Source organism: Streptococcus suis, from assembly GCF_016743335.1.
Lineage (GTDB): Bacteria > Bacillota > Bacilli > Lactobacillales > Streptococcaceae > Streptococcus > Streptococcus suis_Y.
Genome location: NZ_WCJE01000019.1, coordinates 1 through 40,574 on the forward strand (window position 1 = coordinate 1; position 40,574 = coordinate 40,574).

At 43.3% G+C, this 40,574-nt stretch carries 31 protein-coding genes and 3 pseudogenes; 24 read left to right on the plus strand and 10 right to left on the minus strand.

All coding sequences use genetic code 11. The features are described from left to right. The first annotated feature begins 293 nt into the window (after positions 1 to 293). The 6 genes from tsaB to F9856_RS06725 all read left to right on the plus strand — a co-directional run bounded on the left by tsaB (position 294) and on the right by F9856_RS06725 (position 4,574). Entirely contained in the window at positions 294 to 977 is a 684-nt protein-coding gene (tsaB, locus tag F9856_RS06700; RefSeq protein ID WP_202106133.1) for a tRNA (adenosine(37)-N6)-threonylcarbamoyltransferase complex dimerization subunit type 1 TsaB, read from the plus strand. Beyond that, positions 974 to 1,414, plus strand: a complete 441-nt coding sequence (gene rimI, locus F9856_RS06705) for a ribosomal protein S18-alanine N-acetyltransferase (protein WP_202106134.1) — start codon at positions 974 to 976, stop codon at positions 1,412 to 1,414. Before tsaB ends, rimI begins: the two co-directional genes overlap by 4 nt. Beyond that, positions 1,404 to 2,411, plus strand: coding sequence for a tRNA (adenosine(37)-N6)-threonylcarbamoyltransferase complex transferase subunit TsaD (tsaD, locus tag F9856_RS06710; RefSeq protein ID WP_024418191.1), 1,008 nt, complete (start codon positions 1,404 to 1,406; stop codon positions 2,409 to 2,411). Before rimI ends, tsaD begins: the two co-directional genes overlap by 11 nt. A gap of 119 nt (positions 2,412 to 2,530) precedes the next feature. Continuing rightward, positions 2,531 to 3,232 (plus strand): AzlC family ABC transporter permease, encoded by a 702-nt coding sequence (locus tag F9856_RS06715; RefSeq protein WP_202106135.1) that lies wholly within the window; start codon positions 2,531 to 2,533, stop codon positions 3,230 to 3,232. Beyond that, entirely contained in the window at positions 3,219 to 3,542 is a 324-nt protein-coding gene (locus tag F9856_RS06720) for an AzlD domain-containing protein (RefSeq protein WP_202106136.1), read from the plus strand. The genes F9856_RS06715 and F9856_RS06720 overlap by 14 nt, the downstream gene beginning before the upstream one ends. Before the next feature lie 9 nt (positions 3,543 to 3,551). Next, positions 3,552 to 4,574 carry a YeiH family protein gene (locus tag F9856_RS06725; protein WP_202106137.1) on the plus strand — a complete coding sequence of 341 codons (1,023 nt, stop codon included), beginning with the start codon at positions 3,552 to 3,554 and terminating at the stop codon, positions 4,572 to 4,574. Between the two features lie 300 nt (positions 4,575 to 4,874). Here the strand turns inward: F9856_RS06725 and F9856_RS06730 are convergent, their stop codons facing one another. Beyond that, positions 4,875 to 6,500 carry a hypothetical protein gene (locus tag F9856_RS06730; protein WP_202106138.1) on the minus strand — a complete coding sequence of 542 codons (1,626 nt, stop codon included), beginning with the start codon at positions 6,498 to 6,500 and terminating at the stop codon, positions 4,875 to 4,877. A 9-nt stretch (positions 6,501 to 6,509) separates the two neighbouring features. Next, positions 6,510 to 7,208: an ATP-binding cassette domain-containing protein gene (locus tag F9856_RS06735; RefSeq protein WP_024399498.1), complete on the minus strand. Its 699-nt coding sequence runs from the start codon at positions 7,206 to 7,208 to the stop codon at positions 6,510 to 6,512. A gap of 406 nt (positions 7,209 to 7,614) precedes the next feature. Between F9856_RS06735 and F9856_RS06740 the strand changes: the two genes are divergently transcribed. From F9856_RS06740 to F9856_RS06750, 3 genes are read left to right on the plus strand one after another with little or no spacing between them, the layout of a single operon-like run. Further along, on the plus strand, positions 7,615 to 9,453 hold the full coding sequence (locus tag F9856_RS06740) for a beta-glucoside-specific PTS transporter subunit IIABC (RefSeq protein ID WP_202106139.1): 1,839 nt from the start codon (positions 7,615 to 7,617) through the stop codon (positions 9,451 to 9,453). Then, entirely contained in the window at positions 9,454 to 10,914 is a 1,461-nt protein-coding gene (locus tag F9856_RS06745; protein ID WP_202106140.1) for a glycoside hydrolase family 1 protein, read from the plus strand. It begins immediately after the preceding gene. A 47-nt stretch (positions 10,915 to 10,961) separates the two neighbouring features. Continuing rightward, entirely contained in the window at positions 10,962 to 11,792 is an 831-nt protein-coding gene (locus F9856_RS06750; protein ID WP_105128355.1) for a PRD domain-containing protein, read from the plus strand. Between the two features lie 167 nt (positions 11,793 to 11,959). Here F9856_RS06750 and F9856_RS06755 read toward each other — a convergent pair. Further along, positions 11,960 to 12,652 (minus strand): annotated as a pseudogene (locus F9856_RS06755) (GNAT family N-acetyltransferase). A gap of 82 nt (positions 12,653 to 12,734) precedes the next feature. Continuing rightward, on the minus strand, positions 12,735 to 13,325 hold the full coding sequence (locus F9856_RS06760) for a TetR/AcrR family transcriptional regulator (RefSeq protein WP_202106141.1): 591 nt from the start codon (positions 13,323 to 13,325) through the stop codon (positions 12,735 to 12,737). Between the two features lie 173 nt (positions 13,326 to 13,498). On the opposite strand from F9856_RS06760, the gene F9856_RS06765 reads away from it, so the two are divergent. Further along, on the plus strand, positions 13,499 to 13,957 hold the full coding sequence (locus F9856_RS06765; RefSeq protein ID WP_105120246.1) for a nuclear transport factor 2 family protein: 459 nt from the start codon (positions 13,499 to 13,501) through the stop codon (positions 13,955 to 13,957). Between the two features lie 43 nt (positions 13,958 to 14,000). Here F9856_RS06765 and F9856_RS06770 read toward each other — a convergent pair whose 3' ends face one another. Next, positions 14,001 to 15,173, minus strand: coding sequence for an NAD(P)/FAD-dependent oxidoreductase (locus F9856_RS06770; protein WP_202106142.1), 1,173 nt, complete (start codon positions 15,171 to 15,173; stop codon positions 14,001 to 14,003). Between the two features lie 177 nt (positions 15,174 to 15,350). Between F9856_RS06770 and F9856_RS06775 the strand changes: the two genes are divergently transcribed. After that, positions 15,351 to 16,751 (plus strand): glycoside hydrolase family 1 protein, encoded by a 1,401-nt coding sequence (locus tag F9856_RS06775; RefSeq protein ID WP_202106143.1) that lies wholly within the window; start codon positions 15,351 to 15,353, stop codon positions 16,749 to 16,751. Between the two features lie 110 nt (positions 16,752 to 16,861). Further along, entirely contained in the window at positions 16,862 to 17,356 is a 495-nt protein-coding gene (locus tag F9856_RS06780) for a DUF536 domain-containing protein (protein WP_015646325.1), read from the plus strand. A 20-nt stretch (positions 17,357 to 17,376) separates the two neighbouring features. Here the strand turns inward: F9856_RS06780 and F9856_RS06785 are convergent. Next, positions 17,377 to 17,924: pseudogene (locus F9856_RS06785) on the minus strand (GNAT family N-acetyltransferase). Between the two features lie 79 nt (positions 17,925 to 18,003). Between F9856_RS06785 and F9856_RS06790 the strand changes: the two are divergent. Continuing rightward, the gene (locus tag F9856_RS06790; RefSeq protein WP_202106144.1) at positions 18,004 to 19,770 is read left to right on the plus strand and encodes a glycerophosphodiester phosphodiesterase; all 1,767 of its coding nucleotides are present in this window, start codon (positions 18,004 to 18,006) and stop codon (positions 19,768 to 19,770) included. A gap of 37 nt (positions 19,771 to 19,807) precedes the next feature. On the opposite strand, the gene F9856_RS06795 is transcribed toward F9856_RS06790, so the two are convergent. After that, the gene (locus tag F9856_RS06795) at positions 19,808 to 20,107 is read right to left on the minus strand and encodes a YbaB/EbfC family nucleoid-associated protein (RefSeq protein WP_002941492.1); all 300 of its coding nucleotides are present in this window, start codon (positions 20,105 to 20,107) and stop codon (positions 19,808 to 19,810) included. A gap of 275 nt (positions 20,108 to 20,382) precedes the next feature. On the opposite strand from F9856_RS06795, the gene F9856_RS06800 reads away from it, so the two are divergent. Then, positions 20,383 to 21,549 carry an SIS domain-containing protein gene (locus F9856_RS06800; RefSeq protein ID WP_202106145.1) on the plus strand — a complete coding sequence of 389 codons (1,167 nt, stop codon included), beginning with the start codon at positions 20,383 to 20,385 and terminating at the stop codon, positions 21,547 to 21,549. Positions 21,550 to 21,588: 39 nt separating this feature from the next. Here the strand turns inward: F9856_RS06800 and F9856_RS06805 are convergent, their stop codons facing one another. Beyond that, positions 21,589 to 23,856, minus strand: coding sequence for a Xaa-Pro dipeptidyl-peptidase (locus F9856_RS06805; protein ID WP_202106146.1), 2,268 nt, complete (start codon positions 23,854 to 23,856; stop codon positions 21,589 to 21,591). 181 nt (positions 23,857 to 24,037) lie between these two features. Here F9856_RS06805 and F9856_RS06810 point away from each other — a divergent pair, with 181 nt between their 5' ends. Genes F9856_RS06810 through F9856_RS06820 form a run of 3 tightly spaced genes read left to right on the plus strand, consistent with a single transcriptional unit; the run spans position 24,038 to position 26,246 of the window. After that, the gene (locus F9856_RS06810) at positions 24,038 to 24,772 is read left to right on the plus strand and encodes a CppA N-terminal domain-containing protein (protein WP_202106147.1); all 735 of its coding nucleotides are present in this window, start codon (positions 24,038 to 24,040) and stop codon (positions 24,770 to 24,772) included. Next, a complete protein-coding gene (locus F9856_RS06815; protein WP_202106155.1) occupies positions 24,769 to 25,710 on the plus strand; it encodes a serine hydrolase domain-containing protein in 942 nt (313 codons plus the stop codon). Before F9856_RS06810 ends, F9856_RS06815 begins: the two co-directional genes overlap by 4 nt. Next, the gene (locus F9856_RS06820) at positions 25,707 to 26,246 is read left to right on the plus strand and encodes a DUF1697 domain-containing protein (RefSeq protein ID WP_202106148.1); all 540 of its coding nucleotides are present in this window, start codon (positions 25,707 to 25,709) and stop codon (positions 26,244 to 26,246) included. Before F9856_RS06815 ends, F9856_RS06820 begins: the two co-directional genes overlap by 4 nt. Positions 26,247 to 26,417: 171 nt before the next feature. On the opposite strand, the gene pflB is transcribed toward F9856_RS06820, so the two are convergent. Continuing rightward, the gene (pflB, locus tag F9856_RS06825; RefSeq protein ID WP_044754903.1) at positions 26,418 to 28,763 is read right to left on the minus strand and encodes a formate C-acetyltransferase; all 2,346 of its coding nucleotides are present in this window, start codon (positions 28,761 to 28,763) and stop codon (positions 26,418 to 26,420) included. Positions 28,764 to 29,042: 279 nt separating this feature from the next. Here pflB and F9856_RS06830 point away from each other — a divergent pair, with 279 nt between their 5' ends. The 5 genes from F9856_RS06830 to F9856_RS06850 all read left to right on the plus strand — a co-directional run bounded on the left by F9856_RS06830 (position 29,043) and on the right by F9856_RS06850 (position 38,714). Further along, entirely contained in the window at positions 29,043 to 35,105 is a 6,063-nt protein-coding gene (locus F9856_RS06830; RefSeq protein WP_202106149.1) for an endo-alpha-N-acetylgalactosaminidase family protein, read from the plus strand. A 320-nt stretch (positions 35,106 to 35,425) separates the two neighbouring features. Next, entirely contained in the window at positions 35,426 to 36,520 is a 1,095-nt protein-coding gene (gene dinB, locus F9856_RS06835; protein ID WP_202106150.1) for a DNA polymerase IV, read from the plus strand. Next, on the plus strand, positions 36,504 to 36,923 hold the full coding sequence (locus F9856_RS06840) for an Rrf2 family transcriptional regulator (RefSeq protein WP_202106151.1): 420 nt from the start codon (positions 36,504 to 36,506) through the stop codon (positions 36,921 to 36,923). The genes dinB and F9856_RS06840 overlap by 17 nt, the downstream gene beginning before the upstream one ends. A gap of 125 nt (positions 36,924 to 37,048) precedes the next feature. Next, on the plus strand, positions 37,049 to 37,678 hold the full coding sequence (locus F9856_RS06845; protein ID WP_099809882.1) for an NAD(P)-dependent oxidoreductase: 630 nt from the start codon (positions 37,049 to 37,051) through the stop codon (positions 37,676 to 37,678). A gap of 115 nt (positions 37,679 to 37,793) precedes the next feature. After that, positions 37,794 to 38,714, plus strand: a complete 921-nt coding sequence (locus F9856_RS06850) for a 1-phosphofructokinase family hexose kinase (RefSeq protein WP_202106152.1) — start codon at positions 37,794 to 37,796, stop codon at positions 38,712 to 38,714. Between the two features lie 6 nt (positions 38,715 to 38,720). On the opposite strand, the pseudogene F9856_RS06855 reads toward F9856_RS06850, so the two are convergent. After that, positions 38,721 to 38,942 (minus strand): annotated as a pseudogene (locus F9856_RS06855) (transposase); the annotation flags it as partial. On the opposite strand from F9856_RS06855, the gene F9856_RS12365 reads away from it, so the two are divergent. Both F9856_RS12365 and F9856_RS06865 read left to right on the plus strand, forming a co-directional pair. Beyond that, a complete protein-coding gene (locus tag F9856_RS12365; protein ID WP_328708147.1) occupies positions 38,935 to 39,228 on the plus strand; it encodes an LPXTG cell wall anchor domain-containing protein in 294 nt (97 codons plus the stop codon). The pseudogene F9856_RS06855 and the gene F9856_RS12365 sit on opposite strands and share 8 nt — an antisense overlap. A 272-nt stretch (positions 39,229 to 39,500) precedes the next feature. Next, a complete protein-coding gene (locus tag F9856_RS06865; RefSeq protein WP_202106154.1) occupies positions 39,501 to 40,529 on the plus strand; it encodes an LPXTG cell wall anchor domain-containing protein in 1,029 nt (342 codons plus the stop codon). Positions 40,530 to 40,574 lie beyond the last annotated feature (45 nt).

Consider the following 40,574-nt stretch of genomic DNA (forward strand, 5'->3'; position numbering starts at 1 on the left):
AATCACAACCCAGTCTTTTCATTATTTGAAAAAAAGGCCAAGATGGCTTACAATAGAGAGTAGCATTGAAATACTCTTCGAAAATCAAAATAAGACGTTGTTGACTTGATTTGATGAGTGAAAGGCTCCAGTGGAGCCTTTCAGCCTGTTACCTTGAAACAAAATAGTAACAGGGTTCTATCTGCTAAGTAGAAACGAACTACGTTCGCTCTATCTCCAACCTCCAAAGGTTCCCCAAACCTTTGGAGCTAGTCTGATTTTGATTTTCATTGAGTATAAGGAAAGAGGAGAAGATGAAAATGCTAGCTTTAGACAGCTCCAACCAGGCCCTATCGGTTGCCTTGGTGGAGGACGGTCGTTTGCAGGCGGAAACCCTGCTGGCCGTCAAGAAAAATCATAGTATCAGCCTCATGCCTGTGGTCGATTTTTTGGTGGCACAGGTGGGCTGGACGCCCAAAGACTTGAATAGGGTTGTGGTCGCTCAGGGACCTGGCTCCTACACGGGTCTGCGGGTGGCGGTGGCGACTGCCAAGACCCTGGCCTACACCCTCAAGATTGACTTGGTGGGGCTATCCAGTCTTCAGTCCCTGGTTCCGCCTAGCCTGACGGGTTTGGTGGTCCCCCTCATCGATGCCCGCCGGAACTGCGTCTATGCAGGTGTTTATGAAAATGGCGGAGCAGTCGAGGCAGACCGCTACTGGTCTTTCGAAGACTTGCTTTCTAGCCTGTCTGGCAAGGAAAACATCACCTTTGTCGGCGAGGTAGAAAACTTTATGGAGCAAATCGAGCAAGCTCTACCGACTGCTCAGTATCAAGCCAGTCTGCCGTCTGCCTATCAATTGGCAGTAATCGGTCAAGACTTGCCGGCAGTAGATGTGACTAGCTTTGAGCCCAACTATCTCAAGCGGGTAGAGGCAGAAGAAAACTGGCTCAAGGACAACCAAGCTGGCTCAGAGAGTTATATCAAGCGTGTATGATAGAGATTAAACACTACGACGGCCAGGAAAATCTGGCGGAGGCTGTTTTGTCAGTTATGGAGTCGGTCTATGAGCAATCTCCATGGACTCTGGAGCAGATTGCCTCCAGTATGGCCAGTCAGGATGAGGACTACTATCTGGCTTATGAGGGTCAGGAATTAGTCGGATTTTTGGCTGTGCAGACGGTGCTGGATGAGATGGAAATCTTGCAGATTGCTGTCAAGGCTGATTTTCAGAGGTTGGGAATCGCCAGTCAACTGATGGCTGCTGTGATGGACTGGGAGGGGGACATCTTCCTCGAAGTGAGGGAGTCTAACAGTGCAGCTCAGGCCCTCTATACACGCCAGCATTTTACCAAAATAGGAAAACGAAAAGACTACTACCGCCATCCTGTCGAGGACGCGGTGATAATGAAGAGAGAACGTGATGAAAGATAGATTGATTTTGGCGATTGAGACCTCCTGTGACGAGACCTCGGTGGCTGTTTTGCGCAATGAGGCGGAGCTTTTATCCAATGTCATTGCCAGTCAGATTGCCAGCCACCAGCGGTTTGGCGGGGTGGTACCTGAAGTGGCCAGCCGTCACCATGTGGAAGTGATTACGGCCTGTATCGAGGAGGCCTTGTTGGAGGCGGAAGTGACGGCAGAGGACCTGACGGCTGTGGCTGTGACCTATGGGCCTGGCTTAGTTGGTGCCTTGCTAGTCGGAATTTCGGCTGCCAAGGCCTTTGCCTGGGCTAACGGTCTGCCGCTCATTCCTGTCAACCATATGGCAGGGCATTTGATGGCGGCGCGTGCGGTCAAGGAGTTGGAGTTTCCGCTTTTGGCTCTTTTGGTCAGCGGTGGGCACACGGAGTTGGTCTATGTGTCAGAAGCAGGCGACTACAAGATTGTCGGTGAAACGCGAGATGATGCGGTCGGCGAGGCCTACGATAAGGTAGGACGGGTCATGGGGCTGCCCTATCCAGCTGGTCGTGTCATCGATGAGTTGGCACATGAGGGGCAGGACATTTATGACTTCCCTCGTGCTATGATAAAAGAAGACAATCTGGAATTTTCTTTTTCTGGACTCAAATCTGCCTTTATCAACCTCTACCACAATGCCCAGCAGAAAGGGGAAACCTTGTCCAATGCGGACCTGTCAGCCTCTTTCCAAGCCTGTGTCATGGACATACTCATGGCTAAGACCAAGAAGGCTTTGGAGCAATACCCAGTCAAGACCTTGGTCGTAGCGGGCGGTGTGGCAGCCAATCAGGGCTTGCGGGAGCGGTTGGCGGCTGAAATCACCGATGTGGAGGTGATTATTCCCCCGCTTCGCCTCTGCGGTGACAATGCAGGCATGATTGCCTTGGCAGCGGTCAGTGAGTACAATAAGGAAAACCTTGCTGGCTGGGACCTCAATGCCAAGCCTAGTCTGGCTTTTGAGAATTTATAAGAAGGAAACAGCTGGATTTTGATGCCCAGCTTTTTCTAATGATGTACCAATTTGTTATTGACAAGGGAGAGATTGTCTCCTATACTAGAATGATATAACTTGATTTCAAAGGAGAGAAGATGAAAGTACAGGATTTTCGTGAGGGCTTGCGGGATGCTATTCCCACAGCTCTGGGCTATGCCAGTATTGGCCTAGCCTGCGGTGTCGTATCGGTTAATTCCGGCATTTCTGCGGTGGAAATGGGGCTGATGAGCCTTTTGGTCTATGCAGGAAGTGCCCAGTTTGTCATGTGTGCTATGATTTTGGCAGGGGCTCCTCTGGTGTCCATTGCAGTGACAGTTTTCTTTGTCAATCTGCGGAATTTCCTCATGTGCCTGCATACGACGACCATTTTTCAGGGCAACAGTCTGGGGTCTAATATCCTGATTGGCTCTTTTGTGACGGATGAGTCCTATGCGGTGCTACTCCGTAAGCACATTGAAGACAAGCAGATTGCACCAAGCTGGATGTACGGCAACAACTTTGCGAGCTACGCTTCTTGGGTGATTTTTACCACCTTGGGCAATCTTATCGGTGGTTTGATTCCAAATCCAGAGCAGTTTGGCTTGGATTTTGCCTTGGTGGCTATGTTTGTCGGCATTTTCTCAGGTCAGTTGGAGGCCATGGCTCGGACCATTCCTTTGAAAAAAATCGGCTTGATTTTGCTGACGGTTGGTCTAGCCTATGTCGGTCTGTCTGTACTAGTGTCGTCCTATGTTGCGGTGCTTCTGGCGACGCTTTTGGGCTGTTTTGTGGGGGTGATGATTGATGATAAAAACTAGTATTTTACTGATTATTCTGGCGTCAGCCCTAGTGACCTGGCTGCCACGCGTCCTGCCTTTTGTCCTGACGCAGAACAAATCCCTGCCTCCAAAGTTGGTGAAATTTCTCAGCTTTCTACCCATCACCATTATCTTTGCCCTGACCCTCTCCAGCATCATGGACGAAAAGGTGGGATCCCTTCCCAGCCTTCTCCCTGTCGAAAGTCTGGCCCTCATTCCGACCTTTTTGGTGGTCCTGAGGACCAAAAATATCCTCCTCGCAGTAGTGGTTGGTGTCTTGACGACAGCTGCTCTCCGCTTGCTTTTCTAGGAGGGACTTATGGTTAAGGAAAATGCCAGAGGTATGGTACTTTGTCTAGTCTTGGCTGGAATAAGCTGGTGCTTAGGGAGTTGGTTTTCAGTAGTGGGTGGGCCCGTTTTTGCCCTTCTAATCGGGATGAGCCTGCATTCTTACATTTCAAGGAAAAATACATTTCAATCAGGCTTGACCTTTACTTCTAAGAAGGTCTTACAGTATGCGGTGATTTGTTTGGGATTTGGTCTGAATCTGTCTGCGGTTCTTGCAGTTGGGCGTCAATCTCTTCCAATTATTCTTTCGACCATCAGTTGTGCCTTGATTTTGGCAGTTCTGATGTGGAAAATCTTGCCCATTTCATCTCATCTGGCGACCTTGATTGGCGTAGGGACCTCTATCTGTGGTGGCTCTGCCATTGCGGCGACAGCTCCCGTTATCCAGGCAGATGATGAGGATGTGGCTCAGGCTATCTCGGTCATCTTTCTCTTTAATGTCTTGGCGGCCTTGATTTTTCCGACTTTGGCAACTTGGCTTGGGTTTTCGACCGATTCGGGTCAGGCCTTTGGGATCTTCGCCGGAACGGCGGTCAATGACACCTCGTCGGTAACCGCGACAGCAGCTACTTGGGACAGCCTTTACGGCCTGGGCAGTCAGACCTTGGACACAGCTGTGACCGTCAAGCTGACGCGAACTCTGGCTATTATCCCGATTACAACGGTCTTGGCGATTTGGCAAGCTCGAGGAAAGGGAGTTCAGGCAGACAAGAAGTCCCTCTTGGCGGGTTTTCCGACCTTCATTCTGTACTTTATCCTAGCCAGTCTGGTGACAACAATCGCAGGTCACTTTGGATTTGGAGCAGATTTGTTTACCCCACTCAAAACCCTATCTAAGTTCTTCATTTGCATGGCCATGGCTGCTATTGGTTTGCGAACAGATGTCTTTTCTTTAGTGAAAAATGGCAGAGCTGCTCTTCTAGTCGGACTAGTTTGCTGGCTGGGTGTGACAGTGTTGACACTGGTTTGGCAGGCAATCTTGGGAATTTGGTGAATATAGTCTTTTAGTTTACTTTTAGTACTCGCTCCAACTATCTGGGAGATAGTTGGAGACTGGGGATAAAGTGAACGATGTTCACATCAAAAGCTGCAGACATAACTCAATGCTTTCTTGTTTCTAGGCATTGACTTGAAACAGTCCCCCAGACTGTTTCAATCAGGCAAGGCGAGTTCAAACACTCCAGTGGAGTGTTTGAAGTTGGAAATAAGGAAATAAAGTTTCCTCATTCGTCGAAGTAATAAAAGAGAAACTAAATGACGAGAAAACAGCCTTCTCTTGCGAGAGGCTGTTTTTTCATCCCTTCAATCTAAAGGTCTGCGGAGCTTTTTTCAGTAAAATCCAGTAGCCGATGCTGACATAGGTAATCATAGCTATGGAAATGAGTAGGATGTACAAGTGACTGCCTAAATCCAGCTTGATATTGAGATAGGCTACCCAGTAGAGAGCTCCACTGAGAAATTTATAGACTGGGTTGACAACCTCCATGTCCTTGGTAAAGGGTTGGAGAATATAGTAGATAAAGAGATCGTGGAAGGAAAATAGGGCTGTTAGACTCAGCAGGAGCAGAGCAGTTAGGAGATAGGTTTCAATAGGGAGTTGCGCTCTGGTAAAGATGATGAGGGCCAATAATAGAGAACCAGAGAAGGCAGCATTTAATTTTACAGTTTGCAGAAAACGATAATGAAAGCCTGCAATAATGGTCTTTGCTTCGCGGTAAAATGGATAGTGGAGCATGGAAATATCGCAATTAACAAAGACCATCTGTGCGACTGCCTTGCCCATGGAGGCCACATACATGACCATGAACGCAAAAGGTAGTCCCTCGATGTAGTTGGTATTGCTTATCTGAATGTCCTCTTTTGAAAACCAACGAATTCCTTCAATAAAAAGTACAATAGCCAAAAGACAACCCAAGCGAAAATGCAGTTTTTTCGTAAGGACAGAACGATAGCGGTCAAATAGCAGAGCGTTTAGGTAGGTCATGCCTGACAGATGAGTCAGGTCCTTTCCTGTTTCCATACTCAGTTTCGCCTGCATCTGTAAACCTTGTCGGGTGTACTCGTTCCCTTTGGTCAGCTCAAAAATCTTCTTATCCATCTGCAAGGACTGGTCCATGCAATAATAGAGATAGTCCAGATGATTGGTCTGTTGCTTCAAATAACCATAGCCAAACCAAATCAGCAAGACCTGACAGACAAGCACAGTCAGTAAAAAGATTAGTGATAGATGATTGCGGAAAAGGATAAGGCAGGCAATGGCTGCTATACCAGTAGCCAAGATAACCCAGTATTGCCAAGAGTTTCGACGTGGCAAAATACCTCTGTTGAATAGTGCTCGATTGAGAGCCTGTCCAGTAAAAACTCCTGTTGGAATGGTCAGTAATCCTAGAGGCAGATAGAGCCAATTTCCTGATAGGCTAGAAAAAATCAGCAGGGCAGGCAGGTAGAACAGACTGGTGATAATAGGTTCTACAAAGAGTTGACTCTGGAGAAAACTAGATTGAGAAAGTCCAAAATTTTGCATGAATTCCCGTTCGGACTTGGCGATAAAAGGCTCAAATCCCTTGCCAAACCGATAGGCATAGCCAACAAAGACCAGCCATAGAGAAAAGCCTAGAAGCCAGGTCCCTGGAAGAATATTCCAAAAAGTCAATTCCTCACTGGCTAAGATATTCATCCAAAAGGAAGCAAAGTAGAAATTCAAGGCCAGCCACAAACCCTTGACCAGAAAGCGACTGGGGAAGGAGAGGACGTGCAGGATCAAAAAGAGACTAGACTTAAAGCTATAAGACTTGAAAATACTCTCTGGAATGCTCTGGCCCACAAGCGGCAGTTTTCGCAGATAGTAGAAAAATCCGTTGACGGTCCGATAGAGGTTGTACTTTTCCTGATACCAAAAATAACGTAGAATGGTTTTCATAAGCCCCTCCTAGTCTGCTGTCAAGAGGGTAACCACTTCCTGTTCAAAGTCAGGGTCGTGGAGCTTGTCACTCGGAACAGCCTGTAATTCTTGGTGATGCAGCAACACAATCTCGTCGCAGAGATCCTGAGCCAGTTGTAAGATATGGGTGGAAAAGATAATAACGGAATCCTTCTTAGCCTCCCGAATCAGCTGTTTGAACTCGTGGGCAGCCACAGGGTCAAAGGAAGTCAGGGGCTCATCCAAGAGAAGAACAGGCGGCTGGACAATCAAAGACAGGAGCAACTGGACCTTGTTCTGCATACCGTGGGAAAAGTCCTTGAGTAGACGGTGCTGGTCTTCTTCTCCGATGCCTACCAAGTTTAGCCATTCTTCTGGACTACGAGGAGATTTGAGTTTATCCTTGTGGATATCCATATAGAAACGGACAAACTCGTAAGCCGTCATAAAGGCAGGTAGTTGCGGATAGGTCTGGGTAAAACCGATGTCCGTATTGTCGTAGTCAAAGGCATTTTCATCCTTCACAAACTGAATCGAGCCACCATCCAAGGTCAGATTGCGGGCAATGCAGTTGAACAAGGTCGTCTTACCAGCACCATTTCGCCCTAGCAAACCGTAAATTTTGCCTTGTTCGAAGGTAAAGGAAGTATCTTCCAAAATGATTTTATGGTCGAATTTCTTGGAAACAGAAGATAATTTCAGTTGCATAGCCAATCTCCTTTTTGTTATATTGTTATGGTTTTATCATACAATAAAAAACAAAAAAATTCAAGCAGATTTCGGAAAAATAAAATGGATTTATAGACTACATTATCAGACGAGTAGGCCTTTTTTAGTTGTATAGTTTATGGTTTTCTCGACATAATTATAACCTTTTATTTTGAAATGTTTCTATATGGAAAATAATAAGAAACTGATGATTTTTAGAATAAACAAGAAAATTCCAAAAAAATGTTGACGCTTTCATTTTTCTTGTGTATAATAAGTTTACAAAATAAAATTTAGGCATGTGACTGGTAAAGCAGGCAGGACCTTTATAGAACGACACTTATTTTTGTGGTGCCGTACTATAGGGGTCCTTTGTTTTTTGGTTAAATGCCAAAAGGAGTGTCCTATGGATTACAAACAAACAGCCAAAGAAATTGTGGCAAATATTGGTGGTAAAGAAAATGTTGCACACCTAGAACATTGCTCGACTCGCTTGCGTTTTACATTAATTGACAATACAAAAGCAAATATCGAGATACTGGAGAAAATTGAGGGGGTTATGGGAGTACGGCAAAATGCACAAACTCAAATCATTATCGGAAACGAGGTAAATGAAGTCTTTGCGGAAGTTCAACCGCTAGTCGGAGATTTAGCAGACAATCTCTCGACAAATAGGAAACAAGCACAAAGTTGGGGGGCAATTTTTCTAGATTTTCTGGTTGCTGTATTCCAACCAGTAGTACCCGCGGTAGCAGGAGGTGGAGTTCTAAAATCAGTTCTGATGCTATTAGCCTGGATTGGATGGCTGAATAAGGAATCTGTTGCCTATACCATTTTTAACCAGATTGGAGATGCCCCTCTTTACTTCTTGCCTATTTTAGTGGCTTATAACACGGCTAAAAAATTACGTGTTAATGAATTAGTTGCCGCAGCAGCTGTAGGAGCGTTACTTTTGCCAAATGTAACGGCAATGTTGGCGGAGGGTACGCAGTTATTTGGAGTTACTATTCAGAATATTTCCTATCCTTATCAGGTTTTTCCAGCAATTCTGTCAACTTTATTCTTTGCTTCAATGGAAAAAGTCTTGACTAAATATACTCCAAAACCAATTCGGATTTTCTTTGTACCGATGGTGGCCTTAGCCATCACAGTGCCAGTGACCCTCCTTGTATTAGGTCCGCTAGGGTTTAACTTAGGTCAATTATTAGCAACAGCGGTAGTTGCTCTTCATAATACTCTTGGTTGGTTGGCTACTGGTATTCTAGCAGCAATCCTTCCGTTTATGGTAGTAACAGGAATGCACAAAGCTATGTTGCCTTATGCGATTGAAGCAATGAAAGCTGGTTTTGAAACATTGTATTTACCAGCATCACTTGCTCACAATATATCAGAATCAGGAGCTACTTTTGCGGTTGCCTTAAAAACAAAGAATAGTAAAATGCGTGCTACCGCCGTTTCAGCAGGTATTTCTGCCCTATTTGGTATTACAGAACCGGCTCTTTATGGTGTGACTATTCAGAATCGTAAAGTACTTTATAGTGTTGTAGCTAGTTCATTCTTTGGTGGAATTGCGATCGGGCTTACCGCTTTGAAAGCATTTGCCTTGGTCGGACCAGGATTGGCAACCATGACTATGTATATTGATCCCAATGGTGGTTCAAACTTTATGAATGCTTGGATTGCTTTTGCAATTTCAATTGTTCTATCATTTGTTTTTACATATGTTACATTTAAAGACGAGAAACTTGAGGGATCTCAGGAAGAAAATAAAATAGCAACCATTTCATTTGGTTCTCCTGTAGATGGTGAACTTGTAGCTCTGGAGGATGTCAATGATTCTGTTTTTGCCTCAAAGCTTGTTGGTGATGGGGTTGCGATTAAACCGTCGAAGGGTATTGTTTATGCACCTGTTGCCGGAGAGGTATCCCTTGTATATGAAACAGGTCATGCGATTGCGATGAAAGCGGATAATGGTGCAGAAATTCTCTTTCATGTTGGAATTGATACCGTACAATTGGGAGGAAGAGGATTTTGTCCTAAGATTGAAACAGGTGCACTTGTCGCACCGGGAGATGTTCTGCTAGAGTTTGATATTTCGGTTATTCAAGAAGCTGGATATGATCCAACAGTGATGGCATTAGTGACCAATCAAAATGAGTATGATGTAGCTATTCAAAAAAATTCTGGACAGGTTGTTCATAATGAGGAAGTAATGCTTGTATCCAGGAAAGACGAGGTGAATTAAATGCAAGAATCAATTTTTCCTAAAGACTTCTTGTGGGGAGGTGCTGTAGCAGCTAATCAGGTTGAAGGAGCATGGAATGTAGGTGGAAAGGGCCTCTCAGTTGCTGATGTTTCTATCTATAAACCAAACGTGGATGTAAAAAATTATAAGGCTCATGTTGCAATCACTTCGCAAGATATTCAGAATGCAATTGAAGATCAGACAGCTACTCATTATCCGAAACGCAGAGGCATTGATTTCTATAACCGATATGAAGAGGATATTGATCTGTTTGCGGAAATGGGTTTCAATGCTTTTCGACTTTCAATTGCATGGACTCGTTTATTCCCAACTGGAAAAGAATTAGTACCTAATCAGGAAGGAATTGATTTTTATAAACGAGTATTTGCTAAGTTAGAGTCTGTTAATATCGAACCCATTGTCACTCTTTCTCATTATGAAATGCCCCTTTACCTTGCTGTAAGTAATAATGGTTGGGCTGATAGGGCAGTTGTAGATGATTTTGTACGTTTCTGCAATGCTTGTTATGACCATTTTCCGAATGTGAAATATTGGTTAACCTTCAATGAAGTAGACTCGATTGTCCGTCACCCCTTTACAACCGCAGGAATTATTCCAGATAAATGCGAAGAAGGAAAAGAATTAGAAATCATTTATCAAGCTCTTCATCACCAGTTGTTAGCTTCGGCGATTGTAACACGTGATTTGCATGAGACGCTTCCAGAAGCTAAGATGGGGTGTATGTTGACAAAGTTAGAAACATATGCTCGGACATGTGCACCAGAGGATGTTGAACGAACTTTTAAAAAGAACTTGGATAACCATTTCTATACAGATGTACAGGTTTTTGGGGAGTATCCACGCCTAATTCTTCGTCGGATGGAGCTTGAAGGAATAAACTTAAATATTCAGCCGGGAGATTTAGAGGTAATGAAGGAAAATACTGTTGACTTCGTGACCTTCTCCTACTATATGTCGATGACAGAGTCGGCTGATCCAAATGCTGAACGTACACCAGGAAATACAGTGCTTGGGGTAAAAAATCCTTATCTTCCTTCAACAGATTGGGGCTGGCAAATTGATCCCAAAGGATTAAAAATTTCACTTTTAGAATTATATGACCGCTATAACAAGCCGCTCATGATAGTAGAAAACGGTATGGGAGCAAGAGACATCCTTGAAGAAGATGGTACTATTCATGATCCTTACCGGATTGACTATTTCCGAGCTCATTTTGAGCAGATGCGTGAGGCAGTAAACGAAGGAGTAGATCTCGTTGGTTATACGAGTTGGGGATGCATTGACCTGGTTTCTGCAAGTACATCTCAAATGTCTAAACGGTATGGTTTTATATATGTAGATGCAGATGATGAAGGAAATGGAACCTATAATCGATTTAAAAAAGACTCATTTTACTGGTATCAAAAAGTTATCCGTTCAAATGGACTTGATTTAGATTAGAAGGATATGTTATAGTATAAATCAATTATTCAAAGTGGAGATACAAGATGATTATCAAAAAGGTATTGAACTCTAGTGTCGTTTTAGTCGATGATGAAGGAGTTGAAAAAATAGCCTTAGGAAAAGGGATTGGTTTTGGGAAGAAGCAAGGAGAGGTACTTGTAAATTCCAATATTGATAAGCTGTTTCAATCTGTAAATACTCCACAGTCCCAACATTTGTTAGGGTTACTAGAAGAAGTGCCAGCTACGTATTTTGATATAGCCAGAGATATTATTGAGTATGCAAAGCAAGTTTTAAATGTTCCGTTACAAGAGTCGTTGTGGATTGGTCTTACAGATCATATCTACTTTGCGGTGGAACGATTTGAAAAGGAACTTGTTTTTGAGAATAAGGTCTTATGGGAAATAAAGGCTTATTATAACAAAGAGTATCAGATTGGGTGTTATGCCATTCAACTCTTAAACCGAGTGCTTCATATATCTTTACCAGAGGCTGAAGCGGCAAATATTGCATTTCATTTTATAAATGCTCAACAGGGTTCGGATAAAAATGATGCTGGTCGTATTGCTAAATTGATAGGAGATTTAGAGACTCTTATACGCTATTCCTCGAATATACAAATTGTTTCAGATAGCTTGAGTTATCAACGCTTTGTAACTCATATTCGATTCTTTGTGGAACGATTTTTTGCTGATAGGATGCTTCAGGATGGAAACCAAATTTTATTTGATCAGATCTGTCAAACCATGCCCGAGGGAATGAAACAGGCTGTAAAGGTTCAAACATTCCTTGAGGAGCACTATCATAAAACAATTACCATTGATGAGTTGACCTATCTAGCCATTCATTTTGAACGTATTACTCGAAAAAAGTGAGACAGACCCTGTATACTTGCTAAGTTGAAGCCTCCAAGAGATTTTCGGGGAAATAATAGTTAAGCCCACCTATAGGTGAAAAATAACCTTGTTCTAAGCAGAACAAGGTTATTTTTGTACAATAGAATTCACAAAAAAGTCTTAGTATTAAACTAGTTTACTTGAATTTAGAAAGAGGATAGGGATTGTTTTTGCTGCCCCTGGCCATCGAAGTTACTATCCTTTAGCCAGTTTTCAAGGGCAAGCTTGCGGTCAGGCCATTCGTGGTCTAATAGAGAAAACCAGGCGGTATCTCGGTTACGTCCCTTATAAACCAGAGCCTGACGGAAGGTGCCTTCGTAGGTAAATCCCAGGCGTTTGGCAGCAGCTTGACTGGCTTGGTTGAGCGAGTCGCATTTTCATTCATAACGTCGATAGCCCAGTTCTTCAAACACATAGTTCATGAGAAGATAGTGAGCTTCTGTCGCCTGTCGGGTCCGTTGCAGTTGTGGCGAAAAGAGGACCCATCCCACTTCAATGACGCGGTTAGTTGGGTCAATACGCATAAGTGCAAAGGAACCAATAGCTTGATTGGTAGTTTTATCAACTATCGCAAGGTAATAAGGGTCAAAAGAAGCTATCATCTTTTGGAAATAGGCTTGAAAAGAGTCACGGTCTGCAAAGGGTTCAATGGGTAGATAGGTCCAGTCGGATTTCTTAGCATTGGGGCCATAAAACTGATAGAGATCATCTGCATGGTACAGGCTCAGTTTTTCTAAGCGAACTGTTTGTCCTTGTATAGTCTCCAGGCTTGGTTGCTCGCCACTGGTGTAATGTGGCAAGGGCAGGCCAATCTCTTGGCCGAATGAATTGATAGGCATGATTTCCTCCTAATAATGCAAACTCCCAGCCACCCAGCCAGTTGCCAGACAGTAGGTGATGGTAAGGAATGCGTGTTGCTGTTTATTTTTTATTCTCTAGAAAAACCTGAATGCCATCACAAAGTATTCGATTCGATAAATATATGACATCTTCCAAAGGTATCCGTTTATTGTCTTGGACCCATTGCTTATATATTTCAACACCTGTTGTTTTGACAAATGTAAGTAATATTGACTGTTTGTGTTGAGGGAGATTAAGATAAAATGAGCTTTTTTTCCAAATCCTATCCATTACTTTGTTGATGGTGCGAATTTTTATATACTCATAGTTTTTATGAAAAATCAATTTTTCATAAATTGTATCGTTTGTTTCAGAAAAGATGAAAAATGCACGGTTGATTTCAGCCAATTGCTCAGGAATTTTGTAGTCAGCGATTAATGTCATGAAGTTGGTTGCAATTTCATCCTCAATCAATGTGATGAGTGAATCTAAGGATTGAAAATGTCTATAGAAAGTTGACTTGTTAATTCTCGCCTTCTCAGATAATTCCTTAACTGTGATAGCCTCTATATCTTTCATTTCTAACAAACGTCTATAGGTATCAATAATAAGCTTACGGGTTTTTTCAACCCGCAAATCAACATTATTATTTCTTGTTTTCGTGTAATTCATCAGCATAACCTTTTAATATGATATGGTCTAAGTATACACTGAAGCAGCTTATTTGTGCAACCAATTTGGCTAAGGGTTGCATATGCGACAGGTTGGGGAATAAGTGCTTGTATCTCTTTGTGAAATTCTCTAAAATAATCTTTGTCAAAAAAAGAATGCAATGAGGAGGCACTATGACAAACTATCTTGATGATAAATCCGTTCGTAGAACAATTGATTTATACGCACATTTTGCGGATACCCGCCAGGCAACCCAACAAGCCAACTTATTTTGTGAAGATGCCATTTTTAATGTATTTGTAGCAGGTAATGAAGAAAGTCCTGCTCAAACATTCACGACCCAGGAAGAGTTTTTAGCTGTTTTTGAAAACTTGAATCGTTATAAGACGACCTTCCATTTTAATGGTCAATCGATCATTGAAGTTGCAGAAGATGGCCAAACAGCTGTTGCGGAAACATATACATTAGCCTATCATGAAATCGATGTAGACGGAAAAAATTCACTCATGAATGTCGCGATTCGATACAATGATGAGCTTATCAAAGTGGGTGAAGAATGGAAGTTCAAACACCGTAATCTGTATATTCGATTCATCGATACAGACTACGATATTCATTCGGAACAAATATAAAAAGAAACTACCTGGGTTAACCTTTTTGGTCCAGGTAGTTTTCTTAATAATGCAAGCTCCCCGCCACCCAGCCAGTTGCCAGACAGTAGGTAATGTTAAAGCCACCGGTGTGGGCGTTGATGTCCAAGACTTCACCGGCAAAGTGGAGGCCAGGGATTTTCTTACTTTCCAAGGTTTTGGGGTTGATTTCCTTGAGATCAACGCCTCCCTTGGTCACAAAGGACTTGGCCAGGGACATCTTGCCGGTAATCTTAATCGGCAGGGCTTTGAGAAGAGTGACCAGTTTAGTCAGGTCTTTTTGGGAAACTTGTTTGACCTTGCAGTCGTAGTTCTCCGCGAAAAAGTCTGCTAGGCGGTCTGGCATGAGTTCAGAAAGGGCATTCTTGACGGATTTTTCTCTGTTCTTTTCTAAAAGCTCAAACAAGTCTTGGTCAGAATGGGTCGGCAGAGCATCGAGAAATGCGGTTTCGCCGCCTTTGACAAAACTGGACAAGCGAAGAGCAGCGGGTCCCGACAGGCCAAAGTGGGTAAAGAGCAGGTCGTGTGTGATGACGTGCTTGCCGTAGGTCAGGGTGACGTCGTCCAGGGAAATGCCTTGGAGCTTCTTGTGGGGGAAGTCGGTCAGGACAGGGCTTTCAGCGGCCTCAATCTCCGTGACTTCCAGCTTGAAGTGACGGGCAATGTCGTGACCAAAGCCAGTCGAGCCAGTGGAAGGATAGGTCTTGCCACCGGTGGTGACAATGAGCTGGGGAGCTGTGAAGGTCTCCTCGCTGGTCTTGACATGGAAGAGGTCGTCAATCTTGCGGACGGAAACCACCTCAGTCCCTGTACGGATGTCCACGCCGTTTTCCAACATTTTCATCTCCAAGCACTTGATAATGGTCTGGGAGCGATTGGTAGTCGGAAAGACACGGCCGTGGTCCTCCACCTTGAGCTTGACCCCGTTTTCCTGAAAGAAATTCATGATGTCGTGGTTGTCAAACTGGGAAAAGACGCTATAAAGAAAGCGGCCATTGCCAGGAATGCCAGCTAGTAGGTCTTCCAAGGTACCGTTGTTGGTCACATTGCAACGTCCGCCGCCTGTGCCAGACAGTTTCTTGCCCAAACGCTTGTTTTTTTCGAGGAGCAGGGTTTTCTTGCCGTAAAAGCTAGAAGAAATTGCGGCCATCATACCAGCAGGCCCTGCTCCAATAATAATGGTATCTACTGTATTCATGCCTTTATTGTATCATATTTTTATCAAGAAAGTAGTTTGAGTCTTTGCTATGATTTGTGGAATTTTTCCTTGAGATAGAAGAGGACGATTGTAGAGTGAAGGGAGTATAATGAGACTGAGGAAGTCTAGTTTTTATTAGATGTCCAATCTGTAAATTAAAGGAAAATAGGTGGTAGCATGGCAGGCGAGCAAAGAGAGTATCGTTTTCCAGAAGGTTTTTTGTGGGGATCCTCCACTTCAGGTCCTCAAAGTGAGGGAAGCGTAGCTGGTGATGGAAAGGGGTGGAATAACTGGGATTACTGGTATCGTCAGGAACCTGAGCGCTTTCACCAGCAAATAGGACCGGAACAAACATCGACTTTCTATGAACATTTCCAGTCAGATTTGGATTTGTTGGTGGAAACAGGTCATAGTATTTTTCGCACCTCTATACAGTGGTCACGTCTGATTCCGGAAGGGATAGGCGAGGTCAATCCGCAAGCTGTGGAGTTTTATAGGGCTGTATTTGCAGGTATTCGAGAGCGTGGGATAAAGCTTTTGGTCAATCTTTATCATTTCGATTTGCCTTATGTCTTACAGGAAAAAGGGGGCTGGGAAAATAAGGAGATTGTCTGGGCCTATGAGGCTTATGCTCGCCAGTGTTTCAGTCTCTTTGGAGATCTGGTGGATCATTGGATTACCTTTAATGAACCCATTGTTCCAGTAGAATGTGGCTATCTAGGAAGCTATCATTATCCTTGTAAGGTGGATGCAAAGGCAGCTGTGGTCGTAGCGTATCATACTCAACTGGCTAGTTCTTTGGCTGTTCGGGCCTGTCACCAACTACACCCAGACCACAAAATTTCCATTGTTCTCAATCTTACTCCTGCCTATCCAAGAAGTCAGAGTCCAGAAGATTTACAGGCGGCGCGGATTGCTGAGCTATTTCAAACGAGAAGCTTTTTGGATCCATCTGTTTTGGGACAATACCCGAGGGAACTGGTTGACATTCTTGAAAAACATGGTTTACGTCCAGAAACCACAGAGGAGGAATTGACCATTATCAAAGAAAATAGGGTTGACTTCCTGGGGGTGAATTATTACCAGCCCCTGCGCGTGCAGGCTCCTTCAGAAGATGGATGGAACGGAGAACCTACTTTGCTATCCCAATATTTCCAGCCTTATGATAAGCCTGACAAGAAAATCAATCCCCATAGGGGCTGGGAAATTTACGAAGAAGGGCTGTACGACATTGCCAAAAATATCCAGGAAAACTATGGGAATATCGAATGGTTGGTAACTGAGAACGGCATGGGAGTTGAAGGGGAAGATGTTTTTGAAGAAAATGGTATGATTCAGGATGATTATCGGATTAACTTCATGGAAGACCATTTGATTCAGCTCCATCGAGGTATTGTAGAAGGGGCAAACTGTAAGGGCTATATGGTCTGGACCTTTATCGACTGCTGGTCTTGGTTAAATGCCTATAAAAATAGATACGGACTTATTTCCTTGGATATTGAAACACAGAAACGAACTATAAAAAAATCGGGACATTGGTTTAAACAAGTAAGTGAAGAGAACGGATTTAAAAGTTAGTTGGCCAGTATTATTACAACTTGTAATCTCCCATAATTTGACAGAACTTGGGCTTTTGTGGTAATATTTTAATGATACAAACTATGAGAAATGTAAGTACCGAGGATATTATGGGAATCGAAAAAACAGTCAGTGAGTTAGCTGAAATTTTAGGAGTGAGCCGGCAGGCTATGAATAATCGTGTCAAATCACTTCCTGAAGAATTTGTAGATAAAAATGACAAGGGTGTGACCGTTGTAAATCGTGCTGGCTTGATTAAGTTGGAGGAAATCTACAAAACAACCATTTTTGAAGATGAGCCGATTAGTGATGAAGTCAAGCATCGTGAATTGATGGAAATTTTAGTTGACGAGAAAAATGCTGAAATCATCCGCTTATATAGTCAATTAAAAGCCAAAGATAAGCAACTTGCCGAAAAAGATGAACAACTCAAGGTCAAAGATGTGCAGATTGCTGAGAAGGATAAACAGTTGGATCAGCAACAGCAATTGACACTAAAAGCTATGGCCGATAAGGAAGTTCTCAAGTTGGAATTGGACGAAGTTAAAGCACAGGCAGAAGAAGTGCAAGCTAAAGGCTTCTTTGCACGTTTATTTGGAAGATAGATAAGTAAAAAATCAAGCTCTTAGGAACTTGATTTTTTCTTATTCTCTACCCATTCTTCTCTTAAAATTCCATATTTGATAGAATCATGATAATGCCCTTGCCAGTATCGAACCTTGCGGATATGGGCTTCTTTGGTCATGCCTAATTTTTCAGCGGTTCTCATCATGCCCTTGTTGCCAGACCAGGTAGTGAGCCCGATGTGTTCTAATTCTGTAAATTGCTGGAAAATGGTATCAATCCAGAGTTGGAGAGCAGCTGTGCCATATCCTTTTCCCCAGACCTTATCGTCATAGATTTCAATCTCGATTTCAAGCCAGCGTGTTGGCTGGCACTCCCAATAATAGCTCACAAATCCGATAGGCAGCTGATCCACTAAGATTGCTCTGACACAATCTTTTTGTAACCACTGGTAGAGTTCCAGTGCTTGAAAATCTTCAAAAGTGGACAGGCCTGGTAGTCATCAAAATAGGGAGCAGCAAATTCCTTCCAGCGAGGTGCGACTTCACGATGGCCAATCTTCCAAAGTGTATGCAAATAATCTTCAGTCATCGGTGCAATTCTAATCATGAGAACCTCCTTTATTTTTCTAGTCTAGCATATTTGATGAAGGCTTGCAATTCCTGTCAGAATATGGGACACTAGAATCATGAAAAAGATACAACGTGAATTTCAAAAAATATATTACAACTTAGACAAGATTCTTTTGCTCTTTTTTACCCTGTTTACCTTTATGGAATTTATTTGGATACCGCTCAATTCATGGCTTTCTGAGGGACTCTTAGCTATGACAGGGCATGCCTATCTTTCACCGACGAATTTGTTGTCGGTGTTTGCTGAAAATCTGCTCGTGACAGGCTTGTTTATTCTCCTCTTTTTTGTCAACATTGCCATTGCCTATCTAGAATTAGCTCTATTGTTCACAGGGGTTTGGCAACTGTTGGATGAAAAAGTTAAGCACCTCCCCGACTATTTACGGGATGTACGAGATAGTATGGTGGCGATTATCCGTCACAGCAGCCTACCAAAGGTTTTATTTCTACTCTTTTACTCAGTTATTCTTCTCCCATTTCTACGACGGGTATTAAATATCTATTATTTTAATAAAATCGTAGTACCCCAATTTATCGTAGATTACCTATCCAACACAGTCTGGCTAGGAATATTGATTTTGTTCTTTCTCCTCTTGTTCTTCTGGCTCGCATCACGCTTTATGTACGCTCTGCCGAACATTTACTTTGAACACAGGAGTGTGAAGGAGTCCATCGCTTATTCTTGGAAGAAGACCAAGGGAAGAAAACAAGTCAGCTCCTTTTTCCGTCTGATTTGGCTGGTCACTTTTCCAGTCCTCCTATTCACAGGAATAGGGATATTGCTCTATCTAGTACAGCTAGTGGCTGAACCTTATCTACCAGACACAGTTCCTTCATATTGGTTAGCAGTTGTTTGTTATGCAATCTTAAAATTAGCCTACTATGGTGTAGTTGCACTCTTTATGATGGGATTTGTAAGTCTCTTAACAGGGAAACAATTGCCAAACTACCGCCGTAAACGCCTCCGTCATCGCCTGCGATTGGCAATTTTGCTAGTATCTGGTCTGGTATTCGGTACCCAAGGAGCGCTTGCACTCTACTATCCCTTCGATACCCTGCCAGTTACCATTTCCCATCGCGGTGTTGACAATGGCAATGCTGTCCAGAACTCTATCGAGGCCCTAGAGAAAACCTCTCAACTCAAGCCAGATTATATTGAGATGGATGTTCAGGAGACGAAAGATGGTCAGTTTATTGTCATGCATGATACGGATTTATTGGCTTTGACGGGCAATCCCGGAGGTACACATGACTATACTCTTGCAGAGTTGACAGGGATGACTGCATCAGAAAACGGCATGGCAGCTCCAGTTCCTTCTTTTGATGAATATCTTGAAAAAGCGGATGAGCTGGGACAGAAATTATTGGTAGAAATTAAAGTGACCAAGGCAGATTCGCCAAAATTCACCCAGAATTTCTTAAAAAAATACGGTCAACGTTTGATTGCCAAAGGACACCAGATGCAATCATTAGACTACCGTACTATTATCGAAATAAAGCAGTATAGCAAGAAATTAGTATCCTTCTTTATTCTTCCGTTCAACTCTATCTATCCGACGACGGTTGCTGACGGCTATACTATGGAGTATACCTCGCTTGATCAAAACTTTATGGTAAAATCTTGGATTCGTGGGAAGTCAGTTTATGCTTGGACACCGAATGAAGAAGAGAGTATGTCCAAGATGCTGCTACTACAAGTGGACGGTATCATCACTGACAACATGACCGACCTCCAAAGTCTGATGGAGGAAATGAAAGAGAATCGACGTTATCCAGACCTCTTTTTCCTGCAATTTCAGTCTTTGATTTATAATTTTGAATAAAAAAACGCGAGAGGAGAATATCCAATCGCGTTTTCTTTTAAAAAGGTAATTTACCTGCAAAGGCACCTAGTTTTTTCTGAGTTGCCTCGTCAACTTTTGTAAGTGCAGCGTTGACGGCTTGGATTGTCATTTCTTGCAAGGTTTCAAGGTCGTCTGCATCCACAACATCAGCCTTGAAGTCGATAGAAACCAATTTCTTATCTCCAGTAAAAGTAGCAGTAACCAAGTCCTGTACAGAGCTACCAGTAAATTGAGTAGCAGCCAACTCAGCTTGGCTCTTCTCCATTTGTTTTTGAAGTTTTTGAGCTTGGCGCATCATGTTTTGCATGTTCATCATAAGATTTTTAAGATTCCTTTCCTATCAAGGGGTTAGACCTTGTTTGTAATTTTTCCTTGCCTTATTTTGCCTTATTGTTAAAAATTTTCAAAGGCAGAGGCGTAGTAAATATTATAACATGTTTTATGTAGATAATGCTACCTTCTTAAAATAAGTTATAGTCAGCAATATCGGATATAAATTTGACATATTAATCTATTTTAAATTGACTTTGAGGGATAAATTCGCTATAATATAAGAAAAAACTGGTTATAACCAGAAATCAAGGAGGAGCTATGTTCCGTTTAGCAAAAGAAGAATTAGAAAAATTGGGGGCCTATATCACAGCCACTGAGATTTACCAACAGCCAGGCTTGTGGAAAGAGGCTCATCAACTCTATCTTGACCAGCTTGAGAAGATTGAGGGTTTCTTGAAGGCTATCAAGGAAAAACATGACTTTGTTCACGTTGTTTTTACAGGCGCAGGGACTTCAGACTTTGTTGGGCAAAGTATTGCCAACTACCTCAACCAAGTCAATGACTTGAAACACATTCGTTTTTCTGCCATAGGTACAGTAGAATTGGTTGGTCGTCCCTATGATTATTTGCAGGCAGATGTGCCAACTATTTTGGTATCCTTTGCCCGTTCAGGCAATTCACCAGAAAGTGTGGCAGCAGTTGAAGTCGCTAAGCAATTGGTTAATCAGCTTTACCAAGTTACTATTACTTGTGCGCCAGAGGGCAAATTGGCTCTGGCAGCCGAAGGGGATGCGGACAATCTCTTGCTCTTGCAACCGGCTGGATCAAACGATAAGGGCTTTGCCATGACAGGTTCTTACAGCTGTATGGCTCTGACAGCCCTCCTCGTCTTCTCGCCAGCCAGTCAAGAAGAAAAAGCTGCTTGGGTTGAGACCATTGCCCGTCTGGGTCAAGATGTTTTGGACCGTGAAGACTACGTGCAAGACTTGATTAACCTTGATTTTGAGCGAGTGATTTACCTCGGTTCAGGTGGTTTCTATGGTCTTGCCCACGAAGCTCAGTTGAAAATTCTGGAATTGACAGCAGGCAAAATTGCGACCATGTACGAGTCACCACTCGGTTTCCGTCATGGACCAAAATCCTTCATCAATGAAAAGACCTTGATTTTCCTCTTTGCCTCAAACGATGCCTACACTCGTCAGTATGATGTGGACTTGCTTAATGAAGTTCATGGTGATGGCATAGCAGAGCGGATAGTGGCATTGTCGGCTGATAAGTTAGTTGGTACAGAAGCAGCCAATTTTGTCTTGGCAGAGGGCGGAGCAGATCTGCCAGATGTTTTCCTAACCTTCCCTTACATCATCTTTGCCCAAACGGTATCTATTATGGCAGCCATTAAGTGCAACAACTTGCCAGATACACCATCGCCAACAGGCACCGTCAACCGTGTGGTGCAGGGTGTGATTATTCATCCACTACCATAAACAAGGTATCAAAAGAGCTTCCGCAAGGGGAAGCTCTTTTTAATATGGTAAATGAAGGCTAGACTGCCCCAAATCAAGAGAAATGGTCCAGTCGCTATTATCCCGAACAGTACACTCAAAGTCGGTTGTATAGAGAATCAGCTCTAAGACGTCACCTTTTTTCAGCTGATAAATAGTCGGTTGCAGTTTCCAGCTCACATCCATCCACTGGTCTGGCACCACTTCCTCAACAGTCATTAGGTCGGTGCGGTTCTGCAGGTTCATAAAGCCCTTGGTTACCAAGCGTTGTGGCATATCCACATAAGGCAACTCCAGCAGATTTTCTTGGGCATGGTAACGACCGTTGTCTAGACTCAATCTTGCTTTAGGCGCAGGGATTGGGGCTAGGCGTTTTTTATTTCCTTTGTCTAATAGCTGAGCAGATAAGAGACCTTTGGCAATACTAGAAGCGACACGGAGTTTCAGCGTGACTTGTCCGTTAATCAGGATATCCTCCGTTATAGGCAGTTCCATGCTGACTTGGTTGGCCTTGCCTGCATAGAGGTCTTGGTGGAAGGCTGGATATGATTTGCCGTAGCGGTCAAAATCTTCTTGGGCATACTGATTGGCAATGGTCTGGTTTCCAGTACCTAGTGGCAAGACAGTCTCGTTTTCACCGCCAAAGGTGTCCAAGGTCGTCCAAGTTTGCTCACCGCTGTTGTCCTGCCAGATAACCGTTGGCAGTTGGTAGTTGTTCTCGTAGCCCAGCAGTTTCTGACTGAGCAGGGCGTTCATAGACTCGCGGAAGTCGATAGACTGCCAGTTGTTCATATAAACGTGGGCACCGTTGTGGAAGAAGAGGTGCTTTTTGATGTGACTTGGCAGGGCGTGGAACATATTCCAGACATGGATGGGCTTGACATTCCAGTCCTGTGAGCCGTGGGTAAAGACCACCTCGCACTTGACCTTGTCAGCGTGGAGCAGGTAGTTGCGGTCATGCCAATACTGGTTGTAGTCACCGCTGATGCGATCCAGGGCAGCTCGTTCGGCAGCCAAGCCTTTTTCGTAGGCTGCTTTATTGCGGAGGAAGTCCCCTGCTTGCAGGCTCTTGGAGTAGGTCAGGGCGGTCAAGCTATCCAAGTCCTCTCCTGGATAACCACCAGGGCTGGTCACCAGCCCGTTTTCACGGTAGTAGTCATACCAAGAGGAAATCCCCGCTTCTGCGATGACGACTTCCAATCCGTCCACGCCAGTTGTTGCCAAGGCATTGGACATGGTGCCGAGGTAAGACAGTCCCGTCGTCGCTACCTTACCATTGGCCCAATCGGCCTTGACCTCAATCGAGCGGGTGTGGTCTGTGTAGGCCTTGGTGCGACCGTTCAGCCAGTCAATCACCGCTTTATAGCCCTCCACCTGTTGGTAGTCGCCGGAAGTCATGTAGCCAGTCGAGCCCAGCGTGCCGACACCAGACACATGGAGGCTGGCAAAGCCGCGAGCGAGGAAGTAGTCATTGAGGGAGTATGAAGTCATATGACCCAGTTTTTCGGTGGCAGGGCTGACAGGTAGTTCTCGCTGGTCCAAGTCTAGTTTGGTGATGCTGGTATGATTGACCTCGATGGTGCCAGCTGGTTTTTCCGCTAACTCCCCTTCCATCTTATGCAGGGCCTTATCGCTGGCTACATCATTGACTCCTTGATGATAAGGACTGTTGGTAATGACCGCAGGGATTTTTCCGTCAAAGTGAGGACGGAGAATGGATATCTTAACAATATCTGTCTGCCCAGTCCCAGCCGTATCGACAGGTGTTTCGACATAGACCACCTCACGAATGAGGTTTTTTGTTGAAAAAGTTGCCAAAGATTTGCCGTTGAAGAAGTGGTAGCGATTGTCTTCTGGGATTAGGTCATTGCTGACCAGCTGGTCAATCAAGGTATTTCCAGACTTGGTGCGGGTATTGAGGAGTTGGTAGAGGTTGTCGATGATATCTCCATAGACAATCGGAAATTGGCTAGCCTTGCGGAATTCTTCCACATCTGTGTAGTCCACACCAGGTACAAAGCCCAGCAACTGAAAGGCGACTTGATAGAAAATCAGGTCTGTCAGCTCACGGTCAGACTGGAAGAAGGTCAGCAGGTCTGTATCCCAGTCCGCAATCATGTTGGACAGGGCAAAGTCGGTATTTGCTGTCAGGAAATGGCACTTTCTGACAAAGGTTTCTAAATTTGTCTTACTACTTGCATTAGGAATCAGTTGAAATCCTAGAGCATCAAGCTCTTGCAAGTAGACAGAGGTCTCTTTTTTTATAAAAGAAAATTGATTAAAGCGCATAAATTCTCCTCTTTTTTAGGATAATAGTCTATAATAGCTATTATATCTGATAAGCTAGTGTTTGTCTAAAAATTATCCGTATATATAAAAATATTAATGTATAAAACGACGATACAATTAGTTGTAAAATGACGAAATTTTTAATACAATATTGTAGAATGACTGAGGAGTGAAATGTATCGTGTTGAGAAAAAATGATGCTATAGTCCCTGTTTTACGTATTAATAATAGGGCTATTAACCAAGGATTTTTAGAAAAAAATCTAGGAATGAGAACCAAGCTAGAAGATGGTCCTTTTGCTGATTTTGGAGATAGAACAAGTCCAGAAACGAAGCTTGTTTTGACAGAATCTCCTGGTAATCGCACCCGTGCTGTCGAAGGGCTTAAAAAACTGAATAAAATTGTGATAAAAGTAGACAGTGCCTCTGAAATTGAAGCTTTACTGGCGCAAGGGTCACAGTATAGTAAGCTCTACCAAGGAAAAAATGGCTATGGTTTTGAAGCTCTTTCGCCAGAAGGAGACACCTTTCTTTTACATGCAGAAGCATCTGTTGATGACCTAAAAGCAATCCTTCCACCTGTTCCATTTAAGGTGCAAGATGACTTTTCTGGATTGACTGCTTTTACAGTAGAGTCTATTTGGATTAATACCCCACAGGCTAGTATTAGCCAAGACTATTATGAGGCTATCCTACCTAAACAAGCCTTTTTGCATTTTGTTGGAGCAGAAGGTAAGGATTTATTAACTCCTGCAGAACAAGTTTGGGATTTAGAAGGCTTGCGTTTTCCCGTCGAGCAGGACTTTGATTGGACGCATTTGGAAAGCCAGTTAGAGGGTCCGTTCTTTAAAGATAAAAAAGCAAGCTTTATTCAAACGGTTGACCCAAGTGGTATTGAATTGTGGTTCGAAAAATGAGACAAGCGATTTTAGACAAGATTTCAGAGCAGATTGAGCAAGGAGTCTATCCTGGTGCCAGTCTGGCTCTTTTTTCTAAGGGTCAGTGGCAGGAATATTATTTAGGGACCCAGGATGGGCATACGCCAGTTGAGGCGGGTTTGACCTATGATTTGGCGTCTGTTTCCAAGGTGGTTGGTGTGGGGACTCTTGCGACTTTTCTGGTTAATAGCGGAGCTTTGGAGCTAGATAGGACTTTGCAGTCTTATTATCCTGCTTTTGCGGATAGTCAGGTCACCATTCGGCAATTATTGACCCATACTAGTGGTATCGATCCCTTCATTCCTAATCGGGATAGTCTGGATGCCGACCAGCTCAAGGAAGCGATTTTGAAGATTACTGTGACGGAGAAGAAGGACTTTTTCTATACAGACATTAATTTTCTCTTGCTAGGCTTTTTGCTGGAAGAACTGGGTGGAGCAAGTCTAGACCAGCTGATTAGTCGAGACGTTCTAGAGCCCTTTGGCATGTCTCAAACCTCCTTTGGACCAGTCAGTCAGGCGGTACCGACGGTGCGTGGCGTCAAAGCGGGTGTGGTACATGACCCTAAGGCGCGTGTCCTAGGCCTCCACGCGGGAAGTGCAGGTCTCTTTTCGACCGTCAAAGATTTGGAAATCTTTTTGGAGCGCTATCTGACGGCTGACTTTGCGGCGAATTTAACGCAGGATTACGGTTTTGACGATAAGCGCAAGCGGTCGCTAGCTTGGGATAAGAAGGGGGACTGGTTGTCGCACACAGGCTATACGGGGACCTTTATCATGTATAACCGTCCCTTGCAGAAAGCTGCGATTTTTCTCTCGAATCGTACTTTTGATAAGGATGAGCGGGCCCAGTGGAAGTTGGATAGAAACCAGGTCATGGCTCTGATACGGCAAGTTCTGGAGGAAGAGGGGAAATGAGATATGTTCTTCTGCTGAGAGGGATCAATGTCGGTGGTCGTAACAAAATCGTCATGGCTGAATTGCGTCAAGCGGTGGCAGATTTGGGCTATGACAAGGTTGAAACCTACATTAATAGCGGTAATCTCTTCTTTGATTCAACCAAGAATAGAGGGGACATTGTTGCTGAATTTCAAACTTTTTTCACAGAAAGATACCCCTTTGTGGAGCAATTTGCTCTACTAGACGCCCAAGATTATCAAGCAGAAATCGATCAGCTTCCAACTTGGTGGCAGGAGGAAATGGCTCGTAAGGATGTCCTCTTTTACACGGATAGAAGTCAGAAGGCTCTGATTGAGGATTGGGTGAGCCAGCTGGACTTGGGAGAGGAGGTTGTTTACTTTGGGCAAACAGCTCTCTTCTGGGGCAAGTATGATGAGCAGTCCTACTTGCAGACGGCCTATCATAAGAAACTTGCCAATCAAGTTTTTTACAAAAGCCTTACCATTCGTAACCATAAGACCTTTGCCAAACTAGCGGAGTTTTTGGGTAAGTAATGAAGGATCCCTGATGAGCAGGGATTTTTGTGTAGTCTCTTATACTATCCTTCCGGAAATCCCCTATACATCCTTCCGAAGATTTACTATCCTTCCGCAACACTCAGTAGATTTTTCGACATAGTAAAAGGACCTGCGTTAGCAAGTCCTTTGAGTTTTTTATCAGCAAGATTAAGCTTGGCCTGAAACTTCAGCAGCGTGGTCGTCCATTGAAAGAACTTCGTGGAAGACACGTTGAGTCAATTCAGTTTTTTGCTCTTTAGTGAGGTATTTAGTGTTTACGCAGTATCCAGAGATACGAACGATAACATCTTCACCTGCCATAATCTTGTCGTAAACGTCGTTCAAGTCCATAACGTTCAAGTTGACGTGCTGACCACCTTGTTCGAAGTATCCGTCAAGGATTGTCACCAAGTTGTTCACTTGCTCATCGAAGGTCTTACCAAGAGCTTTTGGTGAAACCTGAGTTGTCAATGAGATACCGTCGTTGGCATGTTTGAAGTTGAGTTTAGAAAGAGTATTCAAGTTTTGCAACCAACCACCACGAGATTTAGAAGTTGGGTTGGCACCTGGTGGGAAGAATTCCACTTTAGAAGTGTTAACAGAACCATCTTCGTTGAGGAATACACCGCGGTGAACTGGTGAGTTAGCTGTCTGTTTAGAGTAAGCAACGTTTGAAGTGATTGTCAAGATAGACACAGTAGCTTCAGCATTCTTGTACAATTTGTGTTTGTTCAAACGAGTGAAGAATGCTTCCATGAGCCATTTCGCGATGTCATCTACACGGTCGTCATCCTCACCATAACGTGGGAAGTCGCCAGTTACTTCGTAGTCGTAGATGAAGCCATCTTCATCACGGATTGGTTTAACCTGAGCGTACTTGATAGCTGATAAGGAGTCAACAGTGTTTGCGAAACCACAGATACCGAAGCCCATGTTAGCACGAAGGTGAGTTGGCAAGAAGGCCATTTGAACTGCTTCATAGTTGTACTTGTCAGTCATGTAGTGGATGATGTTCATTGCATCTACATAAGTGTCAGTCAACCAGTCAAGGGCTTTTTCAAAGTTGGCAATAACTTGATCGTAGTCAAAGATTTCAGAAGTATTTGGTTCAACACCATCGAACACTTTGTAATCTTTGTGAACATCGTCGTAGCCGTTGTTCCAGCTTGAAAGAAGAGCTTTAAGAACGTTAACACGAGCACCGAAGTACTGAATGTTGTGGCGTTGGTCTTCGCTTTCTGGATCAAGTGGAGATACACAGCAAGAGATACATGACATTTCGCCATAACCATCTTTCGCCATTGTTGTCACACCTTCGTATTGGATAGAAGAGTGTTTGTGGCTCATTGCCATACAGTAGCGACGGAATGAATATGGAAGTTGGTCTGACCAAAGAACTGTTAAGTTTGGTTCTGGAGAGTTACCGATGTTGTCAAGTGTGTTCAAGAAACGGTAGTCCATCTTAGTAACACGGTGACGACCATCGTTACCCATACCTGCCATAGATGTTGTCAAGAATGTTGGGTCACCAGAGTAGATTTCGTCGAAGGCTTTTGTACGAGCGAATTTCACTGTACGAAGTTTCAATACGAAGTCATCAACAAATTCTTGGATTTCAGATTCAGTAAATGTACCACGAGCCAAGTCACGTTCTGCATAGATGTCAAGAACGATCGGCACACGACCAAGAGAAGTTGCGGCACCGTTGATAACACGGCAGACTGCCATGAAGGCAATGTTTGTCCATTGGATCGCTTCTTTCGTGTTCATCGCAGGTTTGCGTACATCAACACCGTAGTGATCACCTAAGCGTACAACTTGTTGCAATGCTTGGTATTGAAGGTTGATTTCTTCGCGAAGACGGATTGACTCTTCATCGATTTCAGTAATCGCATTCCAGTCAGCTACTTTTTCTTCCATCAAGTAGTCTGCACCGTAAAGTGCCAAACGAGCGTACATACCGATGATACGACCACGTGAGTAAGCGTCTGGAAGACCAGAAACGTGGTGTGAGTGACGAGCGCGACGGATATCAGCTGTATAAGCACGGAAGATACCATCGTTTACAGTTGTTGCGTGTTTTGTATAGATTTCGTGAAGAAGTGGATCTGGAGTGTAGCCGTTCTCGATAAGAGTTGTTTCGGCCATACGGATACCACCTTTTGGCATGAAGTTGAGTTTGAAGAGTTCATCGTTTTGGATACCGAAAATCAATTCATTATCTTTATCGATGAAACCTGCTGGGATGTCAGCGATAGAAGTAGCACGATCTACGTCCATTGGGAAGCGAGTGTCTTCGTAGCCAGCTTTTGTTTCTTCGATGATTTTTTTGATATGAAGTGAACGCTCAGTTGGGCCTGCGAGGAAGCTTTCATCTCCATCGTATGGAGTGTAGTTGGCTTGAACGAAGCGTGTTACACTTGCCTTATCTTGCCAATCTGTACCTTTAAAGCCTTCCCAGGCTTGGGCGAAAATGTCTTCAGCAACATTTTTTGTTTTAACTTTTGTTGACATGAGGGTTCTCCTTTAAGATATTGTTACTTTTCACATATTTTAGTATATCATATGTAAGCACTTTCTTCAAGACAAAACACTGAAAAATAAATTGGAATTTTTTCCAAGTAGTGGAATATAAATCCAATAATCCAGTCATCGGTCTCTCGAGATATCATTATATTAAAATATTTAAGAACAGTCAAATATAATGGATTGATATATTGACAAAGAAAGCGCTATCATGTAGAATGTATGTGTATATTATATTAATAACAAAAGATAAAAAGGAGGCAGACGATGAGAGCTTACTCTAAGGAATTATTTTCTAAGAAGAATAGATATTCAATTAGAAAATTGACAGTAGGTGCGGCGTCAGTTATCGTAGGAATTTCTCTATTTTCAGGTGGAACAGTATTGGCAGAGGGAATAGCGCTTGCCGATACTCCTGTTGAGACGATAGAAAACAACGATGTTAGCAATACAAATGAAGGAGTTGTAGATCAAAATAGCTCCCAAACAGACGAGGTAGTTGCTACGGATATAGAAGCAGTACGGACGGAATTGAATTTTGCCCAGTCAGAATCTCAAGAAGCCGTTGCGGAATGGACGCCAACTTCTACACCGGCTGGTACAGTTGAGGTGGTTGAAGAAGAAGGAATTCGTTACAACCGCTTGTCCTCTGTTGCAGGTCAGGACAATTCGACAAATATTGGAACATTTGAAAATTCTGACTTGAAGATGAATGCAGATGGCAGTGCGGAGGTATCATTGTCATTTGTAGAACGTTCTGAACCAGAAAAGGCTCGATTTGGTGTTTATCTCAATCATACTGATCAAAATAAACATGTCCTAGTTGGATATGATAAAGGTGGTTGGTTCTGGGAGTACAAGTCTCCAAGTGGAAGCACGTGGTATCAAGGACAACGGGTACCAGCTCCTGAAAGAAATGTTCTCTATGAGTTAAGTGTTAACCTAACATCTACTGGGGAAATTTCTGCATCTATTCTTTCAGATTCCATGACTGAAGCTCAGGAATTATTTGCTGCCCAGCAAATTCCTGAAGCAGCTTGGAATGACTTGAAGAATACACGCTCAGCAAAATTAAAAGTAACTAGCCGTGATGCTGACCGTACAGTGGTAGATATTGTTGCTAAAAACCAAGAAGGAGTTTCAGAAACTGCTAGCCAGCCAATAACGAATGCCACAACTGGTACAGGGACACCTATAACACCTACTGCTCCAACTACACCAACCCCAGTAGCAACTGAAAATACAGCTCCTACAACCATTGGACCAGACTGGCGTCCAGCATCGACTGTTCAAGGAACAGTTGGTGTCGTAGAAGTAAATGGTGTTCGCTATAATGCCCTTGCTTCTACTACATCTAATAACAATTCTGAGAATGTAGCCTTGTTTGTTAAAGAAGGTTTGACAGTAGATGCTTCGGACAACGCCAACCTTGCAGTGACCTTTGTGGAAAATTCAGAAGCTGGTCATGGTCGTTTTGGTGTCTATTTGAAACACAGGGATGAACGCAACCATATCTTTGTCGGCTATGACAACGGTGGATGGTTCTGGGAGTACAAGGTAAATGGTCAAGGCAATTATCTCAGCAATCGCAGTGTTCAAGCACCAACTAAGGGAAGCACCAACCGCCTAGAGATTTCTTATAAGTCAGACGGACAATTAAATGCGACTGTCAATGGTCAGAACTTATTTGATACCTATACAGTCGGAACAGAAGTTCGTCAAGCCTTGGCAAATGACAAGCGCATTGCCTTGAAATTGGGTACCTATGGCCAACAACTAACCAAGGTTAACGTGGTTGCAGACAACCAAGACGGCGTCAAACCAGTTGAGACAACAACAGAAGATGCAATTGTACTAAATGATAGCAATGTTTCCTACGAGACCCTTGCTTCAGATGTTCTTACTGCTAAGATTGACCGTGCCTTCCCACGTATCAAAGAATATACGATGCAAGGTGAAAAGGTTTATGGTCAAGTCAATCCAATCCGTACCCTCAGAATCAATGATTACGAAGTTACACCAACAGTTACTTTCAATAAGGTAAGTGACAGAGTTGCAGAGTATGTTCTAGATGTTGTTGATGAAGCTAAGAAACTAAATGTCGCTATCAAGGTTAAGGTAGAGGTTGCTGGGAATGAGTTGCACTTTGATGTGACAGAAGTAAACAACCGTAACCAAGTAACTCCTGGTCAGACCATTGATGATGTTGCTAAATTGGTACAAAGTATCTCTTTTGCCAATAATAACTTAGTATCGGTGGCTAGCACACAGGCTGGTGCTAAGTTTGACGGTGCACGTATGTCTACCAATACTCACCAAACAGGTGATCGTCACGTAGATGTGCAAGACAATACACCAAGCTCTAGTGCAGGATTTATGTATGGATTTGTCTCTACTGATAAGCTAGCTGCTGCGGTATGGAGCAATTCACAGCACGGTACAGGTGGTGCAGATGACTTTACTCGTCTGACTGCAAACAGCGAACGGTACAGTCTAAATGGTGAAACAGGTGTCCACTACGGTATTGCAAGCTCACCTTGGCAGTGGCAAAAGGCACATAACAGTGTTGTATATCCAGCCTACACCTTGGAATTACCAAGTGCTAAGGTTGTCTTTACAAAAGATGTTAACGAAGACAATGTGGTAGACTGGCAAGACGGTGCTATTGCTTACCGTCAAATTATGAACAATCCAAAAGGGCATGAATACGTACCAGAATTGGTAGCTTACCGTATTGCTATGAACTTTGGCTCACAGGCTCAAAACCCATTCTTGATGACCTTGGATGGTATCAAGAAGATTGCTCTTCATACAGATGGTCTAGGTCAAAGTGTTCTTCTTAAAGGGTATGGTAGTGAAGGTCATGACTCTGGTCACTTGAACTATGCAGATATTGGTAAACGTATCGGTGGCACAGAAGACTTCAAGACTTTGATTGAAAAATCGCAACCATATGGCGCAAAATTAGGTATTCACGTTAATGCATCTGAAACCTATCCAGAATCCAAATACTTCTCTGAAGAAATTCTTCGTCGTCACGCAAATGGCGAGTACGTTTATGGTTGGAACTGGATTGATCAAGGTATCAATATCAGTGGTCACTACGATTTGGCTCACAACCGTCTGAAACGTTGGGAAGATTTGAAGAAAGAATTGGGCGACGGTTTAGACTTTATCTATGTCGATGTATGGGGTAACGGCCAGTCTGGTGGCGAAAATGCTTGGGAAACCCATATTCTTTCTAAGGAAATCAATATGCAGGGTTGGAGAAATGCCTTTGAATGGGGCTATGCAGGTGAGTATGACTCGACCTTCCAACACTGGGCAGCAGACTTGACTTATGGCGGATACCGTCTAAAAGGTATTAACAGTAACATTGTTCGCTTTATTCGCAACCACCAAAAAGACTCTTGGGTTGGTGATTACCCGGATTATGGTGGTGCGGCCAACTATCCACTTCTTGGTGGTTACAATATGAAAGACTTTGAGGGTTGGCAAGGTCGTAGTGATTACAATGGCTATATTACAAACCTCTTTGCTAATAACCTCATGACCAAGTATATCCAGCACTTTAAGGTAACAAGCTGGAAGAACGGTACACCAGTTACCATGACAGACCATGGTGAAACCTACAGATGGACACCTGAAATGGAAATTGGTCTAGAAGATGAAGATGGTAACAACCTCTTGCTCAGACGTAAGTCAAATGATGTGAGAAATGAAGGCTATCGCCAACGTACAGTAACCCTCAATGGTCGTACAATCCAAGATGGCAGTGCCTACTTGGTTCCATGGAACTGGAATGCCAATGGTCAGGATCTTGAAGCCAAAGATCATAAGATGTATTACTTCAACACTGCTGCAGGTGCCACAACTTGGACCCTTCCTTCAGATTGGACTGGTAACAAGGTTTACCTCTACAAACTTACTGAGCTTGGTAAGACAGATGTTCAAGAATTGGCAGTAACCAATGGTCAAATTACCATTCAAGCGGATGCAAATGTGCCGTATGTTCTATATAAATCTCCGCAGACAAATCCAGAGATGTCATGGAGCGACGGTATGCATATCTATGACCAAGGCTTTAACTCAGGTAAGTTAGACCATTGGACAATTGAAGGTGATACTAGCAAGGCTACTTTGGTCAAATCCCAAGGTGCCAACGATATGCTCCGTATCCAAGGCAATACATCCAAAGTTAGTCTCAGTCAAAAATTGACAGGTCTGAAACCAAATACCAGCTATGCAGCTTATGTAGGGGTAGACAACCGCAGTACAGCAAAAGCTAGCATTACAGTCAATACAGGCAGTTCAGAAGTTACAAACTATACAAATGAGTCTATTGCTCTGAACTACGTTAAAGCCTATGCTCATAATACATTGAGACAGAATGCGACAGTTGACAATACAAGTTACTTCCAAAACATGTATGTCTTCTTCACAACTGGAGACAATGTGGATAATGTACGCTTGACCCTATCTCGCGATGCAGATGCTGCAGCAACCTATTTTGATGAAATTCGTGTCTTTGAAAATGACTCAACGATGTTTGCAGGTGGTCACAATACAACTGCTGGTACCTTCAAGCAAAACTTTGAGAGTGTTCCGCAAGGTATTTTCCCATTTGTTATCGGTGGTATTGAACGAGTTGAGGACAACCGTACCCACCTTGCAGAAAAACATGCTCCATATACTCAGCGTGGCTGGAATGGCAAGAAAGTGGACGATGTCATTGAAGGCACTTGGTCACTCAAGACAAATGGTCTGACAGCTCGCAATAGCATTGTTTACCAAACTATTCCACAAAACTTCCGCTTTGAAGCTGGCAAGGCCTATCGTGTAAGCTTTGATTATGAAGCTGGTTCCAATGGAACTTATGCCTTTGCTATCGGTGAAGGTCGCTACAATGACGATGCCGGTAGCCTAACGCTGAATCCATTGAACAATTCATGGGAAGGTAGTGATAAGGCTAAGAAAGCAAGCTTCTTAGTTACAGGTGCAGAGTCTGGCAATACTTGGGTTGGTATCTTCTCAACTCGCCGTGGTGGTGATACCAAGGGAGATACTAGTGGAAACGCCAACTTCCGAGGCTACAATGACTTTATGCTGGATAATCTGGTGATCGAAGAAGTTACCTTGACTGGTCATTTGTTGACAACGGATTACTTTAACTTGAATACTCCAGTCTTGAATGAAAACTATACTCAAGCAAGTTTGGCACCGTACAAAGAAGCTTTGTTAGCAGTGTCTGCAGCTCCTGAGGATATTAGTATCGAAGATGCTCGTACCTTGATTGCTACTGCCAATACAGCCCGTCAAAATCTTCAAGTGAAGAAAACAGCAATCACAAATGAAGATATTGGCTTGGCTCAGGCTAACGCTCAAGAAGGTGAAGAACTAGCCAAAGCCTTTGATGGCAATCCTTCTACTATCTGGCACACACCATGGAATGGCCGTCATATTAATGAGCCAGCGACAGTGAACCTTCGTAGACCAGTTGACATTCAACGCTTTGAATATGTGCCAAGACAATCGGGCCGCAACGGTATCTTGAAAGCATTGACATTGGTGATTACGGATGATCAAAACGTGGAACATACCTTTACTGGTGCGGATTGGCCAGCAACAAGTGCTACTAAGACAATTGATTTCGGTAAGACAATTAAGGCTAAGAAGATTGTGATTACAGGTACTGCCTCATACGGTGATACTGCAGATCAATTTATGTCTGCTGCTGAATTCCGTTTCTTGACACCTGTTCAGGAAGAAGCCACCCTTGATAAGGCACCTTATGAAGCAGCCCTTGCGGCCGCACGTTCAGCAGGTAAGACAGCTCTTGTCAAAGAAGTGGAAGACTTTATGGCTTCTGTCGAAGCTGCAAATCTTTTGACAGCAAATATCTTAGATGCTACAGTTGCTCGCTTGAATGCTAGTGAAACACCTGCAAATCCAGGCACTGTTGAGCAACCAGTTGATGAGCCAGTCAAACAGGATGAGGACATTGTCACTGCTAAAGGAGAAAGTACCAAAGCAGATCCTCTTCCGTTAGGGGAATTGCCACCGCTTGTGATTGCAAAAGGTGATAGTGTTAAAGCAGAACCATTACCTGCTTTCGATGGAGGCTTAGTTCCTAACTATGCTCCTACAGCAGCGGCTCTTCCAAGTATTGATCCTGCAAGCTTGGCGAAAGAAGCTGCTAGTCCAAAACCAGCAAAAGCTACTTCAGCTACTTTACCGCAAACAGGTGAAACAACTGAACAAGGCTTGCTCCTAGCAGCTGGTTTAGTAGGTCTAATGGCTATGGCGGCTCGAAGAAGACGATTTGAGTAGTCGTTTCAGAATAAAATAATTAGCTTGTTCTCCAAATACATTAGAGGTAGGTATCGGACCTGCCTCTTTTGTATTGTTTATCGAACCTTTTCACAACCTTATAGCAAAATGGAATTAGAGACAGAACATGTCTAAGTTTATACATTTAAAAATTCTAATATCTAAAAATGCGAAAGTAGAAGGGTTCTATCTACATCTGACTTTCCTAGTCTGATTTTGATTTTCATTGAGTACTACTTGCTCGTCAATGTTCGCTTTATGAAAAAATTTGCTAGATAGGCTATAATATATCTAGTAGTAAGTAGCAGAAAGGAGTGTCCATGTTAATATTTCCCCTAATCAATGATTTATCTAGAAAAATTATTCATGTAGATATGGATGCTTTTTTTGCTGCCATTGAGGTCAGGGATAATCCTGCTTTGAAGGGCAAACCTGTTATCATTGGGGCTGACCCAAGACTATCTGGCGGTAGAGGAGTGGTATCTACCTGTAATTATGAGGCGCGTGCCTTTGGGATTCACTCGGCTATGTCCTCAAAAGAAGCCTATGAACGTTGTCCGCAGGCAATTTTCATTTCTGGCAATTATGAAAAATATCAGGAAGTGGGGAGACAGGTTAGGGAGATTTTTCACCGCTATACGGACCTAGTAGAGCCCATGTCCATTGATGAGGCCTATCTAGATGTGACAGAAAACAAGCTGGGTTTAAGCTCGGCAGTTAAGATTGCCAAACTCATCCAATACGATATTTGGAATGAATTACATCTGACAGCTTCCGCAGGTGTTTCCTATAATAAATTTTTGGCAAAAATTGCCTCTGATATGGAAAAACCGCATGGGCTGACCCTGATTTTGCCTGAGGATGCGGTTGAAGTATTATCTTCCCTACCAGTTGAAAAATTCCACGGTGTTGGTAAGAAAACGGTGGAACGTCTGCATGAGATGGGAGTTTTTACAGGGAAGGATTTGCTAGACGTGCCAGAGATGGTCTTGATCGACCGTTTTGGTCGCTTTGGTTATGATTTGTATCGTAAGGCCAGAGGTATTTCAAATAGTCCTGTCAAAACCAATCGGGTGCGAAAGTCTATCGGTAAGGAAAGAACCTACCGCAAGCTCCTTTATCGGGATGAAGATGTCTTGAAAGAGCTAGTCAGCCTCTGTCAACGGGTGGCCGCCAGCTTGGAGCGAAATGAAAAACAAGGGCGAACCATTGTTCTGAAAATCCGCTATGGAGATTTTTCAACACTGACCAAGCGACATAGTTTGGAAGAAGCGACCAATCAAGCTCAAGTAATAGAGAAAGAAATCCGTCAGCTTTTTGAAGAAGTTGGACGGGCTGAGAAAGGTGTTCGCTTGCTAGGAGTGACCGTTACCAATTTTATGGAAGGAGAAAGTAGAATTGCAAATTTCGAGTAGATTTACCATTGCTAGTCATATATTGGTCTTGCTAGCCTTGGAGGGAGAAAAGGAAAAACAGACCAGTACTAGCATTGCAGGCAGTGTCGGGGTTAATCCTGTCATTATCCGAAATATTTTAGCTCAGCTCAAAGAGGCTGGTCTGGTTCAGGTAGCGCGTGGTGTTGGAGGTGCTCGCTTGGCACAGGGTCCAGACCAGATTACACTTTTGCATGTCTATCAGGCTGTAGAGTTATTTGGAGAAAAGGGGAAACTTTTTGGCTTTCATGAACAACCCAATCCAGCCTGTCAGGTCGGCCGCTCTATCCATCCCCTGCTAGATAGCCGTTTGGAAAATGCTCAGTCGGCTCTGGAAAAAGAGTTGGGACAAACAACCATTGCTGATTTATTGGCAGAATTATAGGTATTTAATCATCCTTGTGATGATTTTTTTAATTTTCGAGCTGTAACAATTGACATTACAACCGAAATGATTTATACTTACGTTGTAAATGAAGATGTTACAACTAAACAAGTGAGGTAAACAATATGAAAATCGCCATTATCGCAGCAAACGGTCAAGCAGGTCAAGCCATCGCCAAAGAAGCAGTAGAACGTGGCCATCAGGTGACGGCCATTGTCCGCTCTGAAAACAAGAGCGTAGCCCAAGAAGTAATCCAGAAGGATGCTTTTGCTCTTACCAAAGAAGATTTGGCAGGCTTTGATGTAGTAGTCAATGCTTTTGGTGCTTGGACACCAGAAACCTTGCCGGATCACGCTCGTCTTGCTGAGCATCTAGCGACCATCCTTGCTGGTAGTCCAACTCGTCTTTTAGTAGTTGGTGGTGCAGGCAGTCTTTATTTAGACGAGAGCCAGACAGCTATGCTGAAAGATACACCAGATTTCCCTGCGGACTACCTGCCAATCGCTGAGGCTATGGGTGCTGGTCTAGACCTCTATCGTCAGGCGACAGCAGTTAACTGGACCTATATCAGCCCTGCAGCCGATTTTGATGCAGAAGGACAAAAAGCAGGTGCCTACACTTTGGCTGGCGAGGTTTTCCAAGTCAATGCCCAAGGTGAAAGCTATATTAGTTATGCCGACTATGCTGTGGCTTTGGTTGACATTGCGGAAAAAGGTGGCTACCAGCAAGAACGAATTTCGGTTTTTGCATCATAAAGGTTTTTGCATCATAAAATAGTAGAAAAGATAGTTCCCATCGTGGAATTATCTTTTTTATTTTTTTTGGTTTATATAGTATAATAATATGTACAAAAGAAAAAAGGAGTTCCCTATGATTCACTTAATTTGTCCCAATCCAGCCCTAGATCGCACGCTTCTTGTGGAAAAGATTGAAAAGAACATTCCCCTCCGTCCGTCGGAAGTCAGGGATTATCCTGGTGGAAAGAGTTTCAATGTAGCCTATGCACTTCGAGAAAATGGAGTGACAGACTACACTATCCATACCATTTTAGGTGGGCAGATTGGTCGCTATATTCAGGAGCTTAATGCTGATGGTGGAAATGCCCTATGCGTGGTTGAAAATAATCAGAACACAAGAACCTGCAATATTTACGTAGAAACTAGCACAGGCGATGTAGTACTATTTTATGAAAAAGGTTTTGAACTAACAGAGGATTTGCTCAACCAATTCACTCAGCAGATTGAAAATAGCCTGCAAGCTGGCGACATCCTAGTCTTTTCAGGTAGTCTGATGAAGGGGATGCCGGATGATTATATTCAGCGGTTTATTGAAAAATACCCAGAGGTACTAACCATAGTTGATACCAGTGGACCAGCTTTACGTGCGGCTTATCAAGCTAGACCGGCCCTTATCAAAATCAATAATGAAGAGCTGAAAGATATTTATCCAGATCTGGATGAAGAAAGTCCAGCGGACATTTTGCGGATACTAAAAGAAGTAACGCCGCATGAGAATATCATTATTACCATGGGAGGCAAGGGGAGTCTAGCTAAGATTGGTCAGCGCTTCTTCCGTATCCAGTCGCCTAAGAAGGAAACGCGCAATCCCATTGCGGCAGGGGATTTCTACCTGGGCTTGCTAGTCAAGGGTATCAGCCAAGGACAAGACCCTGAGATTTTCTTGAAAGAGGCAGCAGCCTTTGCAACTGCTAACTGTCTTAACTACTTCCCAGAGGTTGAAGCAGAGCAGTTTGCAGAGATAGCGGGTAAAGTTGTTCTAGAGCAGGTTTAAAAATATTTCCTCAGTTCGTCTCATGGCCATCACTTTCCAATTGTTATGTTCTTCAGCCCCTGCCATGTTTTGTCGAAATGGCGTCCATAGATGGTAACCTTCTTGTTCTAAGTCCTTCTTGAGTTCACTGCTCAGGTAGCCTAAATCACCTAAGATAACCGATTGCTTACACCCCTCTAATAGCTCATAAACCACCTTGATATCATGGACAGAGGCTGGCGTGACAACAGACCTTCCAACAAGCGAAGGTGCTGTAGAAACAGCTAAAGGTACAGGTGTAACTGCAACATTACCAGCTTTGGAAACTGTCAAAGGTGAAAGCGTTAAGGCAACAGCTTTGCCAACAATTGCCCCTGCAACAGTTAAAGCAACTGAAACAAAAGCAGCAGAGAAGAAAACAACTTCAACAGCATCAGAAAAACTTCCAGAAACTGGTGAAGTGATGACAGTTCTTTCGCTTGTAGGTGGCCTAGGTCTTCTTGGATCAGCAGCCTTGCTCAAGAAAAGAAAATAATCTACATACAAAAAAGGACCTAAATGGTCCTTTTTGTTCCCCTTTATTTTCAGAAAAACAAGAAAGATTTTGAGAAAATTTTCAAAAAATTACATAAAGAAAATGATAAAAAATACAATAAAAAACTTGACAAAAATATCGGGGAGGGGGGGTATAATAACTGTAATCATTGCATTTATAGGGTGATGGTTAGGATAAGAGCCACGGATAATGGTGAAACATTATCTCAGCTTTATTTCAAATGTAGATTATATATAAGGGAAGGTGACATTATGTCAACAAAGAAAACATATCTTTTGAGAAAAACCTCTATTGGTTTGGTATCATTGGCAGCTCTTGCGGTTGTAGGAACAACTGTATCAGCTAATGAGATTGGTGTAGCAACTGCACATGGTACAGGTGCTTATGCAGATCCAATCCCAACTTTCAATATCAATACAGGTGAATTGACAGCAAAAGGTAGCAGCGTATTGAACTCTGACTACAAACCAGCCTTGGATCCAAGTACGGTGGACATCACAAAACATGGCGAGGGTGTGACTGCGGAACTTCCAGAAGTAGCACTTGGTTTTGACAATGGTGAGCCATATGTTTATGCGCACGGTACAGGTATGACTGCATCAGTAGAATTGCCAGCCTTGGACCCAAGTACTGTAGATATCACAAAACATGGTGAGGGCCTTACCGCACCAACATTAAATGAAGTAGCGGTTGCCTTGGATGAAAATGGTTTGTATTTTACAAACACACCAGTTGAGGCTCCAACAGCAGAAGCGCTTCCAGAAGTGCAAGTAGGTGGTAAAGATGGAGAATTCTATCTTTATGCTAAGGGTGAAGGTGCGACAGTAGAGCTTCCAACAATTGACCCTGCAACACTTGGTGCTCCTATTGAAACAGCTAAGGGCGAGAGTGTAACAGCACCAGCTCTTCCAGTAGCTGAGTTGCCAGCTTTGGAAACAGCTAAAGGTGAAAGTGTAACAGCTGAAGAATTACCAACTGTAGAAGTTGCTAAAGATGAAGCAGGTGAGTATCTCTTCTCTAAAGGTGCTAGTGTAACAGCAGCAGAGCTGCCAGTAATTGACCCAGCAACACTTACAGTTGCACCAGCACAAGCGCCAGTTGTAGCTCCTAAAGTTGAAGCTCCTAAAGCAGAAGTGGCTGCAGCAGTACCAACAGCTAAAGCAGCAACATCATCAGCAAAACTTCCAGAAACAGGAGAAGCATCTACAGCAGTTTATTTTGCTACGGCTCTAGGACTTCTTGGTGCAGCAGCAGTGCTTGCCAAAAAACAAGAAAACTAATCAATCATCAGTAACTAATCACACTTAAGGAGGGTTTCCCCTCCT

Bases quoted from the DNA above. Each gene is read 5' to 3' on its own strand.
- tsaB (WP_202106133.1), top strand. From the start codon at position 294: ATGAAAATGCTAGCTTTAGACAGCTCCAACCAGGCCCTATCGGTTGCC.
- rimI (WP_202106134.1), top strand. From the start codon at position 974: ATGATAGAGATTAAACACTACGACGGCCAGGAAAATCTGGCGGAGGCT.
- tsaD (WP_024418191.1), top strand. From the start codon at position 1,404: ATGAAAGATAGATTGATTTTGGCGATTGAGACCTCCTGTGACGAGACC.
- F9856_RS06715 (WP_202106135.1), top strand. From the start codon at position 2,531: ATGAAAGTACAGGATTTTCGTGAGGGCTTGCGGGATGCTATTCCCACA.
- F9856_RS06720 (WP_202106136.1), top strand. From the start codon at position 3,219: ATGATAAAAACTAGTATTTTACTGATTATTCTGGCGTCAGCCCTAGTG.
- F9856_RS06725 (WP_202106137.1), top strand. From the start codon at position 3,552: ATGGTTAAGGAAAATGCCAGAGGTATGGTACTTTGTCTAGTCTTGGCT.
- F9856_RS06730 (WP_202106138.1), bottom strand. From the start codon at position 6,500: ATGAAAACCATTCTACGTTATTTTTGGTATCAGGAAAAGTACAACCTC.
- F9856_RS06735 (WP_024399498.1), bottom strand. From the start codon at position 7,208: ATGCAACTGAAATTATCTTCTGTTTCCAAGAAATTCGACCATAAAATC.
- F9856_RS06740 (WP_202106139.1), top strand. From the start codon at position 7,615: ATGGATTACAAACAAACAGCCAAAGAAATTGTGGCAAATATTGGTGGT.
- F9856_RS06745 (WP_202106140.1), top strand. From the start codon at position 9,454: ATGCAAGAATCAATTTTTCCTAAAGACTTCTTGTGGGGAGGTGCTGTA.
- F9856_RS06750 (WP_105128355.1), top strand. From the start codon at position 10,962: ATGATTATCAAAAAGGTATTGAACTCTAGTGTCGTTTTAGTCGATGAT.
- F9856_RS06760 (WP_202106141.1), bottom strand. From the start codon at position 13,325: ATGAATTACACGAAAACAAGAAATAATAATGTTGATTTGCGGGTTGAA.
- F9856_RS06765 (WP_105120246.1), top strand. From the start codon at position 13,499: ATGACAAACTATCTTGATGATAAATCCGTTCGTAGAACAATTGATTTA.
- F9856_RS06770 (WP_202106142.1), bottom strand. From the start codon at position 15,173: ATGAATACAGTAGATACCATTATTATTGGAGCAGGGCCTGCTGGTATG.
- F9856_RS06775 (WP_202106143.1), top strand. From the start codon at position 15,351: ATGGCAGGCGAGCAAAGAGAGTATCGTTTTCCAGAAGGTTTTTTGTGG.
- F9856_RS06780 (WP_015646325.1), top strand. From the start codon at position 16,862: ATGGGAATCGAAAAAACAGTCAGTGAGTTAGCTGAAATTTTAGGAGTG.
- F9856_RS06790 (WP_202106144.1), top strand. From the start codon at position 18,004: ATGAAAAAGATACAACGTGAATTTCAAAAAATATATTACAACTTAGAC.
- F9856_RS06795 (WP_002941492.1), bottom strand. From the start codon at position 20,107: ATGATGAACATGCAAAACATGATGCGCCAAGCTCAAAAACTTCAAAAA.
- F9856_RS06800 (WP_202106145.1), top strand. From the start codon at position 20,383: ATGTTCCGTTTAGCAAAAGAAGAATTAGAAAAATTGGGGGCCTATATC.
- F9856_RS06805 (WP_202106146.1), bottom strand. From the start codon at position 23,856: ATGCGCTTTAATCAATTTTCTTTTATAAAAAAAGAGACCTCTGTCTAC.
- F9856_RS06815 (WP_202106155.1), top strand. From the start codon at position 24,769: ATGAGACAAGCGATTTTAGACAAGATTTCAGAGCAGATTGAGCAAGGA.
- F9856_RS06820 (WP_202106148.1), top strand. From the start codon at position 25,707: ATGAGATATGTTCTTCTGCTGAGAGGGATCAATGTCGGTGGTCGTAAC.
- pflB (WP_044754903.1), bottom strand. From the start codon at position 28,763: ATGTCAACAAAAGTTAAAACAAAAAATGTTGCTGAAGACATTTTCGCC.
- F9856_RS06830 (WP_202106149.1), top strand. From the start codon at position 29,043: ATGAGAGCTTACTCTAAGGAATTATTTTCTAAGAAGAATAGATATTCA.
- dinB (WP_202106150.1), top strand. From the start codon at position 35,426: ATGTTAATATTTCCCCTAATCAATGATTTATCTAGAAAAATTATTCAT.
- F9856_RS06845 (WP_099809882.1), top strand. From the start codon at position 37,049: ATGAAAATCGCCATTATCGCAGCAAACGGTCAAGCAGGTCAAGCCATC.
- F9856_RS06850 (WP_202106152.1), top strand. From the start codon at position 37,794: ATGATTCACTTAATTTGTCCCAATCCAGCCCTAGATCGCACGCTTCTT.
- F9856_RS06865 (WP_202106154.1), top strand. From the start codon at position 39,501: ATGTCAACAAAGAAAACATATCTTTTGAGAAAAACCTCTATTGGTTTG.